This window comes from Streptomyces qaidamensis (assembly GCF_001611795.1).
GTDB lineage: Bacteria > Actinomycetota > Actinomycetes > Streptomycetales > Streptomycetaceae > Streptomyces > Streptomyces qaidamensis.
The window spans coordinates 906,448-964,118 of the sequence record NZ_CP015098.1 but is presented as its reverse complement, the minus strand read 5'-3'; the positions used below and the strand labels follow the sequence as shown (position 1 = coordinate 964,118).

Below are 57,671 nucleotides of genomic sequence, written 5' to 3'. Positions count from 1 at the left end.
TCGCGCAGCAGCGCCTGTGGTTCCTGGACCAGTTGGAGCCGGGCTCGGCGGAGTACAACATGTCGACCCGTCTCCGTCTCCACGGTGACGTCGACCTGGAGGCCCTGAGCGCGGCGCTGAACGCGGTAGTCGCACGGCACGAGGTACTTCGCACCCGCCTGGTCGCCGGCCCGGACGGGGTCGCGTACCAGGTCATCGACCCGCCGGCTCCCATGCCCCTCCCCGTCCTCGACCTTTCCGGGAGCGCGGACCCGCAGGATGCAGCCGCCCGTCTGATCGCGGAGCTCGGCACGGTCCCCTTCGACCTGGCGGACGGGCCCCTGATCCGGGCCACGCTCATCCGGCTGGGGAGCGACGAGCACGTGCTCGCGCTGCTGATGCACCACGTGGTGTCCGACGAATGGTCGGACCGCATCCTCCGACGCGAACTCCTCGCGCTCCACGAGGCGTTCCGCGCCGGTGACTCGAACCCGCTGCCGCCGCTTGCCTTCCAGTACGCGGACGTCGTCGCCTGGCAGCGGCAGTGGCTGACCGGCGACGTCCTCGACGGTCAACTCGACTACTGGCGCCGTACGTTGGCTGCTCTGCCGACGCTCGACCTGCCGACCGACCGGCCGCGTCCGGCGGTGCGCTCCACCGCCGGTGCGGTGAGCCGGTTCGCCGTTCCCGCTGACACGGTCCAGGCGCTGCGCGCGCTCTCCCGTGCCCACGGCACGACGATGTTCATGACGCTGCTCGCCGCCTTCGACGTCCTCATGGGCCGCTACGCCGGCACCGACGACATCGGCGTCGGCACCCCGGTCGCGAACCGGAACCGGGCAGAGACCGAGAACGTCATCGGCGTCTTCGTCAACACGCTCGTGATGCGTACGGACCTGTCCGGCGACCCGACCTTCGCCGAACTCCTCGGCCGGGTGCGCGAGACCGCCCTCGGTGCGTACGCGCACCAGGACCTGCCGTTCGAGCAGCTGGTGGACGACCTCGTCACGGAGCGGGACCGGTCGCGTACCCCGCTCTTCCAGACGCTCTTCAGCTACGTCGCCGAGGACCTCCGGGAGACCGGATCCGAGAGCGAACCGGTCGCGGCTCCAGGCCGGGCCGCCGACGGCTCGGGGTTCGTACCGGAGTCGCTGCCCGTCAAGTTCGACCTCATGGTCACCCTGGGCGAAGGCGAGGACGACGGCTCACTCGCCGGGGAGATCCAGTACAGCACCGCACTCTTCGACGCCACGACCGTGGAGCGGATGGCCGGGCACCTGGTCACCCTTCTCGCGGCCGTCGCCGGCGAGGACGCGGACCGGCGGATCGGCGATCTGCCGTTGCTGACCTCGGCCGAGCACGACCAGCTCCTGCACGAGTGGACCGACAACGCGGCACCCCTGCCGCTGGTCAGCGGGATGCACGAGCTGATCGCCGGGCGGGCGGTCGCGACGCCGGACGCGGTCGCCGTCGTGTCGGGCGAAGAGACCGTCACCTACGGCGCGTTGATGGACCGCGCCAACCGCCTCGCCCATCACCTGCGCGACCTCGGTGTGGGCACCGAGTGCGCAGTGGCACTGTGCCTGGAGCGCGGCCCGAACATGGTCGCCGCGGTCCTCGCGGTCTGGCAGGCCGGGGCGGCGTACGTCCCGCTCGACCCGGGCTACCCGGCGGACCGCCTGGCGTTCATGCTCGCGGACAGCGGTGCCGGCATCCTCGTGGGCCACCGCCGCGTCGCGGCCGACCTGGCGGCGGGAGGCACCCTGGACACGGTGGTGTGGCTGGACGACCCCGACACCCGTGCGGCCCTCGCGGCCCGGCCGGCCACGTCGCCCGGAGTGGCGGTCCATCCGCAGCAGCTCGCGTACGTCATCTACACCTCCGGTTCGACCGGCCGCCCGAAGGGCGTGCAGATCACCCACGGCGGTGTCGTGAACCGCATCTCGTGGATGCAGGACCAGCATCGGCTGACCGCGGCGGACCGCGTGCTCCACAAGACGCCGCTCACGTTCGACGCCTCGGTGTGGGAGCTCCTGTGGCCGTTGTCGAACGGCGCCGAACTGGTTCTCGCCGCCCCCGGACGGCAGGGCGACCTGGACTACCTGGTGGAGCTCATCGAGTCCCGGCGGATGACGGTCGTTCAGTTCGTGCCGTCGCTGTTCAAGCTGTTCGTCTCCCACACCTGGCCGTCGTCCCTGTCAACGCTGCGGATGGTGTTCTGCGGCGGTGAGGCGCTGTCGGCGGCTGATGTGACCCGCTTCTACGCGAGGCACGCCACGGCGCTGGTGGCGAACCTGTACGGCCCGACCGAGAACACCATCGACGCGGCGAGCACGGTGTGTCCGCGCCCGGACGGCACGACGGACTGGTCGCCCGGCGGCCTCGTCCCGATCGGCCTGCCGCTGACGAACGTACGGCTGATGGTGCTGGACGAGCGGCTGAAGCCGGTGCCGGTCGGCACCGCGGGCGAGCTGTACATCGCCGGTGCGAGCCTCGCCCGGGGTTATGGGCACCGGCCCGCGCTGACCGCGGAGCGGTTCGTGGCCGATCCGTACGCGGGTGACGGCTCCCGCGCCTACCGGTCGGGCGACCAGGTGCGCTGGCGCGCCGACGGGCGCCTGGAATTCCTCAGCCGCATCGATCAGCAGGTGAAGGTGCGCGGCTTCCGTATCGAACCGGGAGAGGTCGAGGAGGCACTCGCCGGCCATCCACGGGTCCGGTCCGCGGTCGTCACCGCCTGGGGCGAGAACGAGGACCGCCGTCTGGTGGCCTACCTGGTACCGGCCGACCACGCCGACGGGATGCCTGCGGTGGCCGAGCTGCGCGAGCATCTGAGGCGCAGCGTCCCCGAGTTCATGGTCCCCTCCGTCTTCGTCGAGCTGGCCGATCTGCCGCTGGCCCCCAACGGCAAGCTGGACCGGGCCGCACTGCCGGAACCGGAGCTGGGCCGCTCGGAGGCGGACACCTCCGTGGCCCCCACCGGTGCCGTCGAGGAGCTGCTCGCGGGGATCTGGACGAGCGTTCTGGGCATCGACCGGGTCGGCGCCGAGGACAACTTCTTCGAGCTGGGCGGACACTCGCTGCTCGCCACCCAGGTGATCTCCCGGATCCGGAACGTCCTGGGCGCCGAGGTCCCGCTGGCGGCGCTCTTCGACCAGCCGACGGTACGCGGCCTGGCCGCGACCGTCGCGGAGACGGCCGACCGGCCGGATCTCCGGCCGGTGACGCCCGTCGACCGGGACCGGACGCTGCCGCTGTCGTTCGCGCAGCAGCGACTGTGGTTCCTGGACCGGTTGGAGCCCGGATCGCTGGAGTACAACCTGCCGATGCGGGTCCGGATGGGCAGCGACCTCGACATCGCAGCCCTCCAGGGGGCGCTGACCGCGATCGTGGCACGACACGAGGTGCTGCGGACGCGCCTGGTCGCGGACGCGGACGGTGTGCCGCACCAGGTCATCGCCCCGCCGACGACCTTCGCGCTGCCGCTGATCGACGTGTCGGCCGAGGGCGCTCCGTTCCTCGTGGCCGAGAAGCTCGTCGCGGCTGACGAGGCGACCCCGTTCGACCTCGCTGCCGGCCCGCTGATCCGCGCCATGCTGATCCGGGTGGCGGCCGACGAACACGTCCTGGCCCTCTCGATGCACCACGTGGTCTCGGACGAGTGGTCGACGCGCATCTTCCAGCGGGAACTGATGTACCTGTACGCCGTGTTGCGCGAGGGCGGCGAGCCGTCGCTGCCGGCCCTGCCCGTCCAGTACGCGGACTTCGCGGTCTGGCAGCGGCAGTGGCTGACCGGCGAGGTGATCGACGCGCAACGCGCCTACTGGAGTGAGCAGTTGGCCGGCGCTCCGACCTTGGAGCTGCCCACCGACCGGCCGCGACCGGCGCTGTGGTCGCCGGCCGGCGCGACGGCGCGGTTCGAGGTCCCCGAGTCGACGATGACGGTGCTCAGGGCGCTGTCCCGTGAGCACGGCACGACGATGTTCATGACGCTGCTGGCCGCCTTCGACGTGCTGCTCGGCCGGTACGCGGGGTCGGACGACGTGGTCGTGGGCACGCCGGTCGCCAACCGGAACCGGGCCGAGACCGAGGACCTCATCGGGTTCTTCGTCAACACGCTCGTGCTGCGCACGGACCTGTCGGGCGACCCGACGTTCGCCGAACTGCTCGGCCGGGTACGGAAGGTGGCCCTGGACGCGTACGCGCACCAGGACCTGCCGTTCGAGCAGCTGGTGGACGAGCTCGTCACGGAGCGGGACCGGTCGCGCAGCCCGCTGTTCCAGGTGCTGTTCAACTACTTCACCGAGGACGGTCGGTCCGCCGACGCTCCCGCCGACGACGACAGCCACGGCCCCGAGTCGTTCCCGGAAGACGCCGGAACCACCATGACCAACCGCTTCGACGTCCGCCTGGTGCTGACTGACCGCGGGGGTGCGATGTCCGGAGCGATCGAGTACAGCACCGCGCTGTTCGACGCGCGCACGATCGACCGGATGGCCGGGCACTTCGTCGCCCTCCTCGGCACCCTGACCGCGGACGCGCACCTGAGACTCGGCGAGCTGCCGACGCTGACGGCGGCCGAGCACGATCAGGTCGTACGGGAGTGGAACGCGACGGTTGAGCCGCTGCCTGTGGTGGGTGGCGTGCATGAGCTGATCGCCGCGCGGGCTGCGCGGACGCCGGATGCTGTGGCTGTGGTGTGTGGTGAAGATGCCGTCGTCTATGCGGAGTTGATGGGCCGGGCGAATCGTCTGGCGCACTACCTGCGGTCGGTGGGTGTCGGCTCGGAGTCGGTGGTGGCGCTGTGTCTGCCCCGCGGGATCGACATGGTCGTGGCCATGCTCGCGGTCTGGCAGGCGGGTGGAGCGTATCTGCCGCTGGACCCGGAGTACCCGGTGGAGCGGCTCGGCTTCATGCTGCGCGACAGCCGGGCGACGGTGCTGGTGGGCACCGAGGAGCTGGTCGACGAACTGCCGGTGGGGCGCTTGCGGACGGTGCTCGTGGACGACCCGATGGTGCGGGGGGCGCTCGCGGAGCTTCCGGCACAGGCGCCGGAGGGGGGCGTGTCTGCGGACGCGTTGGCGTATGTGATCTACACGTCGGGCTCGACGGGCCGTCCGAAGGGTGTGCAGGTCGGGCACCGGGGTGTGGTGAACCTGGCGCAGGCGCAGGCCCGTGCGTTCGAGGTCGGCGAAGGCGACGGGGTGCTGCAGTTCGCCCCGTTCGGCTTCGATGCCGCTGTGTCCGAGGTCGTGGTGACGTTGGCGGCCGGTGGCCGGCTGGTCGTGGCGACGGCGGAGGAGCGGGGCGAGCCGCGGGCGCTGGCCGGGCTGGTCCGGGAGAAGGACGTGCGGGTGGCGACGCTGCCGCCGTCGCTCCTGGCCGTCCTTGAGCCGGCCGATCTTGCCGGTCTGCGGACGCTGGTGACGGCGGGCGAGCGTCTGGAGGAGGCCGCGGCGGCGCGTTGGCGTGGCGAGTACCGGCTGCTGAACGCTTACGGTCCGACCGAGGCGACGGTCTGCGCGAGCATCGCCGTCCTCGACCCCGACGGTGAGGGCGAGGGGGCTCCGTCCATCGGTGTGCCGATGGCCAACACTCGTGCCTACGCACTGGATGCTCAGCTGCGTCCCGTCCCTGTGGGGATGACCGGTGAGCTGTTCATCGCCGGTGTGGGCGTGGCGCGGGGGTACGGGCGCCGGGCGGACCTGACGGGTGAGCGCTTCGTCGCCGACCCGTTCGCCGGGGACGGGTCGCGGATGTACCGCACCGGTGACCAGGTCCGGTGGCTGGCGGACGGACGGCTGGAGTTCGTGGGCCGGGTGGACGACCAGGTCAAGATCCGAGGCTTCCGCATCGAGCCGGGTGAGATCGAGACGGTCCTGGCCGCGCACGCCGCGGTGCGGACGGCGGTCGTGACGGTGGAGGGTCTGGAGGGGGATCGCAGGCTGGTGGCGCATGTGGTGCCGGCGGATCACGAGGAGGGGATGCCGGCTGTTGGTGAGCTGCGGGCCTTCGTGGCGGAGCGGCTGCCCGGGTTCATGGTTCCCTCCGTGTTCGTCGAGCTGGCCGCGCTGCCCCTCACGCCGAACGGCAAGGTCGACCGAGCCGCGCTCCGGGCGCTCGACGGCGCGACCCGGGCCGGCACGGGGGAGGGATATGTCGCGCCTGGTAGCGAGACCGAACGCATCCTCGCGGAGATGTGGGCCGAACTGCTCGGCGTGGAGCGGGTCGGGGTCGACGACAACTTCTTCGACCTGGGCGGGCACTCCCTGCTCGCCACGCAGGTGGTCTCGCGTGTCAGGGCGGTGTTCGGGGTCGATCTGCCGCTCGCGTCGGTCTTCGACCGGCCCACGGTCGCGGCGATCGCCGTGACCGTCGGAAGGGGTGCGGCGGCGGAGGGCGACGAGGACACGGAGTACGAGGAGTTCGACCTCTGAGCCCCGGCGAGCGGATCTCGACGGCCCCTTCCGCACGACAGAGCCCGGGCCTCATCCTCAGGTAGGAGAGCGCCCCTCCCTCGTACGAGGGAGGGGCGCTCTGCTGCGTCCCCCACGTGTGCAGCCGGAACTTCGCTCGTTGCCGTGAGGACTCGTACCCCCTCGTTCCCTAGCCTTCTTGCATGGACAAGACGATCGATGGGTTACAGGCCGTGATCGAGGTCAGGGACGTCTACAAGCGTTTCGGCAGCACTCAGGCACTGGACGGCATGTCGTTCTCCGTCAGGCCGGGGCAGATCACCGGCTTCGTCGGTCCGAACGGCGCCGGTAAGTCGACGACGATGCGTGTCATCCTCGGGCTGGACAGGCCGGACAAGGGGAGCGCGCTGGTCGGCGGGCGCCCGTACCACACGCTGCGTACTCCGCTGAAGCACGTCGGCGCGCTGCTCGACGCGGCCGCCGTGCAGCCGAGCCGGACGGCCCGCCACCACCTGCTGTGGCTGGCGCACTCGCAGGGGCTCGGCACCGCCGCGGTGGACGAGGTGATCCGCAGGGTCGGCCTCCAGGACGTGGCAGGGCGCAAGGCCGGTGGCTTCTCCCTGGGCATGCGGCAGCGGCTGGGTATCGCGGCCGCGCTGCTCGGCGACCCACCGATGCTCATGCTGGACGAGCCGTTCAACGGCCTGGACCCCGAGGGCTTCAGGTGGATGCGGGGCTTCCTGGCGTCGCTCGCCGAACAGGGCCGTGCCGTGCTGGTGTCCAGCCACCTGATGAGTGAGCTCCAGGACTCGGCCGATCACGTGGTCGTCGTCGGGCGCGGCAAGGTCGTCGCCGACATGAGCGTGCAGGACCTGCTTGCGTCGGTGTCCGAGGGGCGCGTCACCCTGCGCACGTCCGCCCGTCAGCAGGCGATGGACGTGCTCGCGCGGGCCGGCGCGACGGTGAGCTCGACCGGGAGCGACACGATCAGCGTCACCGACCTGTCGGCCGAGCACGTCGTGTCCGTGCTCGGCTCGCACGCGGTGCCGTTCTCCGAGGTGTCCTCGCACCGTGCGTCCCTGGAGGAGGCCTACATGGAGCTCACCCGGGACTCCGTGCAGTACCGCGGGGTCGTCACCGGGGAGGCCGGACGATGACCACCACCCTCTCGCCGCCGCCCGCCACCAGCCGGCCGGCACGCGGCGGCTTCGGGCGCGTGCTGCGCGCGGAATGGACCAAGTTCCGGACCGTGCGTGGCTGGGTGCTCAGCACGGTCGGTGCGCTGGTCGTCACCTGCCTGGTCGGTCTGCTCGCGACGGCCCAGAGCAACGGCGGCGGCGCGTCGGAGCTGCCGGTCGGCCCCTCGGGCCATGCGGTCAACGACGCCTTCTACTTCGTGCACCAGCCGCTGAAGGGCGACGGCAGCATTACGGTGTCGGTTTCCTCGCTGACCGGTCAGGTCGCGGCGTCTCCCACGGAGAACAAGCCCGGTCTCGCGCCCTGGGCCAAGGCCGGCATCATCGTGAAGGACTCCCTCGAGCCGGGGTCGTCGTACGCGGCCATGATGGTCACCGGGGCCCACGGAGTGCGGATGCAGTACGACTACACGCACGACAAGGCGGGACTTCCCGGTGCGGTGTCGGCCGAGGCACCGCGGTGGCTCCGACTGGAGCGCTCCGGCGAGACCCTGACGGGCTATCAGTCGACGGACGGCAACGCGTGGACCGAGGTGGGCTCGGCCCGCCTCTCCGGACTCTCCGAGTCGCCGCAGGTCGGCCTGTTCGTGGCCTCACCGTCCGCCACGGAGGACACCGGTACGGGAACGGGGTTCAACCCCGCTGTCGCGACCGGCACGTTCGGCGCGCCCACCCTGAGCGGCGGGTGGAGCGGTGACGCCTGGCAGAACCGGCAGGTCAGCGACGGTGCGGGTACGAGCGGCAGCTACAGCCAGACGACGAAGGGCGAAGCGGTCCGGTCCGACGGGGGTTACCGCATCACCGGGGCCGGCGACATCGCGCCGGTGGTCGGCGGGCCGGCGGCGAGCGGCGTGCGCATTCTCTCCAACTTCCTCGTCGGCGCATTCGCAGGACTGATCATGATGGTCGTCGTGGCCGCGGGCTACATGACCGTCGAGTACCGCCGGGGGCTGATCGGCGTCACGTTCGCGGCCAGCCCGAGCCGAGGAAGCGTGCTGGTGTCGAAGGCACTCGTGGTGGGCTGCGCCGCCTTCCTCGCCGGTACGATCGCCGCCGCGTTCATGGTGCCGTTCGGTGCGTCACGGTCTCTGGCGAACGGCTTTCCCGTGCTGACGGTGCCGTCCTCGACCGAGCTGAGGGTCATCGTGGGCACGGGCCTGCTGCTGGCTGCGGCCAGTGTCTTCGCCCTGGCGGTCGGAGTGATCCTGCGGCGCAGCGCCGTGACCATCACGGTGGTGGTCGTCAGCATGGTGCTGCCCTATCTGCTCGCCACCGCGTCCGTCCTGCCGCCCTCGGCCTCGGATTGGCTCCTGAAGGTCACACCGGCCGCCGGGTTCGGCATCCAGCAGACCGTCACCCACTACGACCAGGTCGTCACGGTCTACTCGCCGATGCACGGCTACTTCCCGCTGGCGCCGTGGGCGGGCTTCGCCGTCCTGTGCGCCTACGCCGCGGCCGCCTTCGTCGGCGCCCTGGTCCTGATCCGACGGAGGGACGCATGAGGTACGCAGGGCGCGCGGAGTGGACGAAGCTGCGGACGGACACCAGCAACGCGTGGCTGCTGTTCGGTGCCGTGGCGCTGACCCTGGCGGTCGGCGCGGCGGTGGCCATGACCTCCCGGTGTGACGCCCTGGGTTGCGGAGAGGACGCCACGAAGCTCAGCCTCACCGGTGTCATGGTCGGTCAGGTCGTCGTCGCGATCGTCGCGGTGCTGATGGTCGGCAACGAGTACAGCACGGGCATGATGCAGAGCACGGTCGCCGCGGTACCGCGCCGGCTGACCGTCCTGTTCTCGAAGGCGGTCGTGCTCAGTGGGGTGATCGTGGCGGCGGGTGCCGTCGCCGTCGTCGGGTCCCTGCTGATCGGCGGGATGGTGCAGCCGGGGCGTGGCTTCACCGAGGCGCACGGCTACGAGGCGATGTCACTGGCCGACTCGGTGACGCTGCGCGCCGCCGCGGGATCCGTCCTGTACCTCGCCCTGATCGGGCTGCTCAGTCTCGGTATCGCGCTGATCGTGCGGAGTTCGGCGACGGCGATCGGGATCGTGCTGGGGCTGCTGTTCTTCTTCCCGATCCTTACCCAGGTGATCACGGACCCGGACTGGCAGCGGCTGCTCCAGCAGATCGCCCCCATGACGGCCGGCCTCTCCGTGCAGACGACGATCGGCATCGACCGGCTCCCGATCGGCCCCTGGGAGGGTCTCGGCGTGGTGGCCCTGTGGGCCACCGGCGCGCTGGCCGTCGGCGGCGCGATGCTGCGCCTGCGAGACGTATAAGCGCACCAGGCTACCCGCTAATCCCCCGGGCGGGTAAGGCGGTCCTGTGTTCAACTGCGCGAAGGCGCCAGTTGGACACGGGACCGCCATTTCTCTGTGCTTGGACTCATGGATGGGCAGGCACGGTTGTCGTACGCTGAGGGCGCCCAAAAACGTATTGCGTTGTGCAGCATTCGGATAGACCGTCCGGGACGGTCCCTCGGGTGCTGAATGTGGCGCGTCCGCTGTCGGCCTGCTTCCGGAGGTTCCGATGAGGAAGTACTGCAAATCGTACCCACTGGCTGAATTGCGCGGATTCCCCGGCTGGTCTGCCGGGGCACAGCCCGAAGAGCGTGAACTCGCCGATGACACCACGGTGTTCCTCTGCGATGAATTCACGGTCATGCTGAGTCCTGTCGGTGTCGACAAGGACAAGCGGCTCTTCACCGAGGACACCCCGGAGTGGCGTGAATTCTGCGAGACCACTCTGAAATTCAGCATCCCGGACGACCTGGCATTCGCCTACGTGGAGTCCGAGCCGTCCTGAGCCGGCCGTTTCGATCGGAGAGATGAACCATGGACGAACTGACCGAGCGCCTGAGCGCGGAACAGAGTGTGGAGGTCGGCGGACCCGAGCCCACGCTCGAGGAACTGCACACCCGACTGACGGACATCGGGACCGTCTTCGTGAAGTTCACGGAGACCAGAGGCGGCACCGATCTGGGTATACGTCTGGACCGGGAGGCATCGGACCTCAGCGGCGCCGACTTCGACGCCCGGACCGGCACCGTGCACGTCGAGGGCACCCTCACACTCAACGGCGACCCGGTGCGCTGCATCGCCGACATCGATCTGGCCACTCTGAAGGGGGTCGGTCGACTCGCGCTCGTGGAGACGGTCGGCGCCTGACGGAACCTCATCCGGTGCTTCATGGGGCCGTGAGCCGACCCGCCACGCTACTCAAGAATATCGGATGTCGCTGATGACAAGGGCTGTGAAATCTGCGGACCCTGTGTGCTCACCGGTCGGGAACACCCCGATGGTGGATGTTTCCCTGGACGTGAACGGGAAGACGCGGCGGCTGCGACTCAAGCTCGAATCGAAGAATCCTTTTGGTTCGCTGAAGGACCGCATCGCCGTCTCTTTGATCGAGCATGTGGCCGACCGCATCGACAAAGACATCGGCGTCATCGAGTCGACATCGGGAAATCTTGGCGTCGCCATGTCGGCCGAATGCGCCGCTCGTGGTGTCCCGTTCACCGCTGTCGTCGACCCGCGCACCAGCGTATTCTTCATCGATCGGATGCGCGGGCTCGGAGCCAGGGTGCAGGTGATCGAGGAGCCGGATGCCGCCGGCGGATTTCTGCTCAACCGTATTCGATACGTCAAGGAACAGCTGAATATCCGTCCCGGCCTTGTCTGGACGAATCAGTACCGGAGCGAGGCGAACCCGAACGCCCACTTCGAGAGCACGGCACCCGAACTCATGCGACAGGTGCCGGGTCCGGCGACGGTCCTGGTCCCCGTCTCCACGGGCGGCACGCTCGCCGGCCTGACCCGGTTCGTCGACGCGACCGGCGCGGACTGGCGCCTCGTCGGTGTCGACGTGCACGGATCCGCGGCGCTCGGCCGCACATCCGGGCGGCGGCTGCTGTCCGGGATCGGGGCGAGCTGTCCGTCGAGCTTCCTGGACCCCGCGACGGCGACCGTGCAGTACGTCGATGCCGCCGAGGCGGTGTCGGCCTGCCTGTGGCTGTCCGAAGAGGCCGGCATCGGCGTCGGGGGCAGTTCCGGGGCGACCGTGGCTGCCGCACTGCGAATGTTCCGACAGGACCCGGAGATCGACGAGCTCGTGTGCCTCTGCCCCGACGGAGCGGACCGCTACCGGACGACCATCTACCACGCCGACTGGCGGACCGCCCAGGGGATTACCACAGCCGGGATGGGCGGCGCCGTCGTCTACCGCGCCCTGGGCGAGAGCGGAGAATGATGTCCACCGAGGCACGCGGGCTGCTGACGCTGTCCGAACTGACCCGGGAGGAACTGCAGGGCCTGGTCGCCAGGTCCCGCGAGCTCTTCCTCGACCGCACGGCGCACGACAGGCCCCTGCGCGACAAACTGGTCGGCGTCCTCTTCGCCAAGACGTCGACGCGGACCAGGACCGCCTTCACGAGCGGCGTCGTGCGGCTCGGCGGGTTTCCCATCACGTACGGGCCCAACGATCTCCAGACGGCGACCGGAGAATCGGTCAGGGACACCGGACGCATCCTCGGATCCATGCTGGACGCGCTCGTCGCGAGGACGTCCGGACCGCTGGAGGACCTGCGGGAGATGGCCGACGCCGGACGGCTGCCCGTGATCAACGCCATGGCGGCCGAGGAGCACCCGACCCAGGGTGTGTGCGACCTGGCCACGATGCTCCTGCAGTTCGGTTCACTCGAAGGCATCTCCGTGCTCTACCTTGGCGAGGGCAACAACACGGCGTCCGCCCTCGCCCACGGCATCTCCCACATCCCGCGCTGCCACATCACCTTCGCCACCCCGGCCGGCTACGGACTGGACCCGCAGGTGCTGGACGCGGCCGCGAAGCGGGCGGCCGAGGCGGGCAGCGGCGTCCGCGAGGTCCACGACACGGACGACCTGCCGAGCGACGTGGACGTCGTCTACACGACGCGCTGGCAGACGACCGGCACGGTCAAGGCGGACCCCGACTGGCGGGAGCGGTTCCGCCCGTTCCACATCGACGAGCGGCTCCTCGCGCGCTGGCCGGAAGCGACGTTCATGCACGACCTGCCCGCGCACCGCGGGGAGGAGGTCTCCGGCGCGGTCCTGGACGGCCCGCGCTCGATCGCCTGGCAGCAGGCCGAGATGAAGCTGACCAGCGCCATGGCCGTACTGGAATGGGTCGTGGGCGGCAAAGCGCCCCAGGCCAAGCGCAGTTGACGAACCGCCGCGGACGGCCGCCCTCCTGCGCGGGCCGTTCGCCGTCCGCGGCTCTTTGACCATTCGGCATTGATTCAGGCGATTCTCTGGAGGACGGGCACCCATGTCTGACGAGCTGTACTTGCGATCCAAGGCCATCGTGGAACCACTGGTGGACCGGTTCTACGTCTGGCCGCACACCCTGGCGCCCGTCCAGGCCGCGATGAACCTGGCCTTCCTGCAGGTACCGCTCCTCGAGTCGTACCTCCAGTCCCCGAAGGTCCACGTGGCGGCCAGCGTCAACCCCGAGCTGCGCGGCGGCTACTTCGTCAACATCGCCGAGGAGCGCGCCGACGAGGTGCGCGACCTGCTGGCCACCATCAAGCGCGAGCGGGCCGCCATGATCCGCTTCGCCGAGGCGATCGCCGAGGGGCAGGAACTGCTCCGTGCGAACGCCACCGGGTTCGACCTGACCCCGCTGTACCCGAAGCTGCCCGAGGAGCTCGCCGGCCTCGTCGAGCTGGCGTACGACACCGACAACCAGGCCCAGATGCGCTTCATGGAGCCGCTGGCCTACCACAGCGACGTCTACCAGGAGGACCGCCAGTCGGTGCAGCTGTCCTTCGAGACCGGCATCGAGCGGCCGTTCATCCTCAGTACGCCGCGACTGCCCTCGCCCGATGTGCTGGAGCTGGACATCCCGTTCCGCCACGCCGGGCTCGAGGCGCTCTTCAAGGCCCGGGTGCAGCCCACGACGCTCGCGAAGCTCCGCGAGGCCCTCGAACTCGACGACGCCCAGACCAAGCAGCTGTCCGGCATGCTGAGCGACCGGCCGAGCCTGGCGGAGGACCGGCACATCGACGCGGGCGGCCGTATCCGCTACTTCGGCCACGCCTGCCTGGTCCTCCAGTCGCCCGAGGCCGCCGTCGTCACCGACCCGTTCATCAGCGCCGACAACACCGCCGGCGACCGGTACACCCTCGACGACCTGCCCGACTACATCGACCTCGTGCTGATCACGCACGGCCACCAGGACCACATCGTCCTGGAGACCCTGCTCCAGCTGCGCGGCCGGGTCGGCCAGATCGTCGTCCCCCGCTCCTCGCGCGGCAACCTCGCCGACCCGTCCATGGCGCTCATGCTCAAGCACCAGGGCTTCCCGGTCGTCGAGGTCGACGACTTCGACGAGGTGGAGTTCCCCGGCGGCAAGATCACCGCGACGCCGTTCCTCGGCGAGCACTGCGACCTCGACATCCGCGGAAAGTCCACGTACTGGGCGGAGTTCGCCGGCAAGAAGGTCTACATCGGCGCGGACTCCTCGGGCATCGACCCGATGCTGTACCGCTACGTCCAGCGCCACCTGGGCACCGCGGACATCGCCTTCCTCGGCATGGAGTGCGACGGCGCCCCGCTCACCTGGCTCTACCAGGCGCTGCTCACCAAGCCGGTCACGAAGAAGATGAGCAACTCCCGCAAGCTGTCCGGCTCCAACGCCGCTCAGGCCGCCGACATCATGGTCGAGCTCGGAGCCAAGGAGGCGTACGTCTACGCGATGGGCGAGGAGCCCTGGCTCGGCCACGTCATGGCGACGACGTACACCGAGGACACGTACCAGATCAAGCAGATCGACGAGTTCATGGCCTGGTGCAAGGGCCGCGGCATCCAGGCGGGCCACCTGTACGGCCAGCAGGAATGGCGCTGGTAGACGGACGACCGGCAACCCAGCGGCTCTTGAGGAGACTGACATGACAGTGCAGGACCTGTTGTACGTCGAGCTGTACACCCGGCACGCACCGACGGCCGTCGACTACTTCGTCTCGGGAATGGGCTTCACCCGCATCGCCGACTCCGTGGAGCCCGACCGGAGTTCCATCCTGCTGCGCCAGGGGGAGACCCGGCTGATCGTGACGTCGGGCCCGGGCACCACCCGCTTCCTCGACCGGCACGGCGACGGCATCGCGGACATGGCGTTCAGCTGCGACGACGTGGCGGCGACGCACGACGCGGCGGTGGCCGCAGGGGCCCGGTCCCTGGGCGTCTCGCACGGCAACCCGGTCGTCTCCGGCTTCGGCGACGTCAGCCACACCCTGCTGCCGCACGCCACCGCGTCGACCGCCGAACTGCCGCCGGGCCGCAACTGGGTACCGAGCACGCCGGCGCCGGATCCCGCGCAGGAGGGCCCGGTCCGGCTGCTCGACCACGTCGCGGTCTGCCTGGAAGGGCACCGCCTCACCGAGTACGCGGACTTCTACGAGAACGCCTTCGGGATGTCCCGCTACTCCTCCGAGTACGTGGCGGTCGGGGACCAGGCGATGGACTCGATCGTCGTCCGCAGCGACTCCGGGCGGGTCACCTTCACCCTGGTCGCCCCGGACCCGTCGAAGGAACCGGGGCAGCTCGACGCCTTCATCGAGCGCAACGGAGGGCCCGGTGTCCAGCACCTCGCCTTCCTGGTGGACGAGATCATCCCCACCGTGCGGCGGATGAGTGAGGCCGGCACCGACTTCCTCGCCACTCCCGACTCGTACTACGAAGTGCTCGCCGAGCGGATCACCGGCATGCGCGAGGAGGTCGCGGAGCTGCGGTCCGTCCAGGTGCTCGCCGACCGCGACGAATGGGGCTACCTGCTGCAGCTGTTCAGCCGCTCGCCCTACGAGCGCAACACCCTGTTCTTCGAGCTCATCCAGCGCCAGGGCTCGCGCGGCTTCGGCAGCGCCAACATACGGGCCCTGTACGAGGCGGTCGAGCGAGACCGGCTGGCCGCGGGGTGAGCGACGCGGCGGGGGACGGCGGCACGCCGGGGCCGTACACCCTCGCGGACTGGGCGGACCTGGCCCGCGCGGGCATGGACCCGGGCGTGTGGGACTTCTGCGCGGGCGGCGCGGGGGAGGAACGGACCCTCGCGGCCAACGTGGAGGCGTACGACCGCGTGCGCTTCCGGCCGCGGGTGCTCACGGGGGTGGGCCGGCCGGACACCACGACCCGGATCCTGGGCCGGCGCTGGGCGGCGCCCATCGGGGTCGCCCCCCTCGCCTACCACACCCTGGCGGACCCGGCGGGCGAGGTCGCCACGGCCGGGGCCGCCGGCCGCGCCGGTCTGCCCCTCGTGGTGAGCACCTTCGCCGGGCGGACCTTCGAGGACATCGCGCGGGTCGCCGCGGCGCCGCTCTGGCTGCAGGTCTACTGCTTCCGGGACCGCGACGCGACACGGGCCCTCGTCGAACGTGCCGAGCGGGCCGGGTTCGAGGCGCTGGTGCTGACGGCGGACGCGCCCCGGCTCGGTCGCCGGCTGCGCGACCTGCGCAACGGCTTCCGCCTGCCGGACGGCATCGTGCCCGCCAACCTCACCGGTGCCGGCTTCTCCTCACCAGTGGACCACGCGCTGGCCGAGTTCGACGCCGCCCTGGACTGGGGGGTGGTCGCCTGGCTGGGGGAGATCAGCTCGCTGCCGGTCCTCGTCAAGGGCGTCCTGACGCCGGCCGACGCACGGCAGGCGGTCGCGGCCGGGGCCGCCGGCATCGTCGTGTCCAACCACGGCGGCCGCCAGCTGGACGCGGTCCCCGCGACGCTCGACGTCCTGCCGGAGATCGCGGACGCGGTCCGGGGCGCCTGCCCCGTACTCGTCGACGGCGGTGTGCGGCGCGGCTCGGACGTGCTGGCGGCGCTCGCGCTCGGCGCCGACGCGGTGCTCCTGGGACGTCCGGTGCTGCACGGCCTCGCGGTCGGCGGCGAGACGGGTGTCGAGCGGGTGCTCGGCACCGTCGTCGACGAGCTGGTGGAGACGATGACGTTCACGGGCACGCCGTCCGTCGACCGGGCGGGTCCGCCGCTCGTCGGTGGGCCGGAGGAGGCCGGCGACGGGCTTCCCGAGCCCGCCCGACGGCTCCCCGAGCCACCGCCTCACCGGACGGGCGCCCCCGGACTCCGCAAGGAGGAGCTGCACGGCAGCGTTTCCGACCCGGTCCTCGACACCATGAACTTCCTCAACGAGGTCACCCACCGCTACCCCGACGCGGTCTCGTTCGCCCCCGGCCGCCCCTACGACGGGTTCTTCGACACCGAGGACGTCTTCAGGCACCTGCGCCGCTATCTGGACCACCTGGCCGCGCAGGGCGCCAGTCCCGAGCAGGTCCGCTCCGCGATCTTCCAGTACGGGCCCACCGCCGGCCAGATCCGGGAGCTCGTCGCGGACCAGCTGCGCAAGGACGAGGGGATCGACGTGCCGCCGGCGTCGGTGGTCGTGACCGTGGGCTGCCAGGAGGCGATGTTCCTCGCGGTACGCGCCCTCATCTCCGGCCCCGACGACGTGCTGCTCGTCTCCAGCCCCTGCTACGTGGGCATCACCGGCGCCGCACGGCTCCTCGACGTCGAGGTCGGCGCCGTCGAGGAGGGCGAGAAGGGCTTCGACTGCGCCGCCCTGGAAGCCGCGATCCTCGCGGAGCGGGCCCTGGGCCGACGCCCGCGCGCGTTCTACGTGATCCCCGACCACTCCAACCCCTCCGGCACGTCCATGACGCTGCCCGCCCGCCAGGAACTGCTCGACCTGGCGGAGCGGCACGACATCCTGATCCTGGAGGACAGCCCGTACCGGATGGTCAGCCCCGGCGAACAGCTGCCGACGCTCAAGTCCCTGGACCGCGAGCACCGGGTCGTGCACCTGGGGTCGTACTCCAAGACGCTCTTCCCCGGCACCAGGGTGGGTTTCGTCGTCGCGGACCAGCCGGTCGTCGACGACGCGGGCAACACCGGACTGCTCGCGGACGAACTCGCCCGGATCAAGAGCATGCTGACGGTCAACACCTCCCCGGTGAGCCAGGCGGTCACGGCCGGAATGCTGCTCTCCGTCGACGGCCGGACCTCGGGGCTCAACACCCGCACCGCCGCGTACTACGGCGACGCCATGCGGGTCACCCTTCGGGAGCTCGACCGACGCTTCCCCGAGGACGAGCGCGGCGCGCTCGGCATCGGCTGGAACGAGCCCGCCGGAGGCTTCTTCCTCGCCGTCAACGTCCCGTTCCGCGCGGACAACGCCGCGCTGGAGCGCTCCGCGGAGGAGTTCGGTGTCATCTGGACGCCGATGTCCTACTTCTATCCGCAGGGCGGTGGCGAGTCGAGTTTGCGGCTGTCCGTCAGCTACCTGAGCCACGAGGAGATCGTGGACGGCGTGGACCGGCTGGCCCGTTTCGTACGGGCGCAGACACATCGATCCGGCTGAACCGGCCATCTGGTAGTTCCGACTTCAACTCACCGAAGGGAAAGCGGTGTTGGTAGCAAAGATTCTCATCCGCAGCAGGACCCGTATGTGGGGGTGGACGTTCCGATGACCGCATTGACGATCACGTCCGACATCGACGCCATGGGGGAACGGGCCTCCCGGACCAAGGCCACCGCCACGGCCCGGATCGCCGGTGTCGGCACGGCGAACAGCGAACACTCCTATTCACAGACGGAGTTGCTCGACCACTTCGCCATCGGGGACCCCAAGGTCCGGTCGGTCTTCCTCAACAGCGCCATCGACCGGCGCTATCTCACCCTCCCTGAAGTGGACTCCGACGGCGCCCTGATCGAGGAGAGCCAGGGCGAACTGCTCGCCAAGCACCAGCGGATGGCGCTCGACATGGGCGCCCGCGCCGTACACGCCTGCCTCGAGGACTCGGGCCTCGACCTGGCGGACATCGACTACCTGTGCTGCGTGACCACCACCGGCTTCCTCACCCCGGGGCTGAGCGCCCTGCTCATCCGTGAGATGGGCATCTCGCCGCGCACCAGCCGGGTCGACGTGGTGGGCATGGGCTGCAACGCCGGCCTCAACGCCCTCAACGCCGTGAACGGCTGGTCCGTCGCCAACCCCGGCAAGGTCGCCGTCGCGCTCTGCGTGGAGGCGTGCTCCGCCGCGTACGTCATCGACTCGACCCTGCGCACCGCCGTGGTGAACAGTCTCTTCGGGGACGGCGCGGCCGCGGTCGCCCTGATCACCGACACCGAGGACACCGCCCACGGCGCCCCCGACCCGGGGACCGAGTCCGGCAGCCCCCGCATCCTCTCCTTCGCCAGCCACCTCATCACCGACGCGATCGACGCGATGCGCTTCGACTGGGACGACTCCCAGGGCAAGTTCAGCTTCTTCCTGGACCCCCAGGTCCCGTACGTGGTGGGCGCGAACACGGAGCAGATCATCGGCCGCCTGCTGGACGGCGCGGGTCTGCGCCGCAGCGACATCAGCCACTGGCTGGTGCACTCGGGCGGCAAGAAGGTCATCGACGCGGTCCGGGTCAACCTGGGCCTGACCCGGCACGACGTGCGCCACACGGTCGATGTCCTGCGCGACTACGGCAACCTGTCGAGCGGCTCCTTCCTGTTCTCCTACGAACGGCTGCTCCAGGAGCGAGTGACCCGGTCCGGGGACTACGGCGTCCTCATGGTCATGGGACCCGGTTCGACCATCGAGGCTGCGCTGGTGCAGTGGTGACGGAGACGAAGATGACAGACGCGACCCCGACAGACGCGACGAAGGACTCCGCCCTCCCCGTCGGCCTCGCGGACGCGGGGGACCACGTCCTGCTGCGCATCGACGGCCGGCAGGCGCTCTCCGCGGAGACCGTCGCGGCCGTCGCCGCGGCCTGCGACCAGGCGGAGGACCAGGGCGGGCGCGCCAAGGTGATCGTGCGGGTGTCCGGCGCGCCCGAGGGGCCCCGGGCGCGCGACCTGACCGTGTCGCTGGTCAACAAGTGGGAGCAGGTGCTGCGCCGTCTGGAGCGGCTGCCCGCGGCCACCTTCGCCGTCGCCGACGGCGACTGCGGGGGACTGGCCCTGGACGCCTTCCTCGCCGCGGACTACCGCATCGCGACGCGCTCGGCCCGCCTGATGGTGCCGGTGGAGGACGGTGCGACCTGGCCGGGCATGGCTCTCTTCCGGCTCGCGAAGCACGGCTCGACCGGCACGATCAGGCGGGCCGTGCTCTTCGGCACGCCCGTCGAGGCGACCGACGGGCTGGCCGTGAACCTCGTGGACGAGGTGGTCGACGACCCGGCGAAGGCCGTGGCCGTCGCAGTGGAGCGGTCGGGCGCCGTCGCCGGGACCGAACTGGCCATCCGGCGCCAGTTGCTGCTGGACGCGCCCACGACGAGCTTCGAGGAGGCCCTCGGCGTCCACCTCGCGGCGTGCGACCGCGCGCTGCGCCGTGCCGCGGTGGCGGGAGGCCGGTCGTGAACCTCACCGAACCCGTGGAAGCCGGAGCCGGCGGACAGGACGAGCTTCGGGCGGTGTGCGGCGGGCTGGCGCACGCGCGGATCGCCCTCGCGAAGGCCGCCGCGCGCGCCGACGAGGTCATCGCGGCCCTGCCGGAACCGGCACGGCGTTCATCCGCCCAGCGCGCGGCCGCGGCGGCCGCGCGGTCCGAGGTGCGGGAGCTGCGCGCCGCCTTCCTCGGCGTGCACGCCGACGCCGTCTACGACGAGCTGACCGGCGGCCGCACGCGCTACCTGCGGGTCGCCGAGCTGGCCGACGGCGCGGCGGCGGCCTTCTCCGGCCTGGTGCCGACCCCCGGACAGCTGGCGACGGAACGCTCCCGGCCGCAGGCGGAGAAGGAAGGGGACGAGATCGACCAGGGCCTCTTCTTCCGGGCGGTCCTGCGCTCGCCGGCCGCGGGTGCGCATCTGCTCGACGCGATGCTGCGTCCTACCCCGAGGGCGCTCGGCCTGCTGCCGGAGTTCCTGCGCACCGGCACGGCGGACCTGGGCTCGGTGCGCCTGGAGCGGACGGAGGGAGCGGCGCGTCTGACGATGTGCCGTGACGACTGTCTGAACGCCGAGGACGACCAGCAGATCGACGACATGGAGACGGCGGTCGATCTCGCGCTGCTCGACCCGGCGGTGGAGGTCTGTCTGCTGCGGGGCGGGGAGATGACGCATCCCCGGTACCGGGGCAGGCGGGTCTTCAGCGCGGGCGTGAACCTCAAGACGCTGCACGGTGGCGGGATCTCGCTCGTCGACTTCCTGCTGCGTCGGGAGCTCGGGTATATTCACAAGATTCTTCGCGGCGTGCTGACCGGGAACGCTCCGGGCGGACTGCCGGCCATGGTGGAGAAGCCGTGGGTGGCGGCCGTGGACACCTTCGCGATCGGCGGCGGGGCTCAGATCCTGCTGGTGTTCGACTGCGTACTCGCCGCGTCGGACGCCTACTTCAGCCTTCCGGCCGCCAAGGAGGGCATCATCCCGGGGGCGTCGAACTTCCGTCTGGGCAGGGCCGTCGGCCCGCGCCTGGCCCGGCAGCTCATTCTCGGCGGCCGTCGGCTGCGGGCGAGCGAGCCGGAGGCGCGTCTCGTCTTCGACGAGGTGCACGAGACCGAGGCGCTGGACGAGGCCGTCGAGGCGGCGCTGCGCCGGCTGCGGGGTTCCTCGGTCCTCGCCAACCGGCGGATGCTGAACCTTGCGGAGGAATCCCAGATCGAGTTCCAGTCATATATGGCCGATTTCGCGCTCCAGCAATCGTTTCGCCTGTACAGCCCCGATGTCATCGACAAGGTGGGGCGATTCGCCGCTTCCGGCTGATGGCTGGAGCGGTGCTTGCATGACGCGAAGCAGCAGTTGAACACTCTTGCCATCCGGCCGGTATCGCGACGGTGCCCGGGTTGCGGCCGAACGCCGGCGCATACCGGCCGGTCGGCATCGACTGCTGCGACTGATGTGACGGGTTTTCAGCTGGGGAATGTTGAATCGTCCCGTAGACATGGCGGGGCCGGAAAGCGACGATGGTAAAGAACGGCACGGCAGACAGAAGTGTTACGGGGGGCCGAGATCGTGGTGCTCTGTGCTGCCCTCCCGCAGGTTCCAGGACGCATGATGGCACCGACGCGTTGGAACGGTCGGGGGTGGGGTCGGGAACGGCAAGTCAGGTGCTCGGCGAACGGTATTTGGATCGCCATTCGAGTCGACTCGAATGGCGGACTCTGAATCGGAACCGGATTAGGTGAATGCCTTGATTCAGTCAGTTCGCACGCTCAAACCTTACTCGCACAACGTTGCTGGCGAGGGTGACGGGGATCCGTGGAAACCCTCTGATCGTCACGGGAATACTTCCCTGATGTCGATCGAATTACTCCTTCCCGGAGAGTCTCCGCGTTCGGAAGGGCTGGACGAGGAGCACATAGCCAGACTAGCGGAGATCGACACACCGATCCCCGCGATCCTCGTGGATCGCCGCACCATGCGGGTGATCGACGGGATGCACCGCCTCATGGCCGCGAAACTGCGAGGCCATGAGCTGATCCAGGTCGAGCTGTTCGACGGAACGCCGGAAGAAGCGTTCCTGCGGGCGGTGGAGGTGAACGTCTCCCACGGCCTTCCGCTGACCCTGGCCGACCGGCGGGCCGCCGCCGGCCGCATCATCGCCTCCCACCCGCAGATGTCGGACCGGGCGATCGCCCGGGCGGCCGGCCTCGGCGCCAAGGCGGTCGCGACGATACGGCGCCGCGTGGCCGACGCGCTGCCCCAGCTCAGTGCCCGCATCGGCAGGGACGGCAAGACGCGTCCGCTCAGTAGCGTGGACGGCCGGCTGAGGGCCGCCGAACTGATCGCCGAACGACCGGAGGCGTCGCTGCGCGAGGTGGCCCGCCTCGCCGGCATCTCTCCCGCGACCGTCAGCGACGTCCGCAAGCGGCTCGAGTCGGGCCTGCCCCCGGTGGTGGAGCCGGTCCGTGCCCCCGAAGCTCCCGCGGGCCCGCCCACGGCGGCCGACGCCGGCGACCGGCGCGTCGAGCCCAAGCGGAACCAGCTCCCGGCGGACCCTGCCGCCGCCCTGGAGAAGCTGCTGAGGGACCCCTCGCTCCGGCACAAGGAGGGCGGACGCCAGCTGCTCCGGCTGCTGCAGCAGCAGAACGCGGTGGCGACGCGCGCGGGCGAGGACCTCATGGAGGCCGTACCGAGCCACTGCGGGAGCCTCGTACTGGACCTGGCCCGGTACTACGCGGACACGTGGACGGACCTCGCGAAGCAGCTGAACGAGCGTGTGCGCCAGGAGAACCGGCGCGGTTTCGGTGGGTGACATGCTGGCGGCCGGAGCATGACCGGGACGGCGGCGTTCGAGGCCGCGCGACAGGAAATCGCCTACGCGTTCGAAAATACAGCCTTCTTCCGAAAGCACATGGAGGACAACGGCCTCCATCCGGCCGATATCAAGGACGCGGACGACTTCCTGCGGATACCTCCCACCGCGAAGCCGGACTACCGGCGCCACTTCCCCGCGGGGGTGCTCGCCAAGGGGTACACCCTCAACTCGCCCCGCGTGATGCGCTTCCAGAGCTCGGGAACGTCCGGAGATCGCCTCAACAGCGCCATCCTCTCCTACGATCTGGCGCGGCGGCAGGCGACGGCCCTCGCGGTCAACCGTCGGTTCGACGACCTCTGGCGCCCCGGCAGCAGGCCCAGGACGTGCCGGTTCGCCCCGCCGAACTGCTCGGACGTGGAGTGCGCGACGGGACTGTCGACCCTGGAGGACCGGACGCTTCCGGACGGCACCGTGGTGCTGTCCGTGGCCCACGACCTGATGGCGACTCCGGAATGGCAGATCGTCAAGGCGCTGGACGAACTGGAGATCTGCGAGCCCGACCTGCTGCTGGTGGACTCCACGCACTTCGCCTTCCTGACCAGGTGGGCGCGGCGGCTCGGACGGCGGATCAGCTCGCCGCGCACCCTGCACCTGGTGAGCGGCTACACCCTCATGACGCGGGTGGCGCGGCGTGAGATCGACGCGTTCCTGGGTGCGGACATGCCCGTCGGCGACATGATCGGCATGTCCGAGCTGGGCTACCTGGGGTTCGAGTGCCACAAGGGACGCCGGCACATCAACGACCAGGACTTCTACCTGGAGTTCGTCCGGGACGGCCGGGCCGTCGAGCTCGGCACCATGGGCGAGCTGTACGTCACCACGCTGGACGACACGCTGGTGCCGCGCATCCGGTACGCCACCGGGGACTACTTCACCCCGCTGGGGGACGCGTGCGACTGCGGCAGCGACCTGCCGGTGGTACGGATCGAGGGCAGGGCCACGCAGGCGGTGCGCCTGCGGAGCGGGCGCACCGTCTCGCCGGGCGCCGTGGACGCGGTGGTCGGCGACGCGCCCTGGATGGACCTCTACAAGCTGGAACAGGACCCGACGGGTGCGTGCACCTTCCGGTACGTCGCCAACTCCGCCGAACAGGCGGGGGACGCGCCGGCACTCGAAACCCGCCTGTCCGAGGCCCTGGAACCGAACCCGGTCCGCGTCGAGGCGGTCGACTACATAGCGTGCGAGCGCAGCGGGAAGTTCCAGGCATGCGTGTCCCATCTCTCCGCGGAAGGCGCGTGGTGACCGTGAAGGAACCCTGCCGGGACGATTTTCCGGCGCTGGGACGGGAGATAGACGGACGCGGGATCTCGTACCTGGACAACGGGGCCACGACCCTGAAGCCGCGCTCGGTCATCCAGGCGGTCTGCGGGTACTACGAGTCCAACGGCGCGAACATCCACCGGGGCAAGCACCGGCTCTCCGAGGAGGCGTCCGACGCCTACGAGTCCTCCCGCACGGTGATCGCCCGGCACATCGGAGCGGCGGCGAACGAGGTGGTCCTGCTGAGGAACACCAGCGAGGCGCTGAACCTCGTCGCCGCCGGTCTGGACCTGGCCCCGGGCGCCCGCGTCGTGGGCTGCCTGGACGCGCACCACTCCCAGCTGCTGCCGTGGCGCAGGGTCGGACACCTCGACCTGGCACGGGTGGACGCGCACGGCCGCCTCGACCGCGACCACTTCCGGAAGCTGCTGAGCGACCCGCCCGAGGTGGTCGTGCTCACGCACTGCTCCAACGTCACCGGTGTCGTCCATCCGGTGCGCGAACTGGTGGCCGAGGTCCGTGCCGCGTGCGACGCGACGATCGTGCTCGACGCCGCGCAGTCCCTGCCCCACGGGCGCCTCAACGTGCGCGACCTGGACGTCGACTTCATGGCGTTCTCGATGCACAAGATGCTGGGCCCCACCGGGGTCGGCTGCCTCTTCGGCCGCAGCGAGCGGCTCGCGGCGCTGCGCCCCCTGACGGTCGGCGGGGGGATGGTCGACTGGGTCGACCTCGACGGCAGCGTGGACCGGCGCATCCCCTTCCGGTTCGAGACGGGGACCCCGGCCGTCGCCTCCGTCATCGGCTCCGCCGCGGCGATCCGCTACCTCGAGGAACTCGACCCGGACAAGCGCCACCGGCGCGAACAGGACCTCTGCGCGGCCCTCGTCGACGGAGCGCTCGCGCGACCCGCCCTGACCCTGATCGGCCCCCCGGACCACACCGACCGCATCGCGCTCGCCTCCCTCCGCCTGGACGCGGCCGCCCCCGCAGGCGAGGTCGCCCGCCTGCTGAGCGACTCCTACGGTTACATGGTTCGCAGCGGCCACATGTGCGCCCAGCCCGTCGTCACCGAACTCGCCGGCGGCGAGGTCCTCCGCGTCTCGGCCTACCTGTACAACGAGGTCCCCGAGATCGAGGGCTTCTACCAGGCCCTCGACGAACTCCTGACCTGGCTGGCACCCCCCACCGGCGGCTAGGGCCCGTCGTCACATTCCCGTTCGAGGGCTCGGTCGGTAGGAGATCAGGCCGCGCTCCGGTGATCCGAGGCGAGGGCGTTCGGCTGCGTGCCCCCGAGCTGCCGGCGATGCCTCTCGAACCGAGCGGAAGGGCTCGCCGACCTGAGCAGACGGCTGGGTGCGCGAAGGATTGTCGGCACCATGCCGGGGCACCGCCCGCCCTGTTGCCCGAGCGGTGCCCCGACACGTTCTGGTCAGACGCGGCGGCGGGTGAAGCGCTGGTTGGGGTTGCCGTTGTAGGTGTACTGGGAGATGCGTCCGCCGTCGGCGGTCGAGTACTCCCAGACATCCAACGCCAGGCCGGTCTGCCGGTTGACGAGGCTGACCACGCCACCGCCGTGGTCGACCACGCGCCACTGCTGGCCGGTGGCGCCGGTGTCGGCCTGCTGCTGGACGACGTCCGCGCCGTTCGCGGTGCCCGTGGGCTGGAGGAACAGGCCGCTGTGCATGGCCTTGACGCGGACGTGGCCGGCGCCGGCGTCGACGAACTCGAACTGCTGGTTGGGGCGACTGTTGGTGGTCCGCTGGACGAGCCCTGCGCCGGCGGCGGTGGAGGCCCCGTTGATCTCGGCGGCCTTGCCGCTGTGCTGGGCCACCAGGCTGTAGGGGCCGGGGCCGCTGGGCGATTCGCCCAGCTGAGCCTCCCACCTGGTGTTGGACCCGGACGCGTCGGCCGGGAGGCGGTCCCGTGCCGCGGTGTCGCCGTACATGGTCCAGCGGGCCCAGTCGACGACGGTCCTCGGGAAGCGCTGGTCGCTCCAGAAGCTGGTGTGGCTGCCGCCGACGAAGGTGAGGAACGCCTTCGGCCAGGTCATCTCCGAGTACGCCTGCCGGGCTGAGGAGTACGACGTGGTCGAGTCCCGGTCGCCGTGCACGAACAGGACCTTGGCGTTGACGGAGGAGGACGGGTTGCCCATGTCCACGCAGGACTGGGGGTTGGCGGAGACGATCCGGCTGTCGGGCCAGGAGGTCAGCAGACCGTGGGTGACCATGCCGCCCAGGGAGTGGCCCGAGACGCCGACGCCGATGCCGGTGTTGATGTGCCCGGCCAGCGGTCCGCTCGCGTTGAGCGCGAGGGTGTTGGTGAGGATCTGCGAGACGTCCTTGGAGGTGTTGCCGTTGTTGACGTCGTTGAAGTTGTGGTTGAAGTGCGGGGCGGGGACGACGAAGCCCGCCGAGGCCAGGGCCCGGATGATGAACAGGGAGTTCTGCGGGCTGCTTCCGTAGCCGTGGGTCATGTTGTACACGGGGAAGACCCCGCCTGCGACCGGGGCGTCCGTCACCGGGTTGCCGCCGGCGGTGCCGGTGGCCGGGTAGTAGACGTAGGTGGTGCACGGGCGGCTGCCGCGGGTCCAGTTGTACCGGCGCACGCCGACTGCGAACGGCGTGGTCGGCGCGGTGTCCAGCGGCCCGGCGGCGGCCGGGGCCTGGCCTGTCCCCATCAGGGACAGGCCCACGCCTGTCGCTCCGGCCGCGCTCATGCGGAGGAATGTCCGTCGTTGCATGGTCATGGATGCTCCTTGGGTGCAGAGATGTATGTAGCGATCGGCGTTCGGCTGGGCACGCGGCGCGAGAGCGGGTGCTCCTGTCACCCGCGAGGTGCGGCAGGAACGTTGCGGTGTGTCAGGCGAGCCACCGGCGGTCGGGGAGGCCGTTCGGGCCGAGGACGCCCTGGTTCTCCCTGGGCGTTGCGCAGTTGTCGGTGTCGGCCCGGCCCCAGCCGTTGCGTCGGACCCACGCGGCAGGTGGCGCCCCCGTAGCCGACCTCGCTCGCACGGGCGCTGCGGGCCTCCTCTTCCTCAGCTCGGCGATGGAGGCCATGAGGTGGTCAAGTCGTGTCCGCCGCGTCCGGACACGACGTCGATGACCGCCGTGACCGGTCCTTTGCCGGTCGTCCCGGTGACTGTCACCTCGCCCGGCCTGCCGGTCGCGCCAGGTGGCAACGGCTGCCACCGGACGGGGACACGGGTGGTCGCGCTGTCGGCGGTGGTGAGCATGCGGATGGAGGAAGGCAGCCTCGGGGCGGCACCCACCACGGTGGCGGTGTAGACGGTGTCCTGGAGGATGTGCTTGGCGCGGCTGGCGTTGAAAACGTTGATGGACGCGTGCGGCTCCCATGTGTTCGCCAGCCCGGGCACGGCCCGGAACATGGGCTGGTAGCCGGCAGGCTCCCACACCAGGACACCTGAACCTCGGTTGTCGATCACGTCGTTGGCGGCCTGGAACGCCCTCCGGATCGCGTCCGCCTGCCCCTGAATGGTTCGCGGGTACGGCGAGTTGGGCAACGGAGAGCCATCGCCCCCCGAGGCGGGGTAGGCGGTTTCGGCGATGTCGATCTCGTAGCCGGGATAGGTGGTGGCCATGGTGTTCAGGTTGTGATCCAGCGCCTCGGGCGTACCGTGCCACTCCGGGTAGTACGAGATGGCCAGCACATCAGGGTTCTGGCCCTTTGCCTTCACCCGGGTGAGGAACTGGTTCCAGAACTCCATGGTTTTGGCGAGCTTGTCCCTGTCGACGATCACGTGTATCTCGACCTTGGATGCCGGTGACGCGTCGCGGACGGCCTTGATACCGGCCGCTGCCAGGGTGGTGAACCGGTCCCACGCCTGGTCGTAGAGCTTCCGCTCCGCCGGGTCGGTCGACCGCCAGTACTTCCACAGCAGGCCACCGCCGGGCTTCGACTGGTAGACATCGGCCTGGTCGACGAAGTACGGCGGACTCGTCGTGCCGATGTGGGCCGCCTCGCTGCCGTACATGAAACCATTGATGATCTCGTTGCCGACGGCCACCTTCTCGGGCGTGGTGCCCTGCCGGATCAACCGCTTCACATAGTCGGCAGTGAAGTCGTACACGGCCCGGGACAGGTCCGCGAACCCCAGCTCGGCCCAGGCACGGGGTTTGGGTTGCTTGCTCGGGTCCGCCCATGAGTCCGCATAGTGGAAGTCGATCCCCAGGCCCATGCCCCGCTGCTTGATCCGCTTCGCCGAGACCAGTGAGCGCTCCGGGCCCTGGCGCGGGACCAACGTCGGTTGGCCGGTGCTCTCGCTGCGCGGCTCGTTGAAGATCCGCAGCCGGGTGTGCTGCATGCCGCGGTCCTTGGCCACGTCGAGCAGGTGCGGCCCGGCACCGCGGTCTTCGGCCAGGGGGTCGACCCAGTACTGCTGGTCCTGGACGTCGTCCATCCAGGACAGATCGGCGCCGAGGGTGAGGTCCTCGCGCAGGTAGTTGAAGACCTGGAGCTCGCTGACCCCGGCCCGGGCACGGCCCGGCCCTCCCGTGAAGGTCAGCCGGACGAAGCGCGTGGCCGGCCGGGTGAACAGGTGCACCTCCCCTCGCGACACGGATCGGTTGTGGGACCTGTCGGTGATGGTCTTCCACCGGCGGCCGTCGGATGAAGCCTCGACGACGTACCGGTAGGCCACGCCACGGTCCGGGAACACCACCTTGACCTTGCGCAGGTTGTCGTAGGTTCCACCGAGGTCGACGGTGAGCCACTGCCGGGCGTCGGCCCGACCGGGTTGCCAGGACGTCGTCGGGTCTCCGTCGATGGCCAGTCCGGCGTCCGACGAGCCGTCGCCGGCTGTCGCCGAGGCCCAGTCCTTGGCGGCGATATTGCTTTCGATCGGCTTGATGTCCGCGGTCCCGAAGGTCGCATGGGCCGGCGTGGGCACCATGAGTAACGTCGCGGACACCATGGTGACCAACGTCGTCGTGCCCGCGATGACGCGGGGCAGACGCTTGCTGCTCATGTCCTTCTCCTGACGATGTGACGTACCTGCGCCACGTGCTGTTTGCACGCTGTCGGCTGTCGTTCTCATGTGGCATTGCTCGTTGCGGAGCGCACCGTGGTCACGCCGGTGCCGTGGTCTCAAGGACGCGACCCCGCAGCCTCTGCCGGTCGAAGAGACCGGCAAAGGGTGGGATGTCAGCCGGTCGCGGCAGCGGCATCGAGGTAGTCGATGTTGGGTAGTCCGGCTGCCGTGGTCGGATCCAGCCGGATGGTGTTGCTGCCGGCGTTCAGCGGAACGGTCACGGTCTTGGTCGTCCACGTCGTCCACGCGCCGGTGGACTCGAACGAAACCGTTCCCACCGTGGATCCGTTGACGACCAGGTTCGCCGGCCTCGCGCCGCTCGTGGAGCCATTGGCGAACCGGACCGCCACCGTCGCCGTACCAGCGGCCTGCGGGGTCACCGTGAACTGCGCGTAGGCCCCCGCGGCGGCCGTGCCGTTGCAGAACCCGGTACCGGAATAGCCCGCTTGGTTCGAGTCGATCGTGCCCTGGCACACCGCCGGCGCGGTCTCCGCCTCGTAACGCTGTCCCGACGGCGCGTCGGCAGAGGTCTTGACCAGTGAGAGCTGGTCGACGGTGACGCCGCCCGAACCCGACGCCCGCACGGTGACGGTGGCGGTCCCGCCGGGCAGCGCTATGCCGGTGAGCTCGCGTTTGGCCCAGCCGCTCGACGACGGGATGCCGAGGGTGCGTTGGCTGCCGTCGGCGCCGGTGATCACGACCTGTCCGGCGCTGCCCCGAGCGTGCAGGGACAGGGTGTAGGTGCCTGTGGGCACCGACTCGATCCGCTGCTCGACGCCGCCGCTGTTGCTCACCTGGAGAGCGAAGCGAGAGCCGTTCACACCACCGTTGACGTTGGTCACCGAACCGCCGAGGTTCCGCCATCCCCGCACACTGGAGACGATGATGCGGTCGGCCTGGATGTCCGGGTTGAGGATGTAGTTGTTCGCCGGCCCGACACGCCACTGTCCGGTGGTGGCGTTGAACTGCCACTGGCTCACCGAGTGGAACTGTGGCCTCGCGCCGGTCTTGGTGATCGGCACCCACTGGTTGTACCCGATGCCGTTCCAGGCGAAGTCGGCCCAGCGGTCGCCGGCGTAGATCACCGTGTTCTGCTTGGTGCCGTTGACCGTCACGAAGAACCCGGTCTGGGTCACGTGGCTGTAGTCCATCTCGGTGCCGGCAAGGACGTACTCGCTGCTGTAGGAGCCCTGGACGTTGCTGCTGGTCGACTCATTGACGTAGTTGACCGAGGTGTTCCAGCCGTGCAGGTCCGACGCCGCGTGGTAGTACTTGCCGTCGAGCTTGAACATGGCGTTGCCCTCGCGGCCGGCGCCGCGGCGGATCTCCACGCCTGGCTCGATCCGCAGCGAGTCGGACTCCCGGAACTTGGCCACGAAGCCGCGCGAGCGTCCTTCGCGGTTGGAGAAGATCAGGTAGTCCTTGCCGTTGTCGTCGGTGAAGACGGTCTGATCCCCGGTGCCGGTCGTGGGCGAGTTGGTGATCTGGGTCTGGAAGTAGCCGTAGTCGAAGGTGTCGGTGGGTGAGTCGCCCTGCAGCAGCAGAACGCCGTGCCCGCCCCTGCCCGTGTGCCACATCTGCACAGCGAGCACGTACTTGCCGGTGTTCTCGTTGTACGAGACGCCGAGCCGCCCGACCCAGCCCGCACCACCCAGGTTGGCGCCGCTGCCCACGCCGGTGGAACGCGTCGCGACGCGGTTCTCGAACTTCCAGTTCACCAAGTCCTTGGACGAGTACACGGGGATCGAGACGAAGCTGACGTTGCCGTCGTACTTCCTCGTCGGATTGGCCCGGTAGAGCTCGGCGCCGGTGTAGTGCACGCCGTACCAGTAGTAGGTGTCGCCGAACTTGAAGACCCCACCGCCCTGCGAATAGATGGGGTTGCCGCTGGTGTCGTTCCAGAACGTGTTGTTCGTGATGGTCTGGAACGTGCCCTCGTCAGCGGCCTCCAGATCGGCGGCGGCGGTCATCAGTGCCGTCTTCGCGGCGGCGACCTCCGACGTGGTGGCCGACGTGTCGCCGGCGACATCGGCCGCGGCGGTCAACGCCTTGGCGAAGGGCTTCCAGGAGTCAGCCGTGTACTTCGACGGAGTCCGGGTCCGGTACTCGGACACCAGGTACTCTAGGCCGCGATCCACCGCCGGTGCGACCGCGGCACCCTGGTCCTGGAGCGCCGTTGCCGACGCCTTCATGGCCGGTGTCTTCGTTGCAGGTGTCTCCGCCGCAGCGGTGCTCGACGAGAGCGGGGCCGCCAACGCCACGGACAACAATGCGGCGGCGGCCGCCTTCCAGTACTTCGAAACGACACGCGATCTTTGCCTCACGATGTCACCTTCCATCGCTCTCAAAGGCGCCGAGATCCGGCGCACTTCCGTTGAAGGGCAGTCCCACGGCCGTTCCTTTGTCGATCAGGGCACTGCCGGCCGCGAGACGGAGATGGGGCAGCACGGGCAGGCTTCCGTCGGTCTGGCGGGGCGCGTCCCAGCCGGACGTCGACACACTCCGGAACTGGGAGTCCGACAGGGGCACGCCGAGGTTGAAGGAGTTGTACGCGGCGTTCGTGCCGGTCATGTTCGACGTCGGCGTTCCGGTGTAGGCGATGTTGTTGCGCAGATTGCCCCGGCCGACGGCCGCGCCGCGCGAGTCGACTCCCAGCATGTTGAAGTTGGGGCGGTTACCGTAGCCGGTGTTGTTGAAGAAGTCGTTGGCCACCGGGTGGTGGTTGGCATAGAAGCCGGCCGCCTTGTTGAGGAACGCCACCGAGGAGCGGACGGTGTGCTTCGGCGCGTTGGCTTCGTAGTCACCCCCGTAACCACCCGACTTGAAGCCGGCTCCGTTGCCGGAGGGCGTCGTCGTCCCCGGCACGTACCCATTGCGCCACGCCCACGAGTTCTCGATGATCACAGGCGAGTAGGTGGAGATGAGGTCGAACCCGTCATCGGCGTTCCACCACGCGCGGCACCCCCGGAACACGTTCGCCTGACGGCCGGCCGGCGTGTAATGCGCACCGAACCCGTCGGCGTTCTCGCCGGGCCCGTCATTGCTGCGCAGGTCGTAGTTGTCATGCGAGTCCGAGTTGAGGACGAGGTTGCCACCCCCGCCGTTGACGAACAGGCCGGTGCCCATGTGGTGATGGGTGTCGATCTGCTCGAAGATGTTGTTGCTGCCGGAGATCCAGATGCCCCAGGACTCGGCGTTCCGGTTGTTGTTCTGCGGAACACCCTTGACTTCCAGCCCCCTGAGGTGGATCCAGCTGCCGGTGACGTTGAAGCCCTTGATACGACAGTTGTCCGTCATCCGCGAGAAGTCGAAGACCGGCTTCTCGCCCGGATGCGCCCAGTACCGAATCGGGTTGCCCGAACTGCCGCTCTTGCTCAGGGTGATCGCGTCGACTCTGGCGGACTGGCTCGAACAGGCGCTGTTCGCCCGGGCGTAGGCGTAGGTGCCGCCGCGGAAATAGACTGTGTCACCCGCCTCGGCGACGGCCTGCGCTCGGGCGATCGATGCCCACGGAGCGGCCTGCGTACCCGCTGCGCCGTCACTCCCGTTCGGAGCGACGTAAAAGGTGTTCCCGGCCGCCCCACCGCTCGCGGACGCCGAGCCGGGGGCCATCGCGATGGAGCTCGCCGTGACCACCGAGAGCAGAAGGCCAGGGATGACGAACTTCGCGGTTCTCACAGCGTCAGCTCCCGGAGTAGGTGATGTTCGGCCGGGGTGGCCGGGCCATGCCGGCACCGAGGAAGTAGTCGACGTGGTGGGACTGCATGTATCCCTTGAGCGTCATGGCGTTGCGGTAGGCGGGGTTGTGCGCGAGCGTGTACAACCTGGTGCTCGTCGGGTGATCGGTGGTGAAGATGATCAGCTGGTTGTAGCTGGCGTTGGTGTACACGGCTTCCTCACGCCAGTCGCCGAGGATGTCGCCGTAGAAGGTGGGCTGGACGTCCTGGCTCGCGTCGACCGCTCCGTAGTTCGAGGTGGTGAGCAGCCGTGCCAGACTGTTGGTGGGCTTGGGGTTGTTCGGGTCCCACTTCTCGAACTTGCCGTCGTTGAGCAGTTCCATCGTGATGTCGCCGTCCCACCACAGACCCAGCTGCGGCCAGGGACGCAGCGAGGTGTTCGGTTCGGTGAGACGGTTGGCGGGTGCGTTGTAGAGGCCTGAGAAGGACCAGACCTCCATGCCGGGGAACCGCGGGTCGATGTCGCCGGCCATGCCGCGTCCCACGTCGGCGGTACCGGACGCGGAGTGCCGCCAGATCATGGAGCCGTTGGCGGCGTCGTAGTAGTACTCGCGCAGACCGCTGGGGTTGTCCTGCTGGACGCCGTATCCCTGCAGGCCCGGGCGGTCGGGGTCCATCTTGGCGATGTGGAAGCGGTCGCCGTGGATGACGCCCGCGGGGCCCAGGGAGTATCGCAGGGTGCCGTCGCCGTTGAGTACGAAGCCGATCTCGGCTACCTCGTCGGTCCCGTCGCCGTTGACGTCGATGACGCGGGTGTTGTGCCCGTCGGGTGTGTTCTGGTTGCCGCGCAGCCACTTCCACTGCTGGGTCAGGGACTGACCGGTGAACTGCCAGGCGCCCATCATGAGGTTGAACGCCCCGTTGCCCCTGCGATTCTTCATGAAGGCGACCAGACTGGGCCGGGAACCGTCGAGGTAGCCCACACCGAACCGGGCGTACATCGGGCCGTCCGCCAGGTAGTCCGTCGGCACGGGAGCGGTCGCGCGGGGCGCCCCGGTCATGCCGTCGAGAATTGCGATGAACTGGCGGTTGTTGTCGCTGTGGGTGAAGGTGGTGCCGTTGCCGAAGCGGACACCGTTGGCGATCCGCACGGCGACCTCGGCGCGGCCGTCGCTGTCGAAGTCGTAGACGGTCACGCCGTCGTTGTGGCCGACGTCGATGGTGGACGATCCGCCTTCGATGTTGTTCTGGTTGGTGCTGTTCGGCCCCATGTTGACCGACCAGAGGAGCTGCCCGTCGCGCCGGTAGGCCTCAAGTGTCTGCGGCGATGTCTGGCGATCCAGGACGAAGTCGTACTCACCGTCGCCGTCGAGGTCGCCGACCCAGACGAACTTCACCGGGCCACCGGCGCGCAGCGGTATGCGAACGGCCGGTTCGACGGCGTGGTTGGCGGTCAGGGTGAAGGCGCCGCTCGGTGGCTGCTCTGCGCCGTTGATCACGGGCCGTACCCGGTAGCTGTTCGATCGGGTCAAGTCGGCCGTCGGGTCGGTGAAGTTGGTGCCTCCGGTCAGGACTGCCGAGTTGAGCTTGACCTCCTGGCCTCCGGCAGCGGACCGGTAGACGTTGAACCCGATGCCGTCCGGATCGAGCCCCAGCAGTCGCCAGGAGACGAGAACACGGGTGTTGCTCGACCGCACGGCCACGACACCGCGGCCGAGGTTCTCCATCGGTCTGGCGGCCGCCGCCGCGACGCCGTCCGGCGGCGTCGCGGCACCCGCGTCGACTGCGAGCGTCGTAGCCACGACGGACAGGAGTAAGGCTGTGGTCCCGGCTGACGAAACCTTGATGGAACGTTTCATGGATCCTCCCGTGCAGGGGCAGGGCCCGTGCCTGCCTGAAGAACTTGACGCAGGTGCGGAGACTGCTTCTCGAAAGGCGCCGACCATGGGCGCGCTTCTTCAGAACTTCATGGCGCCGGCGGCCAAGTTGGCGATGAAATGGCGCGAGCCGATCAGGAAGACCCCGATCAGCGGGATCACTGACATGAGCGCTCCGGCGATGACCATCGACTGGTCGGTGGTGTGTGTTCTGGGCGTCCCTCCATGCCGTGTCGACGTTCTTGCCGGACTCCACGTTGGCGAGCTCGGCGGCGAAGACGGGGTCCATCACCCGGTCGTACGGGCTCTTGTAGACGCTCTTGACCTGCCGCGCCGACGGGCCGAACACCTCGATGGTGCGCTGCCCGCCGTAGAAAGGCCGAGGCTCACGCATCTCCGGCCTCGTGAAGGAGCGCGGGGAGGACGGGAACAGCGACATCTCCGTGAACGCCTTGACCTGGTTCTCCGGAGACTGCAGCCAAGTGATGAACTTGTACGCCGCTTCGGGGTTCTTGGAGTACTTGGTGATCGCCAGGAAGGACCCGCCGACGTTGCCGGAGCCGCCGGGCGGGGTGGCCACCCGCCACTTGCCCTCGGTCTTCGGCGCGGCCGACTCCGGGAAGGCGAGGCCCCACCACACCGCGCCGACCCCGACCGGCTGGCGGCCGCTGGTGATCACTCCGTACAAGTCGGGGGAGCCCTCCGGGGCACCGGCCGACAGGCCGTCCCTGCCGATCCGGTAGGCCAGTTCGAATGCCTCGCGCAGTTCGTCTCTGTCGCCGATGTACCGGCCGTCCCGGGTCATGAACTTGCTGCCCAGCTGGCCCAGGCGGATGCTCCAGACGTGGCGGATGTTGGGGCAGATCACCGCGCGCTCCCGCGACTTCCGCAGTTCCGTGCCCAGGGCGATGAAGCCGTCCCAGTCCGGGGCCCGGGCGGCGAGCTCCTTCGGGTCGGTGGTGATCCCGGCTTCCTGCAGCAGGTCGGCGCGGTAGAACAGCCCGGTGGGGCCGGTGTCCATGGGGAAGGCGATCATCCGGCCCTCGGGTGTGATGCACTCGTTCCACTTCCAGTCCAGATACCGGCTTTTCAGCTCGGCCGCGCCGAAGTCGTTGAGGTCGACGAGCACGTCCTGGTTGGGGAAGTAGGTGGCCACGTCGGAATTGATGCCGATGATGTCCGGCACCATGGACTTGCCGGCGAGCGCGGTACGCACCTTGGTGTTGAAGTGGCCGCCGATGTTGGTGCGGCTGAGTCTGAAGCCCTGGGCCCCGGGAATGCCCTTCGTCTCTGCCCGGGCGACCAGTTCGTCGCTCACCGACCGGTCCCAGGTCCACAGCGTGATCTCATCCGGGTCGCCGAGCGAGCGCTGCGACCCGCAGCCGACCGGCCCGAACCCGCCGGCTGCCGCTCCGGCGCCCAGCGCCAGGAACCGTCTTCGTGACACTGTCATCGACGCGTGTACCACCTTCCGGGCGAGCGGCCCGCCCCCTGATCCCTCGGGCAGTGGCCGAACAGACATCGCGAACGGCTGCTCTGGATGACTGGGGGCAGCGTGCTTGAGGAGGCTCAGCAGTGAGGCAGCCCGCGAACCGACCGGCCTTGGTTCGCTCCCGCCGCCGCGTGCTACCTGAGATACGCGGCGAGCGGGAGGTTCTTGCGACGCACGTCACCGGCGACGAGCCCTGCGACCCGCTGGGCGCCGTAGGTGTCGAAGTGGGTGTGGTCGTTGCAGAAGAAGGTGCCCAGGGGACCGCTGCCTCCGTAGTCGCCGTTGTTCGGGCAGAAGCGCAGACTGTTGTAGAGCGAGACACTGAGCGTCTGTAGGTCGATGACGGGCGCCCTGGTGGCGGATCCGGCGGCAAAGGTCTCGTTGACGAAGCCGCGGTTCTTGGTCGCTGTGCTGCCGGAACAGGTGATGGCGGCCACCGGGGTGACCAGCACCGGGTGAGCGCCCCGGGCCAGGGCGGCCTGCGCCATCATGGTCATCAGCTGCTGGTACCGGGCCGGGCCGACGTGCCGGGGGCAGGTCGAGGAGGAGTCGTTGATGCCGAACTGGATGAACAGGTAGTCACCGGCCTTCATTCCGGTGGTCGAGTTCAGCATCGCCTGCCAGCGGGACGAGTACGTGGTGGACGTGAGGCGGCACTCACCGTCCGAGCCCTTGGTGCTGCTCACGTTCCCCTCGTACAGCCAGGTCTGGATGCTGCGGCCTCCCACCGCCTGGTTCCTGACCGTCACGTCGCTGTTGAACAGGGCGTCGAACTGGCTGCCCCAGCCGACCGGACAACGGCCGGAACTCGGGTTGGCCATGGTGGAGTCGCCGGCCAGCCACACGGTGACCGGTGCGGCGATCGCCCGTGCGGCCGGGGCCTGGGCGCGGGAGGCACTGGTGCAGTTCGTGGCGACGCGGTCCGCCGCGGACGCGGCGCTGACACCGAGGCTCGACAGGGCGATCACGAGCGCGGTCGTGATGAGAATCCGTAAGTTCCTCAACGGGTCCCTCCTTGGGACTGGCGCCGGGCGTCGTCAGCGCAGGTACGCGGCCAGGGGCAGGCGCTGCTCGCGGATGCTCTGGAGCACCAGCCCGCCCATCCGGCTCGCGCCGTACTGCGAGAAGTGGGTGTTGTCCGTGACACCGTCGACGGACGAGCGCAGGTAGAGCTGTGCGGAGGCGGACGGGCCGAGGGACTCGACCAGCGTCTTGCTCTTGGTGGTCAGATCGATCACCGGCACGTTCTGCGCTGTGCCGACCGAGCGCATCTCGGCGGGCAGGTTCACTCCGACGCCGTTGACGTGCAGTGCCGTGGACGTGAGCCGGCTGCCGTTGAACTGCCGGCGGACCGGCGGGGTCACCAGAACGGGGACGCCGCCCTTCGCACGGACCTGCGTGATCATGGAGGTGAGGTTGCTCCGGAAGGCCGACGCGCTGGTCTGCTTGTCGTTGTGGCCGAACTGGATGAAGACCGCGTCGTTTGCCCTGACCTTCGGCAGCAGCGCCGGGAAGAGCGCCGAGTTCCTCAGGAAACTGCCCGAACTCTCCCCCGAGTCGGCGTAGTTGGCGACGGACGCTCCGGGACCCACCGCCGGCGTGATCATCTGGCCCCATCCTGTGTACGGGGCTGTGAACTGGTCGCACACGGTCGAGTCACCGGCCAGGTAGGCGACCAGCGGCTGGGTCGCCGGTTTCACGGAGACGGCCGACACCTGCGGGTTGGTCCCCGCGAACCGGATGTCCAGACCGGGGTTTCCGGTGCCTCCCTGGCCGGTCGGCTGGCCCTCCGGCTGCCGCACATTGACCGTGAACGAGTATGTGGCGGCGGCACCGGCCGCCGTCTTCGTCGCCGGAAGCATCAGGCGCCGGGCCTCCACCCACATGTCGGTCTCGGCGGCAGTGGCACCACCGATGGAGACCGTCACGTCGTAGTTGCCGGGTGAGACCGCGTAGTGACACTTGATCGGCGCAGTGCCGGAACAACCGGCCGGCAGTGCCCGCGTGGCGGTATCGGCATGTGCCGCACCGGTGCCGACCAGCGTCGCAAGGGTCAGCAAACCTACTGCTCCCAGCCTGACTCCGTGCCCTTCGAGATGCGATGTCATGCTCATTACAATCACCAATCCCAATCAATCCTTGCGGGAAAGTTGCCCGGGCTGAGATTCATGGCCCGTCGCTCAGGCCTGGGTGAAGCCGTTCATGATGATGGAGGGCCGCTTCGTGGCGGAGTCCCAGGCGCCCATGTTGTAACCGGTGAACGGGGACATGCACTCCGGCTCCCAGTAGAAGATGCCCTGCCCGCCGTTGGCCTTGAGGGCCTTGATGTAGGCGACCAGTGCGGCCTGGGTGGAGGAGGCGCGGTCCACCCGACCACCGAACTCGCTCTGCAGGAACGGTTTGCCGTAGGCGTCGGAGATCCTCTTCATGTTCCCCACGATCCCGGCCGCGACGTCGGCGCTGCCGTAGGAGGAGAACACCGACATGTCCCACTTGCCGCCGTTCGCGGCGAAGCGACTGAAGAACGTCGTCATCACGTCGTACTTCTGCGGCTGGGCCAGGTGGATACACACGGTCGAGTTCGGTGACACCGCCTTGACCTGGTCGTACGCGGCGTTGAGCAGTCCGGTCAGCTGCGCCGGGCTGGAGATGCTGCCGACGGGGCGGCAGATCCCGCTGTTGATCTCGTTGCCGATCTGCACCCAGGTGGGGAGCACGTCGTTGTTCTTCATGACCGTCATGGTCTGGTTCACGTACGTGCCCATCGCGGTGCGCATCTGGCTGTAGCTCATGTTCCGCCAGGCCGCGGGCGGGTTCTGCACCCCGACGGAGTTCCAGGTGTCGCCGAACATGTAGTCGAGCATGATCGACATCCCGGCGGCCTTGACCCGCTTGGCGAAGGCGGCCACCTCGTTGATGCCGCAGTGCCCGTTGGCCGGGTCGTTGGAAGGGTTGACGAACGTGCGCAGGCGTACGGCGGTGATGCCGTATCCCTTGAGGATGGTCAGCAGGTCCTGGGTCTGCCCGCCGGCGTTCTTCCAGGAGTAGCCGCGGGCCTCCATCTGAGGTGCCCAGCTGATGTCGACGCCCTTGACGAAGCCCGCCGCGGCCTCGGCAGGCGTCTCGAGTTCGGCGAACGCGACGGCGGTGGCGAGCGCCCCGGCGGTGGCGGTGGTGGCCTTGAGCAGGGTGCGCCGGCTGATGTGCCCGGCAACTGGTGTGGGGGGTTGCGGGGGCATGTCGGTCCTTCCTTCCGTCGACCGCGGGTGAGACGTCGCGGGCGACGGAGAGCGGGTCAGTGAGTAAGAGACTTCCAGGAGCGGTGCGGGTGATGGGGACAACTGGCGCTCAGGAACGCGGAGTTGGCTTTGCCCGAATGCGGTCCCGCCGCCCTCGGTGCGGCAACAGCCAAGGCTGGAGTGCAGGTCGGAACTGTGAGCGATCACAGAGGTGGTGCGACGGAGGTGCGCAATCGCATCACAACGAACTCGAGGTGCATCATGCAGCTTCTCGATCGGGCACGAAGCTGTCAACCATTATTCATCAATCCATGGAAGAAACAGTGCGATCCTGTGGGGCGGGGGCTCGCCGTTCCTCGGCCCTGAGCTGTCTGAAAGGGAAGGGGGCAGCCCAGTTCAAGTGCCCTTTTGGGAGGAACGCAGCGACGAGAAAGGGGCTGTGCACCGGAGATCTCTGGGCTCGCACCCGCACACGCTCGAACAGAAGAAGCCACCGCGCAACGACTGAGTACCTGCCGCCCCTTCTCGACACGGTCCGCGCCCGAGACAAAGATCCCTCGACTTTGTGAAACGTGCTCCCAGACGCGGAGCAGTTGAGCTTCTTCGGCTGCGCGCGCAGTTGACGAGATCGCACAGCGGCATCGCCACCTGGCCCAACTGCGCGCGCCCACGCGGTGTGTAGAGGTAGATTCCCGTCGCCGAGACCCGGGCCCTGTTACCTGCCGGACGGAAGACCGGAGCCGGCAACACTGCCGCTCACGCCGGTCATGATGGCGTTGATGATGCCCTGCTGGGTCACCGTGAGCGAGTGCCGGTTGAACAGCCCGAACCCGTACCGATCGGTTGCACCGTTGTCCCAGTAGACGGCGGCCGCGCCGTATTTCTTGGCGGTGGCCGCGACGGCCCGTGCGAAGTCCGCACGATACCTGTTGTTCGACGAATCGAATGATGACTTGTCGATGGCGCCGTACTCGCCCACCACCACCGGATACCCCTTGGCAACGAACACGTCGCGCATCTTCTTGAGCTGCGCGTCCAGATAGTCCTCCTGCCCCCAGGTCGACGTCCTCGATGGGTTGGTCGCTGCTCGGCCCCATTGCGTGATGGTGCCGCTTTCCTCTCCGGCGAAGTCCCACGGGCTGTAGTGATGAACGGAGATCATGATCCGCCGCTCATGTGCGGGAATGGAGGGGGAGCGGTACTGGTCGGACGGAAGCGCGAAGCCGTAATTTCCCGCGGTGTAGTCGATGTTCGTGTTCCAGCCGGGCACGAGCAGCCACCTCGAACTGTTGTTGCCGCCCGTTTTCCGCACGGTGTCCACGAAGATCTGGTTGTAGCTGTTGATGTTTGAGTAGCACGGTTGGGTCGGGCGGCCGTACTGCCCGTCGAACTCTTCGTTCATGGACTCCAGGATCAGGCGCTGGTCGTAGTTCTTGAACCTGTTCGCGATCTGCTGCCAAACCTTCTCGTACTTGGCCTTGATCGTCGCCTGGGAGGGCGAATCGCAGATGAGCCAGGAGCCGTTGACGGTCTTGTACCCGTCGCCGTGCATGTTGATCAGCACATGCAGGCCCCTGTTGTAGGCGTAGTTGACGACTTCTTGGATTCTGTTCAGCCAGGAGGCGTTGATCGTGTAGTTCGGGCCGGGTCCTATGTGTCCCAGGTAGGAGACCGGGATCCGGATCGTCTTGAACCCTGCCGCCCTCACTTTGTCGATGAGGGCCTGCGTTACCGTCGGCTGGCCCCACGCCGTTTCGCTGGGGTATCCGTTGGTGGTGGCTTCGAGTTGGTTCCCCAGATTCCAGCCCGCGCCCATGTCGGCCACTATCTGCGAAGCGCTTGTCTCTGCCACGGTGTCGGCCGATGCCTGATGCGCCGCGCCGTACACAGATGCGGCAACTGCCAACAGGACGGCAAGGAAAATGACTTTGATCTTCCCTGCTAGTGAAACCATGGGCTTTCCTCTCTTGCGTCCTTGAGGGCGTAGGACCCCAAGCGGATCTATCTGTACGAGTGGGAGCGGCCGGAGCCGTCTGCTGTGCGGGCGGTGGTGTCCACGCCGGCCCGGAGACGACACAGTCGATTGCGCGGTGGCTGACCTCGCAGGCGTCCGTGGGCGGCCACGCACCCCGCATGGCTCGGATGCGCGGCGATCACGGCAGACGCGCCCACCCGGGCCGTGTGCGGTTGCTCCTCAGCCGAGGGCGGATTCCCAGGTGGTGGTGGAGGAGCTGGCGTCGGCGCGAAGGCGGTCGCGGGCCGCGGTGTCGCCGTACAGACTCCACCGCATCCAGTCCACGAAGGTGTTGACGGTGCGGGAGTCGCCGAAGTAGTTGCTGTGACCGGCGCCGCGGAAGGTGAGGAACGCCTTGGCGGCGGGCAGTTCCCGGTACGCCTGACGGGCGGAGGAGATCGGGCACGTCCCGTCCCGGTCGCCGTGCATGAACAGGACCTTGGCGCGGACCGACGGGCTCGGGCTCCCCATGTCCACGCAGGACATGGGGACCGCGGCGGTGATTCGTGCGTCCGGCCAGGCGGTCAGCAGTCCGTGGGTGGTCATGCCGCCCATCGAGTGGCCGGAGACGCCGACCCCGACCGCCGTGTTGATGTGGCCGGCCAGCGGGCCCCCGGCCGTGTTCAGGGCGAGGGTCCGGGTGATGACCTCGGAGACGTCCTTGGACTGGTTGCCGTTGTAGACGTCTTGGCCACGGAGGTTGGCGAAGTGGGGGGCGGGGACGATGAACCCCGCCTCGGCCAGGGGGCGGATGATCGCCAGGGACTTCTGCGGGCTGCTGCTGAAGCCGTGCATGAACTCGCAGGCCGGGAAAACGCCCTGCGCGACGGGGGCGTTGGCGACCGGGGAGCCACCGGGGGCGCCCGCGGCGGGATAGTAGACGTAGGTGGTCCACCGTCGGCTGCCACGGCTCCAGGCGTACTGGCGCACGCCGACCGCGAACCGCTGGGCCGGAGCTCCTGCCCGCGCGGTGGCACCTGCTTGTCCCGTGCCGAGCAGGGACATGCCTACGCCCGCGGCTCCGGCTGCGCTCAGGGTCAGGAAACTGCGCCGTTGCATGGTCATGAAGACTCCTGGTGGGGGGTGTGCGGAGCGCTGCCCGGGCAGGTGCCGGAAGAGGCATCGTCGATGCCGCGGCGGGGAGACTGACCGGGGTGGTGGGGGGGCGGTGGTGGGGGTGGTCAGGTCGGCGAATCGCGCACGGTGGAGGACGTTCCGGTCCTGCCGTGGTGGTCGTGAGGCCTTGCTGGCAGAGACGCGGCGAGCCGCTGAACACCGGCCGGACCGTGACTCATTGAGGGAGCAGCTCTTCGCGCCCACCTGCCCGCCTGTCTGATGGGGAGGTGTTGATTCTGCGGAAGCGGTGCAGGGGATGCCTCTCCTTCCACTCGTCGTGTGCTGCACCTCTGGGAGCGTTCCCACATGTCTTGCATCAGGTACATTCCCGATCGGGTGCCGATCTGTCAATCATTGGCGCCCAACTCTGTTGTCTTCGACGCGCATTCGACAGATCGCAGGCGCAGGAGCACGGTGTGACGTCTTCGCAGCCCGCCCGGTCACATTCGACGGTCCGTCGTCAGCCGTGGCCGATACCCGCACTCATGCCGGCGATCGTATGGGCCCTGATGTCGGGGTGCGGTCCCTCGGCGAATCGGGTCACCACGGAGCGGACATGGTCCTGGGCCGGCTGGAACAGTCCGTCGTACACCGCGACGCAGACTTCCCGCGCCCGCGACCGGGGCCAGTCGGGCGGCAGCAGCCCGATGGGGAGCAGCGGGTCCAGGATGGGGAAGTGCCGGTAGGCGTGCATGACCTCGGTCCGTGCGCGCACCGCGTCGGCACCGGTGACGCGGTCGGTGCTGATGTGCGCGAGCAAGCCGCTCCAACGGTCGATGAAAGCCTGGTAGTGCCCGGCGATGCCGGGCAGGTCCCACGCCTCGACCGGGTTGCGGTCGATCTCCGTGCCCAGATCCTCCTGCCGCGCGCGGAACACGGTCACCGCTCCCCGCGCCAGGTCGGCCACCTCGATCCGCCCCTTGGGGGTCAGGGGGTGCGGCGACACCCAGAGCGCGTCGTACAGCGGCGCGAATCCGCGCCAACGCAGCGCGGTGCGTAACGCGCGCCGCCGCGTGCTCTCCTGTTCCGGGACGGAGAAGGCGATCAGTGTCCACCTTCCGTCCCAGGAGTCGGGTTGGGTGGTGAAGGTGGCGATCGAGCTGGCGCCGCTCCACAGGTCGACGGCGGCCTGCGACGTCAGCCGGTAGGAGCTGTACCTGCCTTGCCGGCTGCCCTCCAGCACCCCACGGCGCATCAGCCTGCTGATCGTCGTACGGGCGGCACCCGCGGTCACGCGGAACTCTCCGAGCAGCGCCACGATCGCCGCCGAGGGCAACCACGCCCGGACGGGGAATGTGTAGTCGGCGATCAATGTCACCGTGAGTCCCTGCGGCGATACGTTGCTCTGCCACCCGGGCGACCGCACGGGGCCGACGGCGCCGTCACCCTCGTCGGAGAAGATCTCCTCGAGGTGGGACAGGTTCGGCAAAGTCGGCTCCGGCGCGGTGGACAGGGTCGGCATCACTGTAACGGTTGCCGAATCGCCGGACGTCAGCTCCGCTGCGATTGCTCCACCAGGCCGGATCTCCGCGCGCCGGCCCGGCGGTGGACGTCCCGGAGCTGACGTCCCGGAGCTGACGTCCGGGACCGTTCCGCTGCACCAGGTCGGGCTCCTCGCGATGGAACTCGCGCTCTCCGACGATGACTCGGCGCGGATCGTACCGGTCGACACGAACGTCGTCCTGCGGGCGGGCAAACCTTCTCGAGGATGCCGGGCAAGTGGGAACAGGTCGCAGCCGTGCTTCCGGCCCATCAGGCCGGCGACCGCGATGAACGCCTCCAGCGGGCAGTCGCCGGCGCCCGCCCTGGCCTGCCAGGGAGTGTCCAAGCGCGTCACCGGTTCCCGACGGCGACGACGGTGTTGGCGACGCCGAGGGCCAAGTGGTGGTGGGCGTAATTGCCGAGTCCGGTGGCCGGTCGAGGAGTTCGCGGTAGGCGCGCAGACGGTCGCGTACGCCGTCCATGGTGCGACGGGCCCCCGGAGTCGTGACGCGGACGCAGTGGGCGCCGTGTGAGTCCATCAGCTTGGCCCGGCGGCCAGTTCGGCGAGTCTGGCGACTGGGACCTCATCAGGAAGCCCGCCACATCCATGCCCAGCCCGCGGGCCGCGGCGATGTGCTGGGCGGAGATGTCGGCCTCGGTGCAGTGGGGACCACGCGCACGGAGCGGATGCCCGGCAAGAGGCCGGGCGCGGTGCCGGTGCCGGGCGGCAGCGGGGTGGGCGAGAGCCGGATCGCTATGCCGGTCACCTCTGCCTTCCTGAACCGTCGCTCTCGCATGTGTCACGCAGGCTCGACGGCTTGGCCGGGAGCTGTGTGGAAGATGTGCCGAGTAACTGATGCTCAGTATCAGATTGAGCCGCTGTTGTATTCTTTACTCATGACCGACTCCGCCCGCACCTCCGCCCAGTCCGCGACCAAACCCCCCAGCCTGCGGGAGCGTATGCGCGCGACGGTCCGGAAGGAAGTCGTCGAGGTCGCGCTCCGGCTCTTCGTCGAGCAGGGATTCGACCGGACGACCGTCGACCAGATCGCCGGTGAGGTCGGGCTGTCGCGTGCCAGCCTGTTCCGGTACTTCGGCACCAAAGAAGACATGGTCCTGCAGGGCTTGGATGAGACCGGCCGTCAGATCGCGGAGGCGTTCGCCGCCCGCCCCGACACCGAGCGTCCCTGGGAGGCGCTGCGCAGGGCGTTCGATGTCCTCACGCAGGCGAACGAGCAGGCGCCCGAGCAAGCGCTCAGCTATCTGCGCATGCTCCAGGAGACTCCGTCACTGCGCGCACGGCACTTCGAGAAGCAGCTGAGCTGGCAGGCGATGCTGGAGCCGGAGATCGCACGGCGGCTGGGCGTCAGCGCCGACCAGCCGGAGGAGGTCGGGCCGAACGCGCTTTCCGGGGCCGCGCTCGCCTGTCTGGATGCGGCCGCGACGGGCTGGGTGACCTGTGGGGGCGCCGTTCCCTTGGCCGTACTGCTCGACCGTGCTATGGGCACGCTGACGGAATAGTTTCACCAAGGCCTCCTGCCTCCTAAAGCCACAGGGGTAGGCGAGGGCTCGGACCGCCTGAAGGGGTGCGGCCTTCAGGAAACGCCGCGGTGGCGGTTCTCGATCCCCGTGGTGCTCGGCGCACCCGCGACTCGGCTGGTGGCCGGGTCGTCGGCGGCGAACCCTGTCCGCGCTCGGCCACCTCCGAGCGGATCCCGGCGATGCGCTGACCGACGGTCGCGGGTAGGGGAGGTGGCTCTCGACTTCCCGATGAACGCTTGGCGTTCTGCGCCGGGGCGTGGTTCGGGCGGCCTGCTGTTCCGGGGCAGCGCCAGCCCCCCCCCGGGCGCGGGCCCCAGCCACGTGGTTCAGGAAGCGGTGTCGTGTGCCCCGCCGAAGCCGAGGAGCGTGTTGAAGCGGGCTTCGGCCCGGTCGATCTCACCGAGCTGAGTGAGGATCGAGCCGGGGGTGGAGTCGCCGACCACCTTCTGCATCAGTGGGGTGCGGTCCAGGATCGCGTCCCGGATCGGTTGCAGAGCGCGCGGCGCGTGGTGGAAGACCTGCCCGAGGGCGTAGGCGTGCTGGGACTGCCGGGCGGTGTGCGGCTTGCGGGGGGTCTCGAAGGCGTCGAGTGCCTGGCGGACGGCGGCGTAGTCGCTCAGGTCCACCCCTGCCAGGCGGCGGCCGATGAAATAGCCGTCCTCGGTGGCCATACCGGCGCCGTACCCCGCGTACGGGGATGTGGGATGCGCGGCGTCGCCGACGAGAGTGGCGCGGCCCTTGGACCACTGCTTCAGCGGCTTGCGGTCGCGGATCACCCAGCGCTGAACGCGCGCGGGGTCGGTCGCGGCGATCAACTGGGGGAGCGGACGTGCGAAGCCCCGACCGAGACTGGTCGCGGTCGAGTGCAGGTCCCCGGTGAATTCCCGGCGTGCGTCGAACGCTTCGAGTACCCACCACTGGTGGCCGTCGCGTCCCTTGTCGCGGATGGCGGTCCAACTGCCCTGCACCGTGCGGGTGTGGGAGAGGACGCACATTCCGGGCTCGGTCTCGACGTTGTCGTCGAAGGTGTAGCCGCCGAAGATGTGCAGGTTGTGCTCGCGCTTGGGGCTGTCGCCCCACAGGGTGCGGCGGACCAGGGAATCGATGCCGTCCGCGCCGATCACGACGTCCGCCTCGTGGACTCGTCCGTCCGCGAGGTGCAGTCGAACACCACTCTCGTCCTGCTCGACGCGCTCCACCGTGTGGTCGACTCGCAGGACACCCTTGGGCAGCGCGTCGAGCAGCCGCTCGTACAGCTCGGGGCGCAGCAGGCCGACGAAGCCGCCGCCGTAGTCGCGGACCACCTGTTCCGGAAGGGCCGCGCGGACCCGGCGGCGCCCGCGGGCGTTGCGGAACTCGGATGTACAGGGCGCACCCAGGTCCTCGGTGTTCACTCCGAGCAGTCCGAGTGCCTTGATGGGTGGCGGCCACAGGTTGAGGATGTTGCCGGCGGGTCTGGCGTGCGGGTAGCGCTCGAACAGCACGACGTCGTGGCCGGCCTGGTGGACGGAGAGCGCGGCGGCCATGCCACCGGGCCCGGCGCCGATGACGGCGACGCGGCCGCGCTGGGCGGGAAGCTTCTTCATGGTGGGTTCCTCAGCCTCGGTCGTCGTTGACCTCGTGGATGGTGAGCGGGCAGGGCGTCGACGAGGGCGGCCGGTATGCCGGACGGGTCGAAGCCACCAACGGCGAGCGAGGCCCCGTCGCAGATGTCGGCTACCGCCTCGGCGGCGCTCGCGCTGACCTTGTTCACGTGCGGGTCCTTACAGCCGGAGGTCGGCCGGGGATCGAACGGAGGAGCCGGGCAGCACCGTCGACCAGCCGCCGTTGGCGACGAGACCCGCGCCGATATGCACTACGCCGCGCGGTTCACGGGCGTGTTCGCGGGCGCGTACGGGCGCCGGGGACGGCCACCGGTTCGGCCCCCTGTACCACGGTGTTGGAGACGGTGCCGATGCCCTCGACGGTGAGGGTGACGGTGTCGCCGGGCTTGAGCGGCGGCGGGTCCTGGCGGCCGCGTACGCCCCAGAGTTCGGCGAGACAGCCGCCGTTGCCGCAGGTGCCGGAGCCGAGGACGTCGCCGGGGCGTACCCGGGTGCCGCGGGAGGCGTATGCGGTCATCTCCTCGAAGGTCCAGCTCATGTTGGACAGCAGGTCCTTGCCGACGACCTCTCCGTTGATCTCGGCGGTCAGCGCCAGGCGCAGGAATCCGTCGCTGTCGCGGTAGGGCTCCAGCTCGTCCGCGGTGACGAGGTGGGGGCCGAGGGTGGTGGCGGTGTCCTTGCCCTTGCAGGGGCCGAGGCCGACCTGCATCTCGCGGGACTGGAGGTCACGCGCGGACCAGTCGTTGAAGATCGTGTAGCCGACGATGTGGTCGCGGGCCTGCTCGGGGGTGAGGTCGCGGCCCTCGCGGCCGATGACCGCGGCGACTTCGAGTTCGAAGTCCAGTGCCTGGCTGCCGGGCGGCACGGGGACGTCGTCGTGGGCGCCGATGACCGCGTAGGGGTTGGTGAAGTAGAAGGTGGGCGCGTCGTACCAGGCGTCCGGGGCGCCCGGGACGCCGTCGATGCTGCGTCGTACACCCTCGACGTGCTCCTCGAACGTGACGAAGTCGCGTACGGACGGCGGTTGGAGCGGCGGCAGCAATCGCACCTGGGAGACGTGCGGCCCGCGCGGCACGTCCAGGCTTGCGTTGCCCGCCTCGCGCAGCACCTCGGGACCGGCCTGGATCAGATCGAGAAGCGAGGCTCGGCCGGGGCAGGGGTAGAGGACACCGTCGTCCTCGACGGTGGCGAGACGGCTGCGGCCGTGCTGTTCGTACGTGGCGAAACGCATGGCATTCCTAGGGAGCTGGGAGGGTTGACACAGGCCGGGAGCCCGGCGGCATGGCACGGCGGGGGAGTGCGCCGAGCCCCCGGGGTCAGGGGGTCAGACCGGCGGAGCGACGAAGACGCCGCGGTCGACGTCGTTGAGCATCTCCTTGGCGACCATCTCGTTCATCGGGTTGGACGTGCCCCACTGGTCGGCGTTCTCGGGCTTCGTCAGGTCGTAGATGTGCGGGTGCCAGGTGTCCTCGTCCAGCTTTTCGAGCTCGGTGGTGTACTCCACGGTGTTGCCGTGCGGGTCGAGGAAGTACGTGAAGGTGTTGTCGCCCGCCATGTGCCGCCCGGGGCCCCAGATCTTGCGGGCGCCGGAGCGCATCACGCGGCCGGAGCCGCGCATGTACTCGTCGATGCCGCGCATCTCGAAGGAGAGGTGCTGCAGGGAGGTGTGCGGACCGCTGGCGATGGCCATGGAGTGGTGCTGGTTGCTGATCCGCATGAAGTGCATGACCTCGCCCATGTGCGGCAAGGTCATCGTGTCGGACAGCCGGAAGTCGAGGTGCTGCTCGTACCAGGCGCGGGTGGCGTTGATGTCGGGAGAGTTCAGGACGACGTGCGAGAGACGGACGGGGATGGACTCCTTCTCCTCGATACGACGGTGCCGACGTGCCTCGACGTCGGCCGAGACCTCGATGGTGCGGCCGTCGATGTCGAAGAAGCGGAAGCCGTAACCGCCGCCGGGGCTGTCGATCTTGCCCGGCTGGGAGATCAACCGCACTCCACCCGCGAGGAGTTGCTCGGCGAGTGTGTCCACGTCGGCGGGGTTCGCCGCGCCGTAGGAGATGAGGTCGAGGCGCTTCTCCTCGGCCTTGCGGAGCCGGACGATGTACTGCTCGGGGGAGCCCTCGGCGGCCAGGAAGGAGATACCGGAGTCCTCGGCGACCTTGGTCAGGCCCCAGACGCCGGCGTAGAAGTCGAGCTGCTTGTCGTAGTCGGGCACGGCGAGGTCGACGTGTCGCAGGTGGGTGAGCAGGCGGTTGGTCATGTCGGGCTCCTCAGGTGAGACGCAGCAGCGCTGCCGCGTTGCCGCCGCGTACGGCGTGGAAGTGGGGGTCGGGCAGGTCGATGACGTCGCGCAGAGCGCCGAGCGGGTCGTCGGTGCCCATGTCGAAGGGGAAGTCGGAGCCGAGCAGCACCCGGTCGGGGCCGGCCACCCGGATCAGCTCGCGCAGGACGTCCGGGTCGTGGACGAGGGAGTCGAAGTACAGCTGCTTGAGGTAGCTGCTGGGCGGGTACGCGCAGCCGCGGGTGTCGGTGCGGGCGAGCCAGGCGTGGTCGGAGCGGCCGATGTGGGTGGGCAGATAGCCGCCGCCGTGGGCGGCGACGATGCGCAGCCCCGGGTGCCGGTCCAGGACTCCGGAGAAGATCAGGTGGGACAGGGCGACGGCGTTCTCGGTCGGCTGGCCGACGGTGTTGGACAGGTACCACCGGTTGAGGCGCTCGTCGAGCGTGCAGCCGAAGGGGTGCAGGAAGAGGATCGCGCCGGTTTCCTCGGCCCGTGTCCAGAACGGTTCGTACGCGGGGTCCGACAGTTCGCGTCCCGGCGCGTGGCTCGATATCTCGACCCCGCGCAAGCCCAGGCCGAGGGCGTGCTCCAGGGCTTCGACGGCGAGGCCCGGGTGCTGGAGCGGGACGAGACCGAGGCCGTGCAGCCGCTGCGGGGCCTGGGCGATGTGCGCGGCCGTGCCCTCGTTGGCCAGTTCCCACACCGTACGGGCCAGGTCCTCGTCGGCCCAGTAGTGGTAGTGCGACGGAGACGGTGAGACCAGCTGGACGTCGATCCCGGAGGCGTCCATCGCGGCGAGCCGGGCCTTGACGTCGGTCAGTTTCGGGAAGCGGTCGCGGAACATCGGGCCGCTGACGGCGATGGCCTCGGGGCCGTTGCGGCGGGCGTCGAGATCGCGGGCCGCGGCCAGCCCGGGGTGTCCGGCGACGGCGTCCTCGACCGGCGGCAGCAGGACGTGCGCGTGGACGTCGATCGTGGCGCTGTTCCGGGGACCCACGGGGTTCGCGGAGTTCACGGGGTCTCCATCAGGACGGACATCGTGCGGCCCATCAGACCGGGTGCGTCGGCGTCACGGACGCCGTCCAGCTGCCACTGACCGAGTTGCACGGACGCTTCGACCACCATGCGGACACGGTCGATACGGCGTTCGTAGAAGCCGGTCAGCAGGGCGTCGAGGGAACTCCAGTCCTGCTCCCCGCCCAGCATCTCGGCCAGGACGGAGGCGTCCTCCAGCGACATGGCCGCGCCCTGGGCGAGCGTGGGGGGACAGACATGGGCCGCGTCACCGATCAGGACGACCCGCCCGCGGTGCCAGGAGCCCTCGACGAGCAGCCGCTCGAACCAGGTGTAGTTGACCTCGGCGGAGTCGGTGATGCTCGCGGCGATCTCCGGCCACGCACCTCCGTAGGGCGCGGCCAGCCGCCGCATCTCGTCCGCGTACGAGGCCGGGTCGATGGAGGCGCGGTCGCGGTTGGCCTCGACGAGATAGGCGTAGATGGTGTTCTTGCTGGTCGGGCAGTAGCCGGCGATGTAGCACGGTCCGCCGTAGGCCAGGGTCATGCGCTCCACGTTCTCGGGGCGGGGCACGGGGACGCGCCAGATGGCCATGCCGGTCGGTTCGGGCTTGTCGCTGATGCCGATCATGGCGCGCGTGCGGGAGCCGACGCCGTCGGCGGCGATGACAAGGTCGTAGCGGCTCTCGGTGCCGTCGCCGAACCGGGCGGTGACGCCGGACGCGTCCTGGACCAGTTCCTCGGCGGTGGTGCCGAGGCGTACCGCCGCGCCGCTCTCGAGGACGGCCTCACACAGAATCTCCTGGAGCCGGGGCCGCTGCATGCCGAAGATCGGGGGCAGGTCGTCCCCACCGGTGCGGAAGTCCTGCTGGACGTGGAACACGGTCCCGTCGGGCGCGGCCATGCCGACGGCGTCGACGGCGTAGCCGCTCTCCCGGACCCTGTCCCACACGCCCACTTCGCGCAGCACGCGCAGCGCGTTGCCCTGGAGGGTGATGCCGGAGCCGAGCACGTTCCAGTCGGGCTTGGCCTCGATCAGTTCCACGGCGATGCCCGCCCGCCGCAGCAGCACGGTCACGGCGTTGCCGGACGCGCCGCCGCCTATGACGAGGACGGTGCGGGGGCGGGTGTCGTTCATGGGTTCTCCCTGAGATGGTGCCGCGCGACTTCGAGCGGCGGAGATGGTCTTGCGGGCCGGGCCGGCGAGGGTGGCGTAGCCGTCCGGGCGCGGCCCGCCCGGCCGTCCAGGGCGTTACATGACGGCGATGGGATTCACCGGTGAGCCGACGGACCCGGTGATGGGCAGTGGCGCGGCGGTGAGCCAGAACTCGTACCGGCCGTCGGAGGCGCAATGTGCGGCGAGGGCGTCGAGGTCCCACATCTCCCCGATGAGCAGACCGATATGGGGGATGGCGACCTGGTGCAGCGGCTGGAAGGCGTGGTCGAACTCGTTGGGCCGCACCTCGAAGCCCCAGGTGTCGGTGGCGATCCCGGCGATCTCGCTCCGGTGCAGCCAGCCGGCCGTGCTGAAGCTCAGCCCCGGCGCCGGTCCGCCCGCGTAGTCGCCCCAGCCTTCGTGACGGGCGCGGGCCAGCCGTCCGGTGCGCACGAGGACCAGGTCACCACGCCCGACGGTCACGCCGTGCGCCTCGGCTGTTGCGGTCAGGTGGTCCTCGGTGATGGCGAAGCCGTCGGGCAGTTCGCCGTCCTGACCGATGACCAGGCCCACGTCGAGGAGGACGCCCCGCCCGGCGACGTGCGGAGCCATGTGCTCGATGCCGGTGACCAGGTCGCCTTCGCAGGTGACGACCTTCTCCGCCGGGCGGCCGTTCCACGCCTTGCCGTGGTCGAAGATGTGCCCGAGCCCGTCCCATTGGGTGGAGCACTGCAAGGGCATGGCGATCACGTCGTCGGCGCCACCGAAACCGTGCGGGAAGCCCTGGCCGCCCAGAGCGGCGTCGGTGCCGGTGGCGAGCATCGTGTGCACCGGGTTCGTACGCCGCCGCCAGCCCTTCTGCGGGCCGTCCATGTCGAAGGCCTGTGACAGGGAGAAGCTGACGCCGTCGCGGATCAGGGCCGCGCCCTCGCGGCGCTTGGCCTCGTCGAGGAAGTTGAGCGTGCCGAGCACGTCGTCCTCGCCCCAGCGGCCCCAGTTCGAGTACGCCTTGGCGGCTTCGGCGATCGCCGCCTCGGGATCGGTACGGTCGATACGGTCGGCGCTCATCTGGCTCATCGGGTCTTCTCCGCGACACAGCGGGTGTGCTGGGCGCCGAGCCCGGTGACCGAGCCGTCCATCACGTCGCCGTCGCGCAGCAGCCGGCCCCAGTGGATGCCGTTGCCGGCCGGGCTGCCGGTGAGGACCATGTCGCCGGGGAGCAGTCGGGCGGTCTGGGAGATGTACGAGACCAACCGTGCGACGCCGAAGACCATGTCGCTGGTGGACTCGTCCTGCATGGTCTCGCCGTTGAGTTTCAGGGTGACCTGCAGGTCGGACGGGTCCGCGACGGAGCCGGCCGGGACGATCCAGGGGCCGAGCGGGGTGAAGCCGGGGGCGTTCTTGCTGCGCAGCCAGTCGGTGCCGATCGGGGGCATGTCCCGGCGGAAGACGCTCGCGCGGTCGGTCAGGTCGTTGGCGATGGTGTAGCCCGCGACGTACTCCAGCGCCTCCTCCACGGTGACCCGGTAGGCGGGGCGGGAGATCACCGCGGCCAATTCCAGCTCCCAGTCGGGCTTCTCGGCCCAAGCGGGCAGCACCACGTCGTCGTAGGGACCGCTGATCGTGGTCGGCAGGCCGATGAAGACGTACGGGAGGTCCTCGGCGGCCCGCTTGTCCATGACCGCCGCGACCTCGGCGCGGGCCTCCTCGACGGTGCCCGGGGCGTCCGGGGCGCGGTGTGCGACCGCCAGGTCGATCACGTGCTGCCGGTAGTTGGCGCCGGACTGGAAGATCTGCCGGGGCTCGACGGGCGCGTGCACGGTCATCTCCGCCAGCGGCCGCCAGTCGCGCGTCGAGTCCCCGGCGAGGGTGTGCAGGCGTGGCAGTTCCTCGCCCCAGCGCTCCAGGAGCGCGAGCGTGGTCAACGCGGGTGAATCCAGTGCCGTACGCAGGTCGAGCACCTGGCCGTCCGGAGCCACCAGGCCGGGGAACCTTGTCCCGCCCGGTGCCGAGAGGGTGCCGATGGCGAACGGTCCGGAGAAGGGGGTGAAGAGTTGCGACGCGGCTGCGGATGTCACGGAGATTTCCTCCCGATTGCGGTGCCACTAATCTGGCCCGTAGATTGCAATCAGGGAAATCGATTCCCTGTATATGAGAATCCAGCCGGTGAATACCGACGTACCGGCTCCGGAATTGGGATGCGTCGTGAACCTGGCCAGCCTGGACCTCAACCTCGTCGTTGCCCTGCGCGCCCTCCTGCAGGAGCGCAACGTCACCAGGGCCGGCCGGCGCATCGGGCTCAGTCAACCCGCCATGAGCGCGGCCCTGGCCCGGCTGCGCCGCCACTTCGACGACGACCTGCTCGCCCGGGTGGGCGGAGGGTACGAACTGACCGCCCTCGGGCAGGCCCTCCTCGACCGAACCACCACCGCATGCGACCTGCTGGAGCGCGTCTTCGCCAGCCAGGCCGAATTCGATCCCTCCCGCGAGGAGCACGAGTTCACGCTGATCGCCTCGGACTATGCGGTTGCCGTCTTCGGCGCCGAGCTCGCCCGCACCGTCCAAGCCGAGGCACCAGGCATCCGGCTGAGGTTCAAGCAGGTACCGAACGAAATCATCGACAATACCGGGCCGCTGCTCAGCACCGTGGACGGGCTACTGCTGCCCCACGGCATCATTCGAGGCTTCCCCACGGTCGAGCTCTACCAGGACAGCTGGGTCTTCCTCGTCGCCGACGACAACCCCGAGGTCGGCGAGCAGCTGACCCTCGACGATCTGGCCCGACTGCCGTGGGTGACGTACCAACGTGCCTACGACGCCCCCGCCGCCCGCCAGATCGCCACGCTCGGCATCGAGCCGCGCGTGGCGGTCTCGGTCGACAGTTTCCAGCTGATGCCACTCCTGGTCGCGGGCACCCGCCGGGTAGCTCTCCTTCAGAGGCGTCTCGCCGACGAGCTGGACGGACTCGCACACGTCCGCATCATGGAACCGCCCTATGACGCCGTGCCGATCCAGCAGGCCTTGTGGTGGCATCCGGTACACCTGCACGACGCGGCGCACATGTGGCTGCGGGAGACGACGGCCCGGGTCGCCGAGGCCGTGGAGGCGGGGCGGGCGACGATCTGCAGTCCGCCGAGTTGAGGGTCAGGTCGGCGCGAGGCCGGGCCGGGGCCCGGCCCCCCTCCGCGTCTCCCGCTCCCGCGCCGCCGCCCACTGCCTCAGAGGTCGCAGCTGGAAGGCCTGTACCGGGGGTTGCACTGTTGCGGAGATCAACGCGCGCGCCTCCTCCTCTCGCACGGCGAGATCCTTCTCCAGCCATCGGGCAGCAACTGCGGCCAGATACCGCACCGGCCGCCCATGCGCCAACAGCACACTGACGGTGTCGGCGTGGCCCGCTGCTCGGGGTCCTTGGTCAGACAGGACCCCAGGAGCGGGACCAGGGGCGCCGGAACGCCGTCGACGTTCGGCTCCTGGTGCACGATGCGGTAGAGCAGCACCGTGGGCGAGAACTCGCCGTTCGGGCTGGAGAACGGGCCCCGACCTGTCGCCGCGTACACCAGTACCGCGGCCAGCGAGAAGACGTCACCCGGCGCACCCGATTCCCCGGCACTCACCTGCTCCGGCGCCAGGTAGCCGGGAGAACCGATCACACCGCCGGTCCTCGTGTGACGCGTGTCCTCCCTCGCGCGCGATCCCGAAATCGATGAGCAGAGGACTACGGCGGCCCAACAGCACATGGGACGGTTTGACATCTCGGTGGGCCGGCCCCGCCCCGTGTACCGCTGCCAGCGCCCCGAAGAGCTCGGCTGCCAACGAGTGCTCTGATCCACTTTCGATACAGACCCTGGGGCGTGTCCGCAGGATGGCGGCGTAGTCAGCCTCAACCCAAGCGGCCCCGGCCGGCCCGGAACGCGGCCCGACCGGGTCAGCGCCTGGCGCCTTGCCGGTGCCGCTCGCGGAGCCGGGCCCCGGCCGACCGGGGGCCGGCCCGCGGCCCGGCCCCCGGTGGTGGATGCGGCGCGCCTACTGGGCCATCTCGTACGTGCCGGACAGCGCCTCGACCCGCTGCCAGACTCGCTCCGTGCGCGCCTCGTCGACGACCGGCCGCCGGACCGAGGCCAGCGCCCACTCTTGCTGCTGCTCGGTTGCCGAGTCCTTGCCGTGCAGTTCGACGGCGTGCCCGGAGAAGTCCCGTACGAGCACGGCGAAGAGTTCGTCGAGTACGTCCTCGTCGAGTCCGGTCAAGCGGGCCTGCTCCAGGACGAGCTGCCCGTGCACGACGAGCGCGAAGAGCTGGCCGATCGAGAGGACGAGGTCGAGGTCGCGGCTCTGCTCCGCGTCGGGGGCGGCCGCGGCGACGAACTCGCAGAGCGCGTCGGCCTGTTCGCGCAGGCGAGCGACGTTGGGCAGATGCGCGTACGCCTCGAAGGCCGGGCGCCAGTCGTGGAAGCGCACTGAGCCCAGGCCTCGGGCCGGTCCCTGCCGGAACAGGAAGTCGTCGTCGGCCGCGTCGAGACGGGTAGGCACACCCGGGTACTCGGCCGGGTCGAGGAGATGGTTGCGCATGAACTTCAAGATCAGCGCCAGGTTGACGTGGACCGTGCCCTCCAGCTTCGGCAGGCCCCGGATCTCCACGGCCGCCTGGCTGAAGTAGTTGTCCTTCTCGAAGCCCTTGGCGGCGATGACGTCCCACATCAGGTCGATGACCTTCTCGCCCTCCGTGGTCACCTTCATCTTCGTCATCGGGTTGAAGAGCAGGTAGCGGCGGTCGTCCGGGCCGGCGGAGCGGAAGTAGTCGACAGCGCGGTCGCTGAACAGCTTCATGCCGACGAGCCTGACGTATGCGTCGGTCAGCTCGCGTCGCACGTGCGGGAAGGCGGTGACGGGGCGGCCGTAGAGGACACGGTTGTGGGCGTGGGTGACGGCCTCGTACATCGCGTGCTCGCAGATGCCGATCGAGGCGGTGCACAGGTTGAACTTGCCGACGTTGACCGTGTTCAGGGCGGCGTCGAAGGCCGCGCGGCCGGTGTGCAGGACGTCATCGGACGTCACGGGATAGTCGTCCAGGCGGAACTCGCTGACGAACTTGGACGAGTCGACGACGTTCTTGACCAGGTGGTAGGCCGGATGACGGCTGTCGGCGGCGAAGAACACGTAGCCGTCGGGGCCCTCGACGTCGGTACGACGGCCGAAGACGGAGACGAGTCCGGCGGCGTTGCCGTTGCCGATGTAGTACTTGGAGCCAGTGGCGCGGAAGCCGCCGTCGCCGTCGGGCTCGAGCAGCATGTCGGTGGAGTAGATGTCGGCGCCGTGGGCCTTCTCGGACAGGCCGAACGCGAACACCTCTCCCTGCGCAAGGAGTTCTGCGGCGCGGGCACGGGCGGCGGCGTTGTCGCTCTGCCAGACCGGGCCGAGGCCGAGGATGGTGACCTGCCATGCGTACCAGTAGTCCAGGCCGTAGAAACCGAGGATCTCGTTGAGCGCGGCGATGCGGGCGGTGTCCCACCGCTTGTCCGGCTGCCCCTCTCCCGCAGCGGACGACGGCGTCAGAAATGTGGCGAACAGGCTCTCCTTCGCGGCGAAGGCGAGGAAGTCACCGAGCCAGGCGCGGGACCGGTAGTCCTCGATGAGCTGCCGCTTCCCGCGCTGCTCGAACCAGTCGACGGTGGCACGCAGCAAGCGGCGGGTCTCGGGGTCGAAGTGCGCGGGGTCGTAGGTGCGCGGGTTGAAGAGCAGTTGGTCAGCCATGGTGAGGGCCCCTTTCGGCTGGTGGACGGATGGGAATCGAGAGGTAGGGCTGCCGGAGAGGAGAAGCAGTCGCGGCGGTTGCGGTGCCGCGGGTCAGTGGGCCGGGCCGAACCGGGCCAGCGTGGCGAGCACGTCGTCCAGCCAGCCGATCATCATCCGCTCGTACGCGATACCGCCGCGCAAGACGACGTGCTGGAGCTCCCGCTCCGCGTCCAGCGGCGCCTGTGGAGCGGCCGCGCCCGCTGC

40 protein-coding genes and 5 pseudogenes (2 of these 45 only partly in view) are annotated in these 57,671 nt (G+C 69.4%); 20 read left to right on the top strand and 25 right to left on the bottom strand.

Annotated elements, in window-relative coordinates; translation table 11 throughout:
- The 18 genes and pseudogenes from A4E84_RS45135 to A4E84_RS04165 form a co-directional block, all read left to right on the top strand.
- Positions 1 to 6,416: the final stretch of a non-ribosomal peptide synthase/polyketide synthase gene (locus A4E84_RS45135; RefSeq protein ID WP_159029549.1), read on the top strand. Its footprint begins 24,715 nt before the window's first position; only the last 6,416 of its 31,131 coding nucleotides appear in the window; its start codon lies off the left edge, out of view; it ends in the stop codon at positions 6,414 to 6,416.
- 182 nt (positions 6,417 to 6,598) lie between these two features.
- On the top strand, positions 6,599 to 7,552 hold the full coding sequence (locus A4E84_RS04235) for an ATP-binding cassette domain-containing protein (RefSeq protein ID WP_062925244.1): 954 nt from the start codon (positions 6,599 to 6,601) through the stop codon (positions 7,550 to 7,552).
- Entirely contained in the window at positions 7,549 to 9,093 is a 1,545-nt protein-coding gene (locus A4E84_RS04230; protein WP_062925243.1) for an ABC transporter permease subunit, read from the top strand. The genes A4E84_RS04235 and A4E84_RS04230 overlap by 4 nt, the downstream gene beginning before the upstream one ends.
- Positions 9,090 to 9,866 carry an ABC transporter permease gene (locus tag A4E84_RS04225; protein ID WP_062925242.1) on the top strand — a complete coding sequence of 259 codons (777 nt, stop codon included), beginning with the start codon at positions 9,090 to 9,092 and terminating at the stop codon, positions 9,864 to 9,866. Before A4E84_RS04230 ends, A4E84_RS04225 begins: the two co-directional genes overlap by 4 nt.
- Before the next feature lie 382 nt (positions 9,867 to 10,248).
- Complete coding sequence (locus tag A4E84_RS42825; protein ID WP_159029548.1) at positions 10,249 to 10,392, top strand: hypothetical protein; 144 nt, start codon at positions 10,249 to 10,251, stop codon at positions 10,390 to 10,392.
- Positions 10,393 to 10,421: 29 nt separating this feature from the next.
- Positions 10,422 to 10,754, top strand: coding sequence for a hypothetical protein (locus A4E84_RS04220; RefSeq protein ID WP_062925241.1), 333 nt, complete (start codon positions 10,422 to 10,424; stop codon positions 10,752 to 10,754).
- Positions 10,755 to 10,818: 64 nt separating this feature from the next.
- Entirely contained in the window at positions 10,819 to 11,835 is a 1,017-nt protein-coding gene (locus A4E84_RS04215) for a pyridoxal-phosphate dependent enzyme (RefSeq protein ID WP_079128858.1), read from the top strand.
- Positions 11,832 to 12,788 carry an ornithine carbamoyltransferase gene (locus A4E84_RS04210; protein ID WP_062925239.1) on the top strand — a complete coding sequence of 319 codons (957 nt, stop codon included), beginning with the start codon at positions 11,832 to 11,834 and terminating at the stop codon, positions 12,786 to 12,788. Before A4E84_RS04215 ends, A4E84_RS04210 begins: the two co-directional genes overlap by 4 nt.
- 103 nt (positions 12,789 to 12,891) lie before the next feature.
- The gene (locus A4E84_RS04205; RefSeq protein ID WP_062925238.1) at positions 12,892 to 14,472 is read left to right on the top strand and encodes an MBL fold metallo-hydrolase; all 1,581 of its coding nucleotides are present in this window, start codon (positions 12,892 to 12,894) and stop codon (positions 14,470 to 14,472) included.
- Positions 14,473 to 14,512: 40 nt separating this feature from the next.
- Positions 14,513 to 15,538, top strand: a complete 1,026-nt coding sequence (gene hppD / locus A4E84_RS04200) for a 4-hydroxyphenylpyruvate dioxygenase (RefSeq protein ID WP_062925237.1) — start codon at positions 14,513 to 14,515, stop codon at positions 15,536 to 15,538.
- Between the two features lie 74 nt (positions 15,539 to 15,612).
- Positions 15,613 to 16,581, top strand: a pseudogene (locus A4E84_RS45665) (alpha-hydroxy acid oxidase); the annotation flags it as partial.
- Positions 16,582 to 16,740: 159 nt separating this feature from the next.
- Positions 16,741 to 17,982, top strand: a complete 1,242-nt coding sequence (locus tag A4E84_RS45660; protein ID WP_237305114.1) for an aminotransferase-like domain-containing protein — start codon at positions 16,741 to 16,743, stop codon at positions 17,980 to 17,982.
- Positions 17,983 to 18,123: 141 nt separating this feature from the next.
- Positions 18,124 to 19,236 (top strand): 3,5-dihydroxyphenylacetyl-CoA synthase DpgA, encoded by a 1,113-nt coding sequence (gene dpgA, locus A4E84_RS04190; RefSeq protein WP_062931296.1) that lies wholly within the window; start codon positions 18,124 to 18,126, stop codon positions 19,234 to 19,236.
- A gap of 11 nt (positions 19,237 to 19,247) precedes the next feature.
- On the top strand, positions 19,248 to 19,976 hold the full coding sequence (dpgB, locus tag A4E84_RS04185) for an enoyl-CoA-hydratase DpgB (RefSeq protein ID WP_237304823.1): 729 nt from the start codon (positions 19,248 to 19,250) through the stop codon (positions 19,974 to 19,976).
- Positions 19,977 to 20,029: 53 nt separating this feature from the next.
- Positions 20,030 to 21,316: a (3,5-dihydroxyphenyl)acetyl-CoA 1,2-dioxygenase DpgC gene (gene dpgC / locus A4E84_RS04180; protein ID WP_062931294.1), complete on the top strand. Its 1,287-nt coding sequence runs from the start codon at positions 20,030 to 20,032 to the stop codon at positions 21,314 to 21,316.
- A 532-nt stretch (positions 21,317 to 21,848) separates the two neighbouring features.
- On the top strand, positions 21,849 to 22,808 hold the full coding sequence (locus A4E84_RS04175; RefSeq protein ID WP_107308261.1) for a ParB/RepB/Spo0J family partition protein: 960 nt from the start codon (positions 21,849 to 21,851) through the stop codon (positions 22,806 to 22,808).
- Between the two features lie 18 nt (positions 22,809 to 22,826).
- Positions 22,827 to 24,113: a phenylacetate--CoA ligase family protein gene (locus tag A4E84_RS04170; protein WP_062925235.1), complete on the top strand. Its 1,287-nt coding sequence runs from the start codon at positions 22,827 to 22,829 to the stop codon at positions 24,111 to 24,113.
- Positions 24,110 to 25,330: an aminotransferase class V-fold PLP-dependent enzyme gene (locus tag A4E84_RS04165; protein WP_213084204.1), complete on the top strand. Its 1,221-nt coding sequence runs from the start codon at positions 24,110 to 24,112 to the stop codon at positions 25,328 to 25,330. The genes A4E84_RS04170 and A4E84_RS04165 overlap by 4 nt, the downstream gene beginning before the upstream one ends.
- Positions 25,331 to 25,563: 233 nt before the next feature.
- Here the strand turns inward: A4E84_RS04165 and A4E84_RS04160 are convergent, their stop codons facing one another.
- The 14 genes and pseudogenes from A4E84_RS04160 to A4E84_RS44270 all read right to left on the bottom strand — a co-directional run.
- A complete protein-coding gene (locus A4E84_RS04160; RefSeq protein WP_062925233.1) occupies positions 25,564 to 26,880 on the bottom strand; it encodes an RICIN domain-containing protein in 1,317 nt (438 codons plus the stop codon).
- A gap of 288 nt (positions 26,881 to 27,168) precedes the next feature.
- The gene (locus A4E84_RS04155) at positions 27,169 to 29,118 is read right to left on the bottom strand and encodes a glycosyl hydrolase 53 family protein (RefSeq protein ID WP_062925232.1); all 1,950 of its coding nucleotides are present in this window, start codon (positions 29,116 to 29,118) and stop codon (positions 27,169 to 27,171) included.
- Between the two features lie 176 nt (positions 29,119 to 29,294).
- A complete protein-coding gene (locus A4E84_RS45655; protein WP_062925231.1) occupies positions 29,295 to 31,373 on the bottom strand; it encodes a family 43 glycosylhydrolase in 2,079 nt (692 codons plus the stop codon).
- 136 nt (positions 31,374 to 31,509) lie between these two features.
- Positions 31,510 to 32,859: a right-handed parallel beta-helix repeat-containing protein gene (locus A4E84_RS04145; RefSeq protein WP_107308260.1), complete on the bottom strand. Its 1,350-nt coding sequence runs from the start codon at positions 32,857 to 32,859 to the stop codon at positions 31,510 to 31,512.
- 4 nt (positions 32,860 to 32,863) lie between these two features.
- Positions 32,864 to 34,255 (bottom strand): rhamnogalacturonan lyase family protein, encoded by a 1,392-nt coding sequence (locus A4E84_RS04140; protein WP_237305169.1) that lies wholly within the window; start codon positions 34,253 to 34,255, stop codon positions 32,864 to 32,866.
- 126 nt (positions 34,256 to 34,381) lie between these two features.
- A pseudogene (locus A4E84_RS44280) lies at positions 34,382 to 34,585 on the bottom strand (rhamnogalacturonan endolyase family protein); the annotation flags it as partial.
- A 559-nt stretch (positions 34,586 to 35,144) separates the two neighbouring features.
- Positions 35,145 to 36,188: pseudogene (locus tag A4E84_RS44275) on the bottom strand (ABC transporter substrate-binding protein); the annotation flags it as partial.
- A gap of 173 nt (positions 36,189 to 36,361) precedes the next feature.
- Positions 36,362 to 37,231, bottom strand: a complete 870-nt coding sequence (locus tag A4E84_RS04120; protein WP_062925227.1) for an SGNH/GDSL hydrolase family protein — start codon at positions 37,229 to 37,231, stop codon at positions 36,362 to 36,364.
- Positions 37,232 to 37,264: 33 nt separating this feature from the next.
- Entirely contained in the window at positions 37,265 to 38,287 is a 1,023-nt protein-coding gene (locus A4E84_RS04115; protein ID WP_237304819.1) for a rhamnogalacturonan acetylesterase, read from the bottom strand.
- A 120-nt stretch (positions 38,288 to 38,407) separates the two neighbouring features.
- Positions 38,408 to 39,466 (bottom strand): glycosyl hydrolase 53 family protein, encoded by a 1,059-nt coding sequence (locus tag A4E84_RS04110; protein WP_062925226.1) that lies wholly within the window; start codon positions 39,464 to 39,466, stop codon positions 38,408 to 38,410.
- A gap of 715 nt (positions 39,467 to 40,181) precedes the next feature.
- Entirely contained in the window at positions 40,182 to 41,420 is a 1,239-nt protein-coding gene (locus A4E84_RS04105; RefSeq protein WP_079128856.1) for a glycoside hydrolase family 5 protein, read from the bottom strand.
- Positions 41,421 to 41,660: 240 nt separating this feature from the next.
- Positions 41,661 to 42,545: an alpha/beta hydrolase family protein gene (locus A4E84_RS04100; protein ID WP_062925225.1), complete on the bottom strand. Its 885-nt coding sequence runs from the start codon at positions 42,543 to 42,545 to the stop codon at positions 41,661 to 41,663.
- Between the two features lie 511 nt (positions 42,546 to 43,056).
- Positions 43,057 to 44,058, bottom strand: a complete 1,002-nt coding sequence (locus A4E84_RS04095) for a PaaX family transcriptional regulator (protein ID WP_062925224.1) — start codon at positions 44,056 to 44,058, stop codon at positions 43,057 to 43,059.
- A gap of 255 nt (positions 44,059 to 44,313) precedes the next feature.
- A pseudogene (locus tag A4E84_RS44270) lies at positions 44,314 to 44,845 on the bottom strand (4-hydroxy-2-oxovalerate aldolase); the annotation flags it as partial.
- 130 nt (positions 44,846 to 44,975) lie between these two features.
- Between A4E84_RS44270 and A4E84_RS04090 the strand changes: the two are divergent.
- Positions 44,976 to 45,599: a TetR/AcrR family transcriptional regulator gene (locus tag A4E84_RS04090; RefSeq protein ID WP_062925223.1), complete on the top strand. Its 624-nt coding sequence runs from the start codon at positions 44,976 to 44,978 to the stop codon at positions 45,597 to 45,599.
- Between the two features lie 347 nt (positions 45,600 to 45,946).
- On the opposite strand, the gene A4E84_RS04085 is transcribed toward A4E84_RS04090, so the two are convergent.
- The 8 genes and pseudogenes from A4E84_RS04085 to A4E84_RS04055 form a co-directional block, all read right to left on the bottom strand.
- Positions 45,947 to 47,206 carry an FAD-dependent oxidoreductase gene (locus A4E84_RS04085; protein ID WP_062925222.1) on the bottom strand — a complete coding sequence of 420 codons (1,260 nt, stop codon included), beginning with the start codon at positions 47,204 to 47,206 and terminating at the stop codon, positions 45,947 to 45,949.
- 50 nt (positions 47,207 to 47,256) lie between these two features.
- Positions 47,257 to 47,373: pseudogene (locus tag A4E84_RS42015) on the bottom strand (CoA-transferase); the annotation flags it as partial.
- Positions 47,374 to 47,489: 116 nt separating this feature from the next.
- Positions 47,490 to 48,455 (bottom strand): fumarylacetoacetate hydrolase family protein, encoded by a 966-nt coding sequence (locus tag A4E84_RS04080; protein ID WP_062925221.1) that lies wholly within the window; start codon positions 48,453 to 48,455, stop codon positions 47,490 to 47,492.
- A 93-nt stretch (positions 48,456 to 48,548) separates the two neighbouring features.
- A complete protein-coding gene (locus A4E84_RS04075; protein ID WP_062925220.1) occupies positions 48,549 to 49,487 on the bottom strand; it encodes a VOC family protein in 939 nt (312 codons plus the stop codon).
- Positions 49,488 to 49,497: 10 nt separating this feature from the next.
- Entirely contained in the window at positions 49,498 to 50,523 is a 1,026-nt protein-coding gene (locus A4E84_RS04070; protein WP_062925219.1) for an amidohydrolase family protein, read from the bottom strand.
- Positions 50,520 to 51,659, bottom strand: a complete 1,140-nt coding sequence (locus tag A4E84_RS04065; protein WP_062925218.1) for an FAD-dependent oxidoreductase — start codon at positions 51,657 to 51,659, stop codon at positions 50,520 to 50,522. The genes A4E84_RS04070 and A4E84_RS04065 overlap by 4 nt, the downstream gene beginning before the upstream one ends.
- A 114-nt stretch (positions 51,660 to 51,773) precedes the next feature.
- Complete coding sequence (locus A4E84_RS04060; protein ID WP_062931289.1) at positions 51,774 to 52,745, bottom strand: cyclase family protein; 972 nt, start codon at positions 52,743 to 52,745, stop codon at positions 51,774 to 51,776.
- A gap of 5 nt (positions 52,746 to 52,750) precedes the next feature.
- Positions 52,751 to 53,761, bottom strand: a complete 1,011-nt coding sequence (locus A4E84_RS04055; protein WP_062925217.1) for a fumarylacetoacetate hydrolase family protein — start codon at positions 53,759 to 53,761, stop codon at positions 52,751 to 52,753.
- Positions 53,762 to 53,882: 121 nt separating this feature from the next.
- On the opposite strand from A4E84_RS04055, the gene A4E84_RS04050 reads away from it, so the two are divergent.
- Positions 53,883 to 54,818 (top strand): LysR family transcriptional regulator, encoded by a 936-nt coding sequence (locus A4E84_RS04050; protein ID WP_062925216.1) that lies wholly within the window; start codon positions 53,883 to 53,885, stop codon positions 54,816 to 54,818.
- Positions 54,819 to 54,946: 128 nt separating this feature from the next.
- On the opposite strand, the gene A4E84_RS45430 is transcribed toward A4E84_RS04050, so the two are convergent.
- The 3 genes from A4E84_RS45430 to A4E84_RS04035 form a co-directional block, all read right to left on the bottom strand.
- A complete protein-coding gene (locus A4E84_RS45430; protein ID WP_062925215.1) occupies positions 54,947 to 55,327 on the bottom strand; it encodes a protein kinase domain-containing protein in 381 nt (126 codons plus the stop codon).
- A gap of 373 nt (positions 55,328 to 55,700) precedes the next feature.
- Positions 55,701 to 57,425 carry an acyl-CoA dehydrogenase family protein gene (locus A4E84_RS04040; protein WP_062925214.1) on the bottom strand — a complete coding sequence of 575 codons (1,725 nt, stop codon included), beginning with the start codon at positions 57,423 to 57,425 and terminating at the stop codon, positions 55,701 to 55,703.
- A 93-nt stretch (positions 57,426 to 57,518) separates the two neighbouring features.
- On the bottom strand, positions 57,519 to 57,671 hold the 3' end of the coding sequence (locus A4E84_RS04035; protein ID WP_062925213.1) for a PadR family transcriptional regulator. It continues 420 nt past the right edge of the window; 153 of the gene's 573 nt are visible here — the last part of the coding sequence; its start codon lies beyond the right edge, outside the window — the gene reads right to left on this strand; its stop codon occupies positions 57,519 to 57,521.

Excerpts from the sequence above, each read along its gene's own strand:
- A4E84_RS04235 (WP_062925244.1), top strand. The coding sequence starts at position 6,599 with ATGGACAAGACGATCGATGGGTTACAGGCCGTGATCGAGGTCAGGGAC.
- A4E84_RS04230 (WP_062925243.1), top strand. The coding sequence starts at position 7,549 with ATGACCACCACCCTCTCGCCGCCGCCCGCCACCAGCCGGCCGGCACGC.
- A4E84_RS04225 (WP_062925242.1), top strand. The coding sequence starts at position 9,090 with ATGAGGTACGCAGGGCGCGCGGAGTGGACGAAGCTGCGGACGGACACC.
- A4E84_RS42825 (WP_159029548.1), top strand. The coding sequence starts at position 10,249 with ATGCTGAGTCCTGTCGGTGTCGACAAGGACAAGCGGCTCTTCACCGAG.
- A4E84_RS04220 (WP_062925241.1), top strand. The coding sequence starts at position 10,422 with ATGGACGAACTGACCGAGCGCCTGAGCGCGGAACAGAGTGTGGAGGTC.
- A4E84_RS04215 (WP_079128858.1), top strand. The coding sequence starts at position 10,819 with ATGTCGCTGATGACAAGGGCTGTGAAATCTGCGGACCCTGTGTGCTCA.
- A4E84_RS04210 (WP_062925239.1), top strand. The coding sequence starts at position 11,832 with ATGATGTCCACCGAGGCACGCGGGCTGCTGACGCTGTCCGAACTGACC.
- A4E84_RS04205 (WP_062925238.1), top strand. The coding sequence starts at position 12,892 with ATGTCTGACGAGCTGTACTTGCGATCCAAGGCCATCGTGGAACCACTG.
- hppD (WP_062925237.1), top strand. The coding sequence starts at position 14,513 with ATGACAGTGCAGGACCTGTTGTACGTCGAGCTGTACACCCGGCACGCA.
- A4E84_RS45660 (WP_237305114.1), top strand. The coding sequence starts at position 16,741 with ATGAACTTCCTCAACGAGGTCACCCACCGCTACCCCGACGCGGTCTCG.
- dpgA (WP_062931296.1), top strand. The coding sequence starts at position 18,124 with ATGGGGGAACGGGCCTCCCGGACCAAGGCCACCGCCACGGCCCGGATC.
- dpgB (WP_237304823.1), top strand. The coding sequence starts at position 19,248 with ATGACAGACGCGACCCCGACAGACGCGACGAAGGACTCCGCCCTCCCC.
- A4E84_RS04175 (WP_107308261.1), top strand. The coding sequence starts at position 21,849 with ATGTCGATCGAATTACTCCTTCCCGGAGAGTCTCCGCGTTCGGAAGGG.
- A4E84_RS04170 (WP_062925235.1), top strand. The coding sequence starts at position 22,827 with ATGACCGGGACGGCGGCGTTCGAGGCCGCGCGACAGGAAATCGCCTAC.
- A4E84_RS04160 (WP_062925233.1), bottom strand. The coding sequence starts at position 26,880 with ATGACCATGCAACGACGGACATTCCTCCGCATGAGCGCGGCCGGAGCG.
- A4E84_RS04155 (WP_062925232.1), bottom strand. The coding sequence starts at position 29,118 with ATGAGCAGCAAGCGTCTGCCCCGCGTCATCGCGGGCACGACGACGTTG.
- A4E84_RS45655 (WP_062925231.1), bottom strand. The coding sequence starts at position 31,373 with ATGAAGGCGTCGGCAACGGCGCTCCAGGACCAGGGTGCCGCGGTCGCA.
- A4E84_RS04110 (WP_062925226.1), bottom strand. The coding sequence starts at position 39,466 with ATGCCCCCGCAACCCCCCACACCAGTTGCCGGGCACATCAGCCGGCGC.
- A4E84_RS04105 (WP_079128856.1), bottom strand. The coding sequence starts at position 41,420 with ATGGTTTCACTAGCAGGGAAGATCAAAGTCATTTTCCTTGCCGTCCTG.
- A4E84_RS04100 (WP_062925225.1), bottom strand. The coding sequence starts at position 42,545 with ATGACCATGCAACGGCGCAGTTTCCTGACCCTGAGCGCAGCCGGAGCC.
- A4E84_RS04095 (WP_062925224.1), bottom strand. The coding sequence starts at position 44,058 with ATGCCGACCCTGTCCACCGCGCCGGAGCCGACTTTGCCGAACCTGTCC.
- A4E84_RS04090 (WP_062925223.1), top strand. The coding sequence starts at position 44,976 with ATGACCGACTCCGCCCGCACCTCCGCCCAGTCCGCGACCAAACCCCCC.
- A4E84_RS04085 (WP_062925222.1), bottom strand. The coding sequence starts at position 47,206 with ATGAAGAAGCTTCCCGCCCAGCGCGGCCGCGTCGCCGTCATCGGCGCC.
- A4E84_RS04080 (WP_062925221.1), bottom strand. The coding sequence starts at position 48,455 with ATGCGTTTCGCCACGTACGAACAGCACGGCCGCAGCCGTCTCGCCACC.
- A4E84_RS04075 (WP_062925220.1), bottom strand. The coding sequence starts at position 49,487 with ATGACCAACCGCCTGCTCACCCACCTGCGACACGTCGACCTCGCCGTG.
- A4E84_RS04065 (WP_062925218.1), bottom strand. The coding sequence starts at position 51,659 with ATGAACGACACCCGCCCCCGCACCGTCCTCGTCATAGGCGGCGGCGCG.
- A4E84_RS04060 (WP_062931289.1), bottom strand. The coding sequence starts at position 52,745 with ATGAGCGCCGACCGTATCGACCGTACCGATCCCGAGGCGGCGATCGCC.
- A4E84_RS04040 (WP_062925214.1), bottom strand. The coding sequence starts at position 57,425 with ATGGCTGACCAACTGCTCTTCAACCCGCGCACCTACGACCCCGCGCAC.